This is a genomic window from Corynebacterium sp. HMSC05D08, from assembly GCF_001807215.1.
GTDB classification, from domain to species: Bacteria; Actinomycetota; Actinomycetes; order Mycobacteriales; family Mycobacteriaceae; genus Corynebacterium; species Corynebacterium striatum.
In genome coordinates this window covers 1-55,042 of sequence record NZ_KV788294.1, presented here as the reverse complement: position 1 = coordinate 55,042, position 55,042 = coordinate 1, and the positions used below count along the sequence as shown (strand labels likewise).

Sequence of the window (55,042 nt, the reverse complement as noted above, 5' to 3'; positions counted from 1 at the left end):
GAGTTCACGATGCCATCTGGCGCGAACATGAACTGCCACAACTTAGCCGTCACAGCCGTAGGAATAGCCCACGGCACCAGCACTGCTGCGCGGACAAGGCCGCGGCCCTTGTACTCACCATTCATGATGATGGCCATGAACATACCGAGGATGGTCTCCAACAACACGGTGACCACGGTGAAGAACAGCGTAATCTTTAGCGCCGGCCAGAAGTCCGTGGCGATAACGCCAGGAGGGCACTGCGAGATCTGCCCGGTGCCAGAAACACAACGGTTATTGATCCAGTACAGGTAGTTCTCAAGGCCGGCGAAGCCGCCTTCCTCGAAAATGCCCGTTTTGGGGTTCAAGTGGCGATTTCCCTGGAAAGAAAGCCAGACAGCACGCAGGATGGGGTAGCCGATAACAACGGCTAGCACAATCAGTGCCGGTGCGATAAGGCCCGCGGCATTGAGGTTCTGCTTGCGCTTCATGGCTGTGGGAGTTGTTACTGCCACGCTGGGACGCCTTTCTGCAGTAAGTGATCAGGTTGGCTAAGAGTTTAACGGGTGTGCCGGACATCAAAGACAATGCGGGGCGTGTGTGAGCACACAAGCTCACTCACGCCCCGCATTCTCAGCTCTCTATCTAAAAGAGAACCTAGTTAAAAGGGACTGGTCTTTTAGCCCTGGGAAGCAGCCTCGATAGCAGCCTTCATGTCCTTGGTTGCGTCATCCACGGACTTGCCAGCGGTCAGCGCTGCGTAAGCGTTGTCCTGAACAGCCTTGGAGATTGCGGTGTAGAACGGGGAGACCGGACGCGGTGCGGCGTTTTCCAGGGACTCCTTGAGAGCCGGCAGGTACGGGAACTGCTCGATGAGGGCAGCATCGTCGTAGACGGAAGCCAGAACCGGCGGGAAGGAAGCCTCAGCGAAGGACTTCTGGTTCTCCTCGTTGATGATGAACTTCATGAAGTCCAGCGCGGTGGCCTTCTTCTCGGAGTTGATGTTGATGCCGTTGTTGTAGCCACCCAGGGTGGAAACGCCAACGCCGTCCTTGCCTACCAGCGGCTGGACCTCGAACTTCACACCTTCATCCTCAGCGTTGGTGTACATGTACGGCCAGTTGATGGCGAAAGCGGTCTTGCCCTCGGTGAAGGCCAGGTTGGTCTCCTCCTCGGTAGCGGCGGTGGAATCCTTGGAGATGACGCCGTCCTTGTAAGCATCGACAAGCGCCTGCAGACCAGCCTTGGACTCAGCCGAGTCTACGGAAGGAGTGCCGTCGTCAGCCAGAACGGAGCCGCCCCAGCCCTCCATGAAGCCTGCGGTATTTACGGTCAGGCCTTCGTACTGCTTGAGCTGTGTGGTCAGGCAGGAGGTGTCCTCCTTGAGCGCCTCGCAAGCAGTCTTGATGTCGTCGAACTTCTCTGGTGCTTTGTCAGCCAAGTCGGTGTTGCGGAAGAGGAGCTGGCCGTTGGTGTTCTGAGGCAGAGCGTAGAGGGTGTCGTTGTAGGTAGCGGACTCAACGGTGGACTCGAGTAGATCGGAGGTGTCAACCTCCAGATCGCCGGTCAGCGGAGCGAGCCACTGGTTTGCGGCGAACTCTGCGGTCCAGACGACGTCGAGTGCCATGACGTCGTAGTCAGAGTTGCCAGCCTGCAGGGACTGTACGAGGGTGTCGCGCTGAGCGTCTGCCTCGCCGGCGAGCTCCTTGAGGGTAACCTTCTCGTCAGGGTGCTCCTTGTTCCACTTCTCGATGACCGGCTGGATCTTGTCGGTGTCGTTCTTACCCATCGCGAAGGTGATGGGGCCGCGGCCGTCAGCGCCGTCGGCGGAACCGCTGGATGCGGAATCGGAGGAACCCTCGTCAGAGGAGGATGAGCAGCCTGCCAATACCAGCGCGAGAGCAGCGGTGGTGACAACGGCGCCCTTGCGGGCGGTGTGGAGGCTGGAACGAAGTACGGACTTCTTCATGGGCATTTCACCTTTCGGAAAACTTCTGGTGACTTAAAAATAAGTTAAAACGAGCACATCGCGCGGGGGTTTGACTTATTTCCCGGTCTGAGACCGTTATTTTTTCCGAAAGTCCCAGTAGAAAGACGCGGTCGGGGGTGAGATCCACCCCCAACGTCTTATTAGGAGTTAATGCGTTCGCCCGTTTCGGGGTCGAAGTGATGCGCTTTATTCGGGTCGAAAGATAGATGTACGCTGTCGCCGCGCTGTGGAGTGTGTGCTTTATCTGCGCGGGCGACGAAACGCTGGTTGCCAACGGTGACGTAGACATAAGACTCAGCGCCGAGTTCCTCGACGATGTCAACGATGCCGGAGATATCAGTCGGGGCTTCTGTGATGAGCATGTCCTCTGGGCGAACGCCGATGCGGCCTTCGTTGTAGTTGAAGATGTTCATGGCAGGCGAGCCGATGAAGCCAGCGACGAATTCGTTGGCGGGGGCGTCGTAGAGCTCGCGTGGGGGAGCGACCTGCTGCAGGACGCCGTCCTTGAGTACAGCCACTCGGTCGCCCATGGTCATGGCCTCGACTTGGTCGTGCGTGACGTAGACGGTGGTGGTGCCCAGGCGCTGCTGCAGGCTGGCGAGCTCCGAGCGGGTCTGGACGCGTAGCTTCGCGTCCAAGTTGGACAGCGGCTCATCCATAAGGAAGACCTTGGGATTACGCACGATGGCGCGGCCCATGGCTACGCGCTGACGCTGACCGCCGGAGAGGTCCTTCGGCTTGCGGTCGAGGTACTCGGTCAGGCCGAGGGTGGCTGCGGCCTCGTCGACCTTCTTCTTAATCTCATCCTTAGGCAGCTTGGCGAGCTTGAGGGCAAAGCCCATATTCTCAGCTACGGAAAGGTGCGGGTAGAGGGCATAATTTTGAAAGACCATGGCGATATCGCGCTCGCCTGGTTCGAGGCCGGTGACGTCTTTATCGTCGATGAGAATGCGGCCGCTGGAGGTCGGCTCAAGACCTGCCAAGGAGCGCAGGGTGGTGGACTTTCCGCAGCCGGATGGGCCGACGAGCACCAGAAACTCACCATCTGCGATTTCCAGGTCAAGGTCCTTGACCGTGGGCTGGGCGGCGTTGGGATAGGTGATGTTGACCTTCTCAAAAGTGACCTTTGCCATGCGCCTACACTAGCACCCCCGTTAAATCGCCTATGCTGGTTGGCGCTATGAAAAAGCTTGCTCCACTCCTAGCTCTGCTCGTAGCCGGCTGTTCCGGTGCCGATACCGTAGATAACGCGGCTTCGTTTACCACTAACAATGCCGTTGGAGCTGTGGATGAACAGGCTCTGAACGCGGAAACGTCAGGAGCCGCGTCTGTTTCGGAAAGACCGGAAACTACATCAAATTCAGCACCACGCGACACCACTTTCAGCAAGATCTTCGGTGAGCAAGCTGAAGCTTCCGGGGTCCGCGACTATTTAGAAAACCACGGCAAGTTCGACACGGCATTAATGAAAGACAGTCTGAATGCTGCGGGCCTTCAGCTTTCGATGCTGAGGTTACCGAGTACGGGCAGTGGGGATGCGAGTGGGGGACCCGGGAATTCGCTACACGGTGGCTATGGAAGGAAACAGCGACTCACTGCAGGGCGATCTGCGTGGGACGCATGACCTCCTCATTAAGGACGCCGTCGAATGGTTGCCGGGGCAGCGCGGCATAACTGTATCCCCTGAGCAGGTAGAAAAAGCCCTGCCGCAGGCGGTGTTGACCACCTGTCTTGATGAAAAGGGCAAGCAGGAAATCCTGGATAAGCCTGGCTGGTTCTAGTGTGGGCGGGGTGGTTATGCGCATTAGCTAGTGTCAGCCGGGGCTGCTTTTAGGTGGCGGGTAATCTCGGTGGCATGACAGCTCCACTTGATATTGAACGCATTCGTACCGCGCTAGCTGATGACTTCGCTGTAATTGATTACGTAGAGCAGACCGGTTCAACCAACACGGACCTCATGCAGGCGGAAAACGTCGCTGATGGCACCGTGCTGTTGGCCAACGAGCAGGTCTCCGGCAAAGGCCGCTTGGGCCGTACTTGGGTTAGCCCGGCGGGTTCACAGCTGATTCTTTCGGTGCTCATCCTTCCCGAGACCCTTGAGTACCTCGGCACTTTGCCGCTCGCTTCTGGTTTGGCGGTCACCGATACGGTTGAGGGCTCCGTGCTTAAGTGGCCAAATGACGTCCACATCGACGGCAACAAGCTTTGCGGCATTCTCGCCGAAGCTGGCCCAGTGGGCGCTGCCTTCAAGTCCGCGCCGAAGACTGAGTTTAATAAGGCTGAGGTGAACAAGGCGGAGGTCGCCCCGAAGACCGAAGCAGGAGCTACGCTGTCTGCACGCGTTGTCGTGGGCATGGGTCTGAACGTCACCTTGACCCGCGAGCAGCTGCCCATCGAGAAGGCCACGTCCCTGGCCCTCGAAGGCCGCGACACCGACCGCACCGAGCTGGCAATTGCTTTACTGAAGAACTTGCGCCGCCGCATCACCCAGTGGGAGAACCAGGATCCACAGCTAATGGCGGACTACCGCAAGGTCTGCTCTACCATCGGCCAGGAAGTTCGTCTCGAGGCGCCGACTGGCGACGTCGTCGGTGTCGTCGAAGGCATCGCCGACGACGGACGCATCAACGTCGGCGGCGAGTACTACTCCGCCGGCGACGTTACGCACCTGCGCCCGGTTCAGTAGCGACTCGTTGCCGCGCCGCGTGGAGAGGCGGGGCGTTGTAAAGCACAATTTGCCAAATAGGGCCCGCCACAGAGCGTGGCAGGCATTCCTATTTGGCAAATTGTGTCTATTTAGGGGCGCTGTCCGCCCATCGGGCCGCCGCCCATTCCCTGGGAGACCTCACCGTCATCTTTGAGCTGCTCACCAGTGGATTCGTCCATGCCGCCGGCCGGAGGCTGTGGCATCTGGCCATCTGTAGGCATCGCCGTTGGAGTCCAGTTCGTCGCCGCCCGCGTAGATGGTGCCGACGCCGCCGCCTCCTGCGGGTATCATGCACCCCTATGGGATTGATGAAGATGGGCCGCGGTGAAGTCGTCCGCGTAGATATGACCGCGCCGTACCGTGCGCTCCTTTTCCCATTTCTCGAGCTCATCCTCATCACTGGTCTGGCCTGGATGGCCATCGGCTGGGCGGATTCTTATGGCCTCGACGTCAATCTTCGCAACGGAATCGTGGGCCTGTGGGCGGTACTTTCTCTCTGGCGCTTTGGCTTGCCGCTGTACCGCACGCGGCGCCGGCGCTTCATCGTGACCAACCTGCGCGTCATCGCGCGCGAGGGCAGCCACGTGGACTCGATCCCACTGCGGGATATCCGCGGCGCTAGACGCCGCCGCGGAGGCATCTCCCTCGCTATCCACGGCTACGAGCGCCCGATGTACTTCCCTTCCATCCCCAAGGCCAAGCGCGTGGAGGAGATCCTCAACGAGCAGGAGCTCTTCTAATTCTTAACCTCTGTGGTGTGCAGCTGGTGGTCCAGATCCTCAGGAGCCAGGTTGGCTTGGCCAAACTCTTGGGTCAGCGGCAGGCGCAGCTCGAGGTCGGTGCCGGGGCATAGCTCGATGGTGGCGTCGTCCACAACGTAGTCCAGGACGTGCCCGCCGGAGGTGCGATCGGCGTCGATAAAGTGCACGTGGCAGCCCGGCACCGAGATTCCCTTTTCAAAGACCGGAGTGCGGAAGCCGCCGATGATGCCCTCGACATCGGTGAAGTGCAGCTCCTTATCGCCGCCCACGGCCTCGGCCATTGGGGGATAGGGCTTGGACTGCTTGACCACGGTGCGGGTGGTCACCGAGCGGAAGCGGCCCGAGATTCGCACGGCATACATGTAATTCGCGGAGGGCTGAATCTCATCCACGAAAGCAGAAAGCTCGGAGCGCAGCATGCCCTGCGGCGCCTCGACCTTGATGCGCGGCACAAAGTTCGTAGCCACCGCAAAGGGCGTTCCCTGGTCCAGGTCCGCGATGGTGGCAGTTCCGTCGCCGCGCAGCTGGTAACACACGCCGTCGAGGATGATCATCTCGCCATCGAGGGCGTCGAACGTGCCGATGCCGAAGTTACCCTTGCCGAGTAGCTCGCCGATGGTCATCTCACCGTCATAGATGCCGTCGAGAAGGGCCGTCATGAGGGAGTTTTGGAAGATAGTATGCCGGACGATCATAGCCTTAAGGCTAGTATTGGACAGGTGAGTCAACAAGCAAAGCCCATCGTTACCGTTTTTGGCGACGGCCAGCTCGCACGCATGTTGCAGCCGGCAGCCGCTGAGCTAGACATCCATTTGCGCATCCTCGCCTCCTCCGGCGAGCAGTCCGCAGCGCAGGTCATCCCGGACGTTGTCCTGGGGGATTACCACGACTACGACACTCTCGTCGGCGCGTCCCAGGACGCGGACGGCCTGACTTTCGAGCACGAGCACGTGCCTACCGAGCATGTGCAGGCGCTTATCGACGCCGGATACAATGTCCAGCCCCAGCCTTCTGCACTGTTGTACGCGCAGGACAAGCTGCTCATGCGCCAGAAGCTCGCGGAGCTGGGTGCACCAGTCCCGCGTTTTGCCGCGATTGAAACCGTGGCAGATGCGCTGGACTTCTTCGGACTCGTTGAGGGCCGTGTGTGCCTGAAGGCCCGCCGCGGTGGCTACGACGGCCACGGCGTGTGGTTCCCTGAAGCGCATGAGCTGGAGTCATTGGTTGCCAAGCTGCTTGATGCGGGCACACCCCTCATGGCAGAGGAGAAGGTCACGCTGACCCGCGAGCTTTCCGTGCTCGTTGCCCGCCGCCCTTCCGGCGAAGTGAAGGCTTGGCCGATCACCGAGTCCGTGCAGCGCGACGGTATCTGCGCCGAGGCTTTCGCCCCCGCGCCGGGGCTGAGCCCTGAGCTGGCAGAGCGTGCTGCTAAGGTCGGCGAACTCGTGGCCGCGCAGCTCGGCGTCACGGGCGTCTTGGCGGTTGAGCTCTTCGCGTTTAATGCTGATGCCGGTGAAGACATCGCCGTCAACGAGCTGGCCATGCGCCCGCACAACACCGGCCACTGGACCCAGGATGGCTCAGTAACCTCGCAGTTTGAGCAGCACCTGCGCGCGGTCTTGGACCTGCCGCTGGGCGCTACCGATCCGCTGGCGCCTATCACCGTCATGGCCAACGTGCTGGGCGGCTCTGCCGACCCAGAAATGCCGATGCGGCAGCGCGTGCGCGAAGTGATGGAGCGCTACCCGCAGGCCAGGATTCACCTGTACGGCAAGGACTATCGCGCCGGCCGTAAGATTGGCCACGTTAACGTCGTGGGCACGGATGTGGCTAAAACCCGCCGCATCGCTGCCGATGCCGCACACTTCCTCGTCCACGCTGAGTGGGCCGAAGCTTAAGGAGATTTTATGGAACCGCAGGTTGGCCTGATTATGGGCTCCGATTCCGACTGGCCCACCGTCAAACCCGCAGCCGAGGTGCTCGCGGAGTTCGGTGTGGCTTTCGAGGTGGGCGTGGTCAGCGCACACCGCACCCCGGAGAAGATGCTGGCTTATGCCAAGTCCGCGCACGAGCGTGGCCTGCAGGTCATCATCGCCTGTGCGGGCGGCGCGGCGCACCTGCCGGGCATGGTTGCGGCGGCTACTCCGCTGCCGGTTATCGGCATCCCGCGTGCGCTTAAGGAGCTCGACGGTATGGACTCGCTGCTGTCCATCGTGCAGATGCCGGGCGGCGTGCCGGTTGCGACCGTGTCCATCGGCGGCGCAAAGAACGCCGGCCTGCTGGCCGTGCGCATCCTCGGTGCTGGCGATCCTGCCCTGATGCAGAAGATGGCAGAGTACCAAGAGAACATGGCCGCCGAGGTCGAACAGAAGGACGCGAACCTGCGCGCGAAGCTTCTCGGCGAGTAGGGGCCGCGATTGCCTCCTGCAGTAAATGCACGTTTGACCGTAGAGCCAGCTCTCGGTCAAACGTGCGGCAGTCGGCTAGCTCTTGGTCAAACGCGCGGCAGTCGAGACGCGGGGAATGTAGGTTGTCGGGACCTTGACGCCCGTGGGGGTGGCGTTGTGCGCGATGGCCGCGGTCAGTTGTTGTACCGCTAGGCGGCCAAGCGCCGCCATATCTTGGTCCACCACAGAAATGGGGACCGGCTGCAGGCGGAAGAAGTTGAGGTCGTCGAATCCGACCAATGCGATATCCGTACCAATACGCTTGCCCGCGTTGTAGCAGGCCTCCAGTGCACCGGCGGTCATCATGGAATCGCCCGCGACGATAGCCGTGACGTCCTTTTCAAAGAGCTCCAGCGCTCCGACGTAACCGTCCTTGCGGCGATAGCCACCCTGCGCATAGAAGGTACTGAACTCGCTGGTCGCGCCGCGAAAAACCTTGAGTCGCTGCCGGCCCGTGGATGTTTGTTGAGGCCCCGGGATGTAGCCGATGCGCTCGTGGCCCTTCTGGCGCAGCTGGGTCAGCGCGGCGAACATGCCGGGCCGTGGATCGGAGGCCACGGCAGGGAAGGGGGCTAGCTCGCGGTCAATGAGCAGAAGCGGGCGGGACTTCGCGGCCTCGTTGAGAGCGGCCTCTGCACCTTCGACGGGGACGGTGATGATGCCGTCGACTTGGCGCCAGGTCAGGGCATCGAGAGCCTTGGCCAGGCGCTCCGGGGATTCCGAACACGTGGTCATGATTGCGGCAATTCCCTCGCGTTCGGCCTCGGCCTCGATGGCGGCGGCGATGAGCGCGAAGTATGGGTCGGCAAGGTTGGGGATGACCACACCGATGGCGTCGGAGCGGGAGCCGCGCAGCGCGCGGGCCTGGGCATTTGGGCGGTAGCCGAGCTTTTCCGCGGCGTCTTTGACCTTTTTCGTGGTGGCCTGCGAAATGGCCGGATGGTTGGCCAATGCGCGCGAGACCGTGGAGATGGACACTCCTGTGGCCGCGGCGAGGTCCTTCAGAGTCGGTGTGGCCACGGTGTCCTTCCTGGATTAAGCTCGTGCTTTATGTCCGGACCTATCTTAGTCCCCCTGTTGGTATTGGGAGCTCGCGTCCAAGGCGGCGTGCCAGGTCCTATGCTCGAGCGTCGCCTTGAGCGCGCATTTTTGCTGTGGCGCGGGCAGGACATCATCGTGTCCGGACGCGGAGAAGCCGAGGTGATGGAGGCTTATCTCATTGGCAGGGGAGTGCCAGCCGAGAAAACCATCGTCGAGCCCAACGCCACGAGTACCAACGAAAATTTGGAGAACTCCCTCGCGCTGTACCGCGCGCCCTACTTTGATGTGGTCACCAGTGACTTTCATGCCTTGCGGACCAAGCTGTGGTCGTGGCACCTGGGAATTCCCGTGCGCGTGCACTCTGCCTTTACGCCGTGGGAGCTGAAGCCGGAGAACTATCTGCGCGAAGTCTTGGCCACCCCGCATTCGGCCGCGCGCATCATTTGGCGGAGGATTTGCGCTGCTGTGTATGACCAGTAGCACCTAAAAGTAGATTTCAGGGATATCACTATGCAAGTTTATGCAAACGATTGACTGGCCCTTGAGCTGCGACTTAACCTAAAACCCGTAGTGAGTTACACACGGAAGAAAGGGCAATAGGTTATGACCAGAACGGCTAGCCCGAGCAGCTCTGCACCTGTGTACCGAATGGCACACGGTGCATACATGGCGGAAATCGCCAGCCTAGGCGGCGGCATTAAGGCGCTGACCTACAACGGCGAACCCCTTGTGGAAACCTACGACGGCCTGCCTCCGATGTGCGCCGGCGTGGTTCTTGCACCATGGCCAAACCGCACAGAAGACGGCTGCTTCACTTGGCGCGGGACTGAGCACTTAGTCCCCGTCAACGAGCCCGAGCGCAACAACGCAAACCACGGCTTCGTCCTCGACGCAGCCTGGGATCTGGTTTACTACGCCACCGACCGCGTGCAACTCACCACCCGCATCGAGGAACCGTGGCCGTGGCCTACCCAACTCATAGCCACCTACACCCTCGACGCAGCCGGCTTATCCGCCCACTTCGAGGCCAGCGCCGAAGGGCCCGCCCCGTTCGCGTTCGGCCTGCACACCTATCTCTCGGCACGCGGCGCGGCTGCCGACGCCTCCGAACTGACCCTCCCCGTCACCGAGCACCACCTGCTGGACGCCCGGAACTTGCCGACGGGTGAGGTAGAAGAGGTCGTCGTCAAGCGCCAGCGCATTGCCGAAGTGGAATGGGATGACTGCTTCCACGGGCATGGACCACTGACCGCAGAGTATGTCTCGGCGGGCAAGGGCGTGCGCCTAGAGATGGGGCAGGGGCTGGATTGGGTCCAGATGTACACTCCGGCAGATTACCCAGGGCGCGGGCGTGCCCTGGCGGTGGAGCCCATGAGCGCTCCGCCAAACGCACTGCGTAGCGGCACAGACGTGGCCGTTCTCAACGCACATCAACCGATTGCCTACGAGCTTCGCTTGAGCGCAATCTAATAAAAGAAAGCTCTTGAAATGGAACCTTCAGTATTGAGACTCGACGCAACCTGGGTGGATTATCTGCTCGTTGCTTTGTACTTCCTCTTTGTCTTGGGAATTGGCTGGGCTGCAAAAGCCCGCGTTTCCTCCTCCATTGACTTCTTCCTCTCGGGCCGCGGTTTGCCGGCTTGGGTGACTGGCCTGGCGTTCGTCTCTGCGAACCTCGGTGCGGTGGAAATCATCGGTATGTCTGCAAATGGCGTGGAATACGGTTTCCAGACCATGCACTACTTCTGGATCGGCGCCATCCCGGCCATGGTCTTCCTAGGCATCGTGATGATGCCGTTCTACTACGGCTCCAAGGTGCGTTCCGTGCCGGAGTTCATGCGCAGGCGCTTCGGCAACGCGGCACACCTGGTCAACGCGATTTCCTTCGCCGTGGCACAGCTGCTCATCGCCGGTGTGAACCTGTACCTGCTGGCCACCATCGTTGAAGCCCTGCTGGGCTGGCCGATGTGGGTCGCGCTCCTTGTCGCTGGCCTCATCGTTTTGTCCTACATCACCCTGGGCGGCCTGTCCGCAGCCATCTACAACGAGGTTCTACAGTTCTTCGTCATCGTTGCTGCTCTGGCACCATTGACCATCATCGGCCTCAACCGCGTCGGCGGCTGGCAGGGCCTGAAGGATTCCGTTATTGCGGAATCCCACTTCCACACCTGGCCGGGCACAGACATTTCCGGCTTTGAGAACCCAGTCTGGTCCGTCATCGGTATCGTACTGGGCTTGGGCTTCGTCCTCTCCTTCGGTTACTGGACCACCAACTTTGTCGAGGTACAGCGCGCCATGGCTTCGGAGTCCATCTCCGCAGCCCGCAAGACCCCAATCATCGGCGCTTTCCCGAAGATGTTCGTGCCCTTCCTCGTGGTTATCCCGGGCATGGTGGCTTCCGTTTCCGTCGCTGACCTCATGGAAGAGCGCGCTGAGCCAAACGACGCCATCCTGCTGCTCATGCGCGACCTTCTTCCGAACGGCCTCCTCGGCGTGGCCATCGCTGGCCTGCTGGCCTCCTTCATGGCTGGCATGGCCGCAAACATCTCCGCGTTCAACACGGTTATCTCTTATGACATCTGGCAGACCTACGTGGTCAAGGACCGCGAGGATGACTACTACCTGAAGTTCGGCCGCATCGCGACCGTCGTCGCCACCGGCGTGGCCGTCTTTACCGCCCTTTTGGCCCAGAACTTCGGCAACGTCATGGATTACCTGCAGACGCTGTTCGGCTTCTTCAACGCCCCGCTGTTCGCAACGTTCATCCTCGGTATGTTCTGGAAGCGCATGACTCCGCACGCCGGTTGGTCCGGCTTGGTTGCAGGTACCGCATCTGCAATTACCTTCTGGTACATCGCAACCTTTACCGACGCAACGGCTTCCATCTTCAACCTTCCTGGCCAGGGCACGGCATTCGTGGCCGCTGGCGTGGCCTTTACGGTGGATATCATCGTCTCCGTCATCGTCACCATGTTTACCCAGCCCAAGCCAGACGAAGAGCTCGTCGGCTTCGTATCCTCGGTTACCCCGAAGGACCACTTCGAGGACTACACCGAGAAGAACCTGCCGTGGTACAAGCAGACCGTCCCGCTGGGCGTCATCTGCCTGGTTATTGCCGTCGGCCTGAACGTCATCTTCGCCTAAAGGAGCATCAATCATGACAACCAAGACTTCACCTCAGCACGCGGGTGCCTTTGACCTGCGCAACGTGATCGGTGCGCTCCTGGGCATCTACGGCATCGTCCTCGTAGTCTGCTCCTTCGCCCTCGACCCAGGCGTCAATCCGGACACGGGCCTGCCGAAGGAATCCTCCGACAACCTCTGGGCCGGCGTCGCCATGCTGGTCGTCGCAGTAGCCTTCATGCTGTGGGCCAAGCTGCGTCCCATCATCGTTGACCCTTCCAAGATCGACGAGTCGAAGCTGGCGGAGGCCAAGTAATGCTAGAGATCACCAAAGCCGCGCTTGCCGACGGCCGCGAAATCATCTACTTCGACGACACCCCACACACCGACCGCGTCTTGGAAGACAGCCGCGAACTCCCGCAAGTCACACCGGCTTCGGAGATGCGCCGCGACCCGCTGACCGGGGACTGGGTGGCCTTTGCCGCCCACCGCATGAACCGCACATTCATGCCCCCGGCCAACGAGAACCCGCTCGCGCCGACCCTGCCGGGCCAGCTGCCCACGGAGATCCCGTCGCCGTCTTATGACGTGGTGGTCTTTGAAAACCGCTTTCCCTCCTTTGCGATGGGGATGGAGGACTACGAGGACGACGTCGACGGCATGGGCCTGGTCCCGCGCCTGCCGGCGAAGGCCCGCTGCGAGGTCGTGTGCTTTACTTCTGCCCCGGAGCTGAGCTTCAAGGATCTGCCTGTGAGCCGCATTCGCACCGTCATCGAGGCGTGGGCGCACCGCACCTCGGCGCTGTCTGCGCTGCCTGAGGTGGCGCAGGTCTTCCCGTTTGAGAATCGCGGCGCCGAAATCGGCGTGACGCTGCAGCACCCGCACGGCCAGATCTACTCCTATCCGTTCCTCTCGCCGCGCATGAAGTCCATCGTGGCTTCCTCGCAGGCTTACGAGGGCGATCTCTTCCAGGACATCCTGGACAAGGAGCGCGCAGCGGGCACCCGCATCATTGCCGAGACCGAGCACTTCACCGCGTTCGTCCCGGCTGCCGCGAAGTGGCCGCTTGAGGCGATGGTCATGCCCAACGAGTACGCGGCGGATTTCACCGAGCTTTCCGACGCCCAGCGCGACGACCTCGCCGCCCTGCTCAAGAAGCTGTATATCGCTGTGGACCGTTTCTTCGACGGCGTGGAAAAGACCCCGTACATCGCTGGTTGGAACCTCGCGCCGGCCGACCCTACGCTGCGCGGGGACGTGCGCATGCACCTGCAGCTGTTTTCGCTGATGCGCTCGCCGAACCGCATGAAGTTCCTCGCCGGTTCGGAGTCCGCGCAGGCAGTGTGGATCAACGACACCACCCCGGAGCACATCGCCGCCCGGTTCAAGGAGGTGTGGGATGCTTAACTGGATTTCCACTCGCTCCGACGCCGCGCTTGCCGACGCCGCGATCGCACTCTTCCGCTCCAACTTCTCCGCGGAGCCTGCCGGGGTTTGGGCCGCGCCGGGCCGCGTGAACCTCATCGGCGAGCACGTCGACTACGCAGGTGGCGCCTCGATCCCTTTCGCGCTGGAGCAGAACACGGCCGTGGCCGTGGCCCCACGCGAGGACGGCCAACTGCGGATTGCCTCCGAGTTCGGCGGCAAGGTCTACCGCGTGGACGTTTTTCTGGAGGAGGTTGGCCCGGGTTGGGCCGCGGGCACCCCGGACGCCTGGGCGGGCTACGTCGCCGGCGCCGTGTGGGCGGGCCTCGAGGACGGCGTCATCGCCTCCTGCGAGGGCCTCGACATCGCGATTGTCTCCGACGTTCCGGTAGGCTCCGGCCTCTCCAGCTCCGCGGCGTTGGAATGCTCGGTGGCGGTGGCGGCCTACGAGCTTTCGACAGGGCACGCGCCTGACGACGCCGCCCGCACCCGCCTGGTTCTCGCCTGCATGCGCGCCGAGAACGAGGTCGTCGGTGCCTCGACAGGTGGCTTGGACCAGAACGCGAGCCTCTTCGGACAGAAGGGCAAGGCGCTCGTCTTGGACTTCTCCACGGGTGAGGTTCGCCGCGTGCCGTTTAACATCGCGGAGCGCGACATGGTGTTGCTCATCGCAGACACCAACGCCCCTCACACTTTGAACGACGGCCAGTATGCCTCCCGCCGTGGCGTCATCGACGCGGTTCAGTCTCCATTGGCGGGCTCTGGGGCCCGCGGCGGAACTATCCGCGATATTCCCGATGCCGTTGCGGCCGCCACCCGGTGGGCGAGGGAAGCGGGGGAGGATGAGGGCGTCGTTAAGCGCCGCGTCGCCCACGTCGTGGAGGAGACCGCTCGCACCTTGGAAGCTGCCTCCGACTTGGAGGCCGGCAACCTTGACCGTTTCCGGGAGCTCATGCGCGATAGCCACATCTCGCTGCGCGACCAGTACGAGGTCACCACGCCGGAGCTGGACTGCGCGTTCGCGGCGGCCGGTGAGGTGGGCGCGCGTATGACTGGGGGCGGTTTCGGTGGCGCGGTGATTGCGCTGGTCAAGCGTGCCGATGTGGAGTCGACGGCGGAGGCAATTGCTGCTGCCGCGGTTGAGCGCGGCTTCCCGGCACCGACCTTCCTTGTGGCCAGCCCTGGCGACGGCGCGCGCCGAATCGCCGGATAAGCCCGGCCAACTGGCGGCTGGAAAAACTTTCTGGTCGCCTGTAATAAACGCGGCGGTAGTGCAACTAACTAGGTGAACATCAACTTCCTAGTTAAGGAGTCATCATGAAAAAGACCCTCGTTGCTGCTACCGCCGCTTGCGCTATTTTGGCTGGTGGTGGCGCTGCAGTTGCTACCGGCTTCAACCCGTTCAGCGAGGATGCGAAGACCACCGCTGGCACCCAGCTGACCAGTACTGTTGACGGTCAGCTCAAGCCGGGCCAGGAGCTGCTTATTGCGGCAAACTGCCCGGGTACTCGCGCGAACCTGACCACGTCGTGGGGTGCGACGACGGTGATGTCGCCGGCGGCTGACCTCGGCCAACTGGTGGGTTACGTAACCGCGCCGGACAACATCGGCCCCGGTCCTGCCGACGGCTACCACACCTACACCGTGACCTGCGATTCCGGTGAGACCGATACTTTCACCTTCGCGTCCGGCGGAAACGGCGGCCACTAGCACCCTGTGCGGCCTGGCCTCCGCTCTGGCCTCCGTGGCTTAGTCTCCGCGGCCCCGCGCGGACTGGCCGCCGCTCTGGCCCTCTCCGCCTGCGGTTCCGCCTGGGTTTCCGCACGTCCCAGACTGGTCCCATTGGTTGGCTCCCATTGGTTGGGTTTCTTTAGGGGGTAATGAAACCCAATGGGCCGTATTGGTCGCCAACGCTACTCGTAAAGGGACCATTAGAGGGAAACCCGTAGAGGGGGACCAACACGAAAGCGTCGAAAACAGCCCCACAAACGCAGGTCCAAACCCATTGCCCGGCTACATGAACTCGCGTGAAACAGTCGGCGCTATCCTATGTGCTATGACCAATCCTTTTGCCAATAACCCCTTCGAGGAACCCCTCGCAGACGCACCTGGCAATCCGTTTGCGGACGCGGCAAAACCGCAACCAGCGCAGTCTTTCCAACCAGCGCCAGTAGACGAGCCAAGCGAAGTCGTACCAGCTCAAACCAAAACTAACGAGCCAGAGCCAGCAGAGGCGGACGGCAAGGTTTACCCTTTTTCTTGGTGGAAAGCTGGCCTGTCAGCGTTTTTCCTTTTAGTCGGATTTAATGACTTTGGCGCGGACCCAGGAACCAGTCTTTTCTTTATCATCCCGTCGGCGTGGTACCTGTTAATGTCCGTCATCTATCGCGATAAGCTGCACAAACGCCGTTGGCTGTGGGTGTGGGCGGTGGCGTTTGCCTGCCGGATCATCTTTTAGCGGCTAAGCCTAAAGCTTGGCCAGCGCCTTGGTGATGCCCTCCTGCAGCGTGGCCCGCGACTGCTTCATCGGATGAGCAATCGCACGCAGCCCCATGTACGCAATCTGGTCCGCCGCGCGGTTGAGCGGATCGCCCGCATGGCCAAGCACGCGGCGGATTTCCACCTCGCATTCGCCCTCGACGTCGTTCCAGGCCTGCTGGAAACGCGACCGCGCACCTGACGTCACGCCGCGCCACGTTCGCCGCGAGCGCACCGCCTTCGACTGCTTATTGCGCAACTGCTCCACCGCTTCGAGCGCCGCGACCGAGTCGCTTTCAATAATCGCCTTCTTTGCACCCACCTTGAGCAGGTACTTCAGCGCCAAGGTCAGCGACTCCAGCTCGAGCTCGTCAGTACCCGCCTTAGTCTCGCGGGTGCGCAGCCGGTAGTCGCCATTGCCCGCCACGAAGCACATGGAGCCCTTGAACACGGTGTCGGAGGAGGCGTCGGTAGCAATGCGCACCGTGGCGCCCTCCGGCCATGATGACGCCTGCGAGAAGTTCGGCCACCAATGTGCCTTCGGGGTCTCTACCTGCGTGGCCTCTTTCTTCCGTGGCGCCTCGCCCAACTTCTTGGCCTTACGTGCGGTCAGGCCCGCTTCCTTGCGGCGCACAGAGCTCGCGCTTTTCGACGCCCTATTTTCCTCCGCAAAGCTGCCCGTCACCGTATAGCCGCGCCGTTCTAGCGCCGACCGCAGCGTATTTTGCCGGCGCCCCGTGACAATCCAGATTCGGCCCTTCAGATTCTTCGTGGCCTTCTCGAACTCGCGGATGGCAATCTCCACCACGTCGCCGCTCTTGGTCTGGCCCTTGCGTATGAACCGGGTCTGCCTGGTGTTTACTGCGATGACCCAGCCATCAACAGTGCCGCCCGGCGCGGAGTCCCAGCGCTCGTCCCACAGTGCGATCGCCACATGGACCGGTGCGTTCACCATAGAGTCGGTGATCTTCCGGGTGCCATACGTACGGGACTGCGTGCCGGTGAGTGCGCTGAGTTCGAGCGGTTCCATCGTCTACTAGTAAACCATCTGCGTCCGACACCGAGCACAACGTCACCGGTGCCGTTTTCGCCGCGGTGGCTCGCCGTACCGCAGTCGCTGACACCGCAGAACCGGTACAACCTGCGAAAATTCCGGTTAAGGAAAAAGTCGCGCACTAGTCTGTAATAATTCCGAGCCTGCTGCAACATACTCTATGTGAAGTATGTTCCAGCAGGCTCGTGGAGTTTTATTTGTCCGTCTTAACCTTGCCCGGCGCGCGAAAGCGGGAGTTCTCCCGGCACTTTCGCGCGCATTATCCTGCCGTCTTGGCGTTTTTGCGGCGTCGCGTGCCGCAGGAGCACGCTGAGGAGCTGGCTGCCGATGTCTTCGAGCGCGCCTGGGCCAACTTCGACACCCTGACGGGGGAGAACCCGCTGCCATGGCTCTATGGCATCGCACGCAACGTGATGCGCGAGTTCTATCGCTCGCGCCGCGAGTTCGAAAACCTCGACGACTTCGACGGCGCCCTTCTCGACGAATCCGCCGCCGTTGACTTGTCCCTCGACATCAACCGCGCCCTGCTGCAGCTTCCTTATGCCGAGCGCGAGATCCTCACTCTCTTCGCCTGGGAGGAGCTCACGCAGGCCGAGATCGCCGAGGTCCTCGGCATCACCCCTAACAACGTCCGCGTGCGCCTGCACCGCGCCCGCACCCACCTTTCCGAGCTCACCGGAGGCCACGATGACTGATCCGCTTTCCCAATTGCGCGCCGCAAATCCGGTGCCAGACGCTGCGCTTGACGACGCCGCCCTTACCCGCTCCGAGGCGGTCCTCAGCGACATTGTCGATTCGGGGTCACGCACGCCGTGGAAGGCCGTGGCCGCAGGCATCGGTGTCCTAGCTCTGGCCGGCGGGGTCATCCCGTTTGTGAACCACAGCGAGCCGGTCGCCGTGGCGGAGGTGCTCACGCACGCGGGTGAGGCTGCCGCCGCGCAGCCCGACGCCGCGGACAAAGGCGTGACCTCAAAGGAGTACCTCAAGCGCGTGGACACCGATGGTTCGTCTACTGCCACGACCGAGTACTCGGTGGGCGTCGACGGCACCGTGAACATCTCCTCCCAAGGCGAGCTGCCAGGGTTCGACCCGCAGCCAGTCATCCCCGCAGAAGACCTCATGGCGGCCACCGACCGCGCTGGGCTGGAAGCTCTTGCGGATCGTTTCCCCAACCGCGCCCTCGGCGCGCTGCAGCTGCTGCTGCAGCCGGGTTTGAGCAGCGCGCAGCAAAAGATTGTCTACGACATTCTGGCCGCCACCGACGGCAACGACCTGGCTTCGGCCTCGCAGGGCTCCCACGACGGCGTGGGAGAGGACGGCCTCATCAGCGTCATTCGCGACGCTGACCATGTCAGCTTCTCCATCCTTCCGGCAACCGGCCAGCTGGTCCGCGTGGTCGGTCTGGTCGGCCCCAACGTGACCACCACCGTGGAGGCCACGGCCATCTTGGGCTGCGTGTCCGTCACCGGCCTGGAAGGCCCCGGCAGCATTTCGCTGGCCTGCGGTGATAACAACTACCTGGTCAAGGACCTCAAGTGGTCCAACTGGGGCGCCGATGAGGCCACGGCTGAGGGTACGGCCGTGGAAAATGACTGCGACCCCTTCTGTGCGGAGGGCAAGTTTAAGCAGACGCCGGTGCGGGTGGTCGTCGACAAGCGTGAAGCGTGTGGCTACAACGCCAAGGTGTACTCGCGCATCCGTGTCATCTACTCGGACCACGAAGAGGTCGAGGAGATTGGCTGCGCGTAGCGGCTAGGTCAGCTGGCGGAGCGCGAACTGCCCGTACATGTCACCGAGCTCCTCGGCGGTGTACGGGCCATCGGGGCTAAACCACGTGGCCACGCCGATGCCCATGTCGATGAGCGCCCAGCAGGCAATCTTGAGGTTCTCGGCTTGGAAGCTGCCCTCGTCGACGACGTTCATCCAACGTGCCACATAGTCGCGGCGCAGCTGCAGGACCACGGACTTGTGGGGTTCTTCGAGATTGTTGAGCTCGTTGTTGACCACGCGGACGCGCTTGGCGTGGGCGGCGTGGAAGATGACGTGTGCGCGCATCGTGGCGAGGATTTTTTCCTCGGAACCCGTGACCCCGGCGAGCGCCGCGGCGTTGGCACGTAGGAGTTCCTCCATGGCGGAGACGGTGACCTCAGCGAGCAGCTCTTGCTTGGACTTGTAGTGGTTGTAGAGGCTCGATGCCCGCATGCCCACTGCCTTTGCGATGTCTTCCATGCCGGTGCCGTGGTAGCCGCGCTGGTCAAAGAGGTCGAGGGCGGCGGTGGCGATTTGGTCGCGGCGCTTCTGGTTAGCCATGGTGGTGTGCCTTTCGCTGGGAACGTTTCCTTGACAGGCGGTGAGGTGTGTATCACAATAGCAGACTAATAGTGATTCGTATCGGAGGCCTGTAATGTCCAATAATCTCTTTGATTCTACAACTGACTTCCTCGGCGTGTTCGACGGCATCAGCGCCCAAGATGCCGAGGTCTGGGCACGTGCTCGCTCGTTTCGTGAGGATTGCCTGCCGGTTATCAATGGGCATTGGGAGAAAAGCGAATACCCCCTCGAACTAGTACGCCGCTTAGGCGAGCTCGACCTCATGACGGACGGCCTTGACGTTCCTGGCCACGAGTCCATGACCGCACGCGGCGCAGGTTTGGCGCTCATGGAGGTCACGCGTGCCGACGCCTCGATGGGCACTGTCGTTGCCGTGCAGGCCGGCCTGGCTATGCGCTCCATCGCGATGCTTGGCTCGGAGGAGCAGCGCTCCCGCTACCTGCCGGCGATGGCGTCGTGCTCGCTGCTCGGCGCGTTTGGCCTGACGGAACCGCTGCACGGGTCTGACTCCATTGCGCTGGAGACCACCGCGGTTCGCGACGGCGATTCCTGGGTTCTCAACGGCGAAAAGAAGTGGATCGGTAACGGTGCTTCCGGTGGCGTGACCGTGATTTACGCCCGTATGGAAGACGGAAACGTGGGTGGCTTCATCGTTCCGCAGGACGCGCCGGGCTACTCCGCCACGGTGATTGCCGGCAAGCTGTCACTGCGCGCTATCCATCAGGCGCACATCGTCTTGGAGGATTGCCGCATTCCTGCCTCCAACCGGTTGCCCGGCTGCCAAACGTTCAAGGACGTCTCCCGCGTGCTGACAGCAACGCGCATCGGCGTCTCGTGGATGGCGTTGGGTTCGGCCGTGGCTTGCTATGAAACCGCGCGCAACTACGTCATGGAGCGCGTCCAGTTCGGCCGTGAGCTGGCAAAAGCGCAGATTATCCAGCAGCGCTTGGCCAACATGGTGCTGGACCTCAACCAGATGATGCTGACCTGCCGCGAGGTTGCCGCCCGCGAGGAGGCTGGCACGCTCACCCCGCCGCAGGCTTCCGCGGCGAAGCTGCACAACACCCGCGCTGCACGACGCATTGCTTCCGACGCCCGCGACATGCTCGGTGGCGTGGGCATCCTGCTAGAAAACGACATCGCGCGCCACTTTGCCGACATTGAGGCCATGCACACCTACGAGGGAACCGACACCGTGCAGAGCCTCATCATGGGCAAGGTCATTACGGGTTTCTCGGCCTACAAGTAGCAGCCTGCCCGCGCCCCGCTTGACGTGCGGCTCACCCCTCTCCGGGTTTGGTCCCATTGGTTGGGTTTCATTAGGAGGCAAAGAAACCCTTAGGAGCCATTGCGCGGGAGTCGGCTCTCGTAAAACTACCCAACCAATGGGACCACTAGAGGAGGACCAAACCGCGGCAGCTGAAACCGCCCATTCGCCAGCAAGAGGCCAGCCGCTGAGGCGCCAGCCGGCAAACCGACTCGAAAGCGCCAACTCCCCCTAGCTGCGCAAATGCAGAGTTATCCACAGGTAAAAAATTGACTCTAGACACGGGCGCACGCGCTTGGCGAACATTGTTGTATGACTCAAACACAACGACTCATTCACTTACGTCCACTGTCCAACGATCACCACGTGTGGGAGCAAATAGCCAATGGCGAGGTTCTGCGAATAGCGCCCTGGGTCGCAACCCCGCGGGATTACTTCGAGCAATTACCCACTTACGAACGCCAACGCCTCAAAGTGATTGCTGCGGGCAAAAGCGTGCACAAAGCCATCATGATAGGAAAGTCAGCAGCCAGGCTATGGGGCCTTTGGGTCCTCCCGCCTTTCGGCGAAAAGATTGAAATGGCTAGGCAGTCCAAATCGCTGCCAGTCAAGACGAAGATTCCAGCCGATTACGATTACCGCAAGACGCACCTGCCAGACAACATGGTCTCCGAGCAGCTCGGCACCCGTTGTACAACTGTGGCACGAGCGTGCATCGACATCGCAAGACACCATTCCTTCGAAGAGGGACTCGTTGCCATGGATTCGGCGCTCGCGAAGGAACTCACCACGAAGGACGAGCTGCGCCGCACGCTGACCGCCATGGGTCGCGTGCACGGTGCCCCGCAGGCGCGGAAGGCGATTGAGCACGCCATCGCGCATTCGGAATCGCCTTTCGAGTCCTACTTTCGAGGCATCGCCATCGCGGAAAAGCTGGGAGAGAAGGTGGTTGCGCAGTACTTCATTCCGCCGAACTTCCGCGCAGACGCATGCATTGACGACGCCGTCGTGATTGAGATCGACGGTGCCGTCAAGTACGACGGCTCGTCGTTTGGCAAGAGTGCCGAGCAAACAATCGTGGAGGAGCGACGACGCGAGAAGCTGATTCAGAACCGTGGCCTCATCGTGCTGCGATACAGCCCACGGGAGCTGCTCACGGAGAGAGCCCGTGTCGTACGAGAGGTGCGCCAGGCGCTGGAAGCTGCCCAACAGCGAGGATGGTCCCAGTCTACTGGTCCCTTTACGAGTAAGAAGGCCGGCTAAAACCCGCTAGGTGGTCCCTTTACCCCGTAAAGGGACCCAACCAATGGGACCAATCCGAAAGAAATGGTTGGGACAGGTCCGCGGGTTAGTTGCGCAGCGGCTTACGGGTCGCCGCCATGTGCTTCGCGCGATCGACGTTCGCCGGCAGCAGCACGAGCGGCACGTCGAACTCCACTTCACGGTCGGCGAACTCGTTAAAACTCAGCGAGCCCTCACCGGTGTACATCTGAGCCAACTTTGCTGCGATGACGTGGTCGTTCTCAGTGGTCTTCTCCAGGGGCCACTCGCGGTCGAGGGCAGGGCCGGAATAGAGCTCAATCGCGACATCGGCAGGCGGGGCGTAGCCCTCAATGAGCGACTCCGCCTCCGTGATGGCACGCGCCAGGACGTGGTCAGGGGACATGAGCACGACGTCGTCGGCAGCCAGGAAGCCTTGCTCCTTGGCCACAAACGCATTTGGGAAAGGCGCCGCCGCCGCGATGAAATCGAAGGCCTTCTGGTGGTAGTCGGCCACGCCAGCCGCACGCAGGCGCTCCAGTGCGGAAATCGTGCCCGACCAGCCCGGATAGAGACCCACGTTAACTTCTGGGAAAGCCAGCTGGCTATCTGCGTGCGCCACGATTCGGTCGCAGGATAGGGCCAGCTCTAAGCCGCCGCCCAAGGCAACACCGCGTACCGCTGCGACCACGGGAACCGGCGCGAACTTCAGCTGACGCAGCGTGTTCGAGCCGTCCGCAATGAGCTCTTTGACGCGTTCAGCAGAGCCGGACTCACCAGCCGCGGCAATCGACGCCAAGTCCGCACCTGCGCAGAACACCGGCGCATCGTTACCGATGACCAGCGCTTTCAGGTCCGCAGAGGAGATGGAGTCAACGGCAGCGCGCAGGACTTCCAAAGCGGCAGTCGGCAAGGAATTCATCGGCGTATGCAGGTCGATGATGCCGATGCGCCCGGAAGGAGTGGACACTGCATGCACCGCGCCGGCCGGCAGGCAGACCACGGTTTCCAGGTCCAAGGAGCGCAGGCTGACCACGCCCTCCCGCTCCCGCAGCTCCTGCAGCTGGCCCTCGGAGGAAAGCACCTTGCCGTCTACAAAGAATCCCCCGGCAGCGGCGGCTGCGGTCACTAGCGCTGGCGGCTTCGAACCGTAAGCGGAGGCAACCCTGTCGATGTCGATGGCGTCGGCAAGCGCGAAAATGCCCTTCTTCCAGCCGAAGCCGAGGGTGAGGCCGTCGTCGATAAGCGCGACGTGCTCTGCGATCTCCGGCGCGACCTCGCAGCAGTAGCGCAGGGTGTCGAGGAAGACCGCGCGGGCGAAGCGGCCGCCCGGCGAATCCGTGTCCATGACCTCCCGCGGATCCTTGAGCCCTATGACTGGGTCGTCCGGCTGGGTGCGTGCCACGTACTCATAGTCGGAGTTGATGACCTCGTCGCGGCCGCGGTAGAAGCCGCCCTCGCCGGTGCGCCCAGTCAGGCCGCGCTCGACCAAGCCCGCGATGAACTCGTCGCAGCCCAGCGGCACATTGAGGAGCGGATCGCCCGCGGGAAGTGCGGACTCGAGAGAGTTCCAGATGGGCCCCACCAGCTGCAAACCGATGTAGTCCAAAAGCCCGAAGATGCCGGTGCGGGGGATGCCGAAGGCGCGGCCAAAGGCGGCGTCGGCAAGCTCGTAGCTCACGCCGAACTCGCGGGCGCGGGCAACGCCGGCGGCCATCCAGTAGCAGCCGACGCGATTGGCAATAAAACCCGGGGTGTCGCGGCACTCGAGTGCGATCTTGCCCAAGGTTTGTTCGATGGTGGTGCGCAGCGCGGCCTCGGTCTCGCCGGAGGCGATGAGCTCGACCAAGCGCATGACCTTCGGCGGGTTGAAGAAGTGGGTGATGCCGAAGCGCTCGCGGCGCGAGACCGGCACGCCCTCGACGAGATTGGCCAGCGGGAGGGTAGAGGTGTTCGAACTCAAGATGGCTGAGGGCTTGAGGTGTGGCTCGATGGCCGCGTAGAGCGCGTGCTTGGCGCCGAGGTCCTCGAAGATGGCTTCGATGACCCAGTCGCGGTCCTCGAGGAGAGCGTAGTCATCGGAGGCGGTGATGCGGGAGGCGTCCGAAGGCAGGTAGAAGCCGCGGCGCTTTACCTGGATGTCCACGCCCTTCTGCGCGCCCTCGGCGTTCTGGTCGAGCAGGACGACATCGAGACCCGCCGATGCGCACAGTGCCGCGATGCCCGAGCCCATGGAACCTGCGCCGATGACGGCAACCTTGGTGATTGTCATTTACTTCGCTCCTTCGTTCTCGGATTCGTTTTCGATGATGAGCGCAATGCCCTGGCCGCCGCCAATACACATGGTGACCAGGCCATAGCGCTTGTTCAGGCGGCGCAGCGCGTATGCCAGCTTGGTGATGAGGATGACTCCGGTGGCTCCCACCGGGTGGCCGTGCGCCACGGCGCCGCCGTAGATGTTGGTCTTTTCGGGGGCAAAGCCGAGCTCGTCCTGCACGGCGATGGCCTGCGCGGCGAAGGCCTCGTTGGACTCGATGAGGTCGATGTCGTCCAGCGTGAGCCCGGCCTTCTCCAGTGCCTTCGGCACCGCAGCGATGGGGCCGACGCCCATGCGGGTGGGATCGACGCCCGCGATGGCCCAGCTGACAATCTTGGCCAGCGGCTCGAGGTTGCGCGTGCTCACCTGCTCAGCGGTGGCGAGGACCACGGCCGCGGCGCCGTCGTTGATGCCGGATGCGTTGCCTGGGGTTACGGTTCCATCCTTGGCAAAGGCGGGCTTGAGCTGCGCAAGCTTGTCGACGCTCGTCTCCCTCACGTGCTCATCAAAGTCCAGATCGCCTACGGCGACGATCTCCTCGGCGTGGACGCCTTCCGCGCGGGCGGCCGCGGCGCGGCGCTGGGATTGCGCAGAGAACTCGTCTTGGCGCTCGCGGGAGATGTTGTGGTCACTCGCGACGTTTTCCGCGGTCACGCCCATGTGGCCGGTGCCGAAGGGGCAGGAGAGCGCGCCGGTGAGCCAGTCGTAGAGTTTGCCGTCGCCCATGCGCTTGCCGAAGCGGGCGCCCTCGACGGAGTAGGGGGCTTGGCTCATGGATTCGGCGCCAATGGCAAGTGCCACGGTGCCGTCGCCAGACTGGAGGAGTTGCGCGGCGGAGACCACGGCTTGGACGCCGGAGCCGCAGAGGCGGTTGACGCCCATTGCGGTAGAGGACTCGGGCATTCCGACGCCGATGGCGACTTTGCGGGAAATGTACAAGTCGCTCGGGATGACGGGCATGACATTCGACGCCACCGCGGTGTCGATTTCGGCGGCCGGGATACCCGAACGCTCAATAGCTGCCGACGCCGCCGTCGTACCCAGCTCGGTTAGTGAAAGGCGGGCCAGGCTGCCGCCGAATTTACCGATGGGCAAGCGTGCGGCCCCGACGATGTATACGTCTTGTGCCATGAGGTCCTCCTAAAAAATACGAATCACCATTAGTTAGAAATGAATCCTAGGTCACATCCTTCAGTTGTGCAACGCTTTCGAGAAAGTTTCCGCTTGTCTCACGCGTGTGGGGCGTCGGCGCCGCGCGCGATTGCGGTGCAGGCGCTGAAAACAAATTGAGGGAATGCGGCGCTTACTGGTTAGGCTGCAACGCATGAAGTGTTTTGAAACGCCGCTGATTTTTGACGGCGGTCTCGGCACCCACCTGGAGTCCCGCGGCAACGACATCTCGGGACAGTTGTGGTCGGCGCAGATTCTGCGCGAGAACCCTGCTGAAATTCAGGCGGCGCACGAGGACTTTTATCGCGCGGGCGCGCAGGTGGCCACCACGGCGTCGTACCAGGTGACCTTCGATGCGCTCGGAGATGAAGCTGAAGAGCTGCTGCGTCGCAGCGTGGAGGTGGCACGCGTTGCCGCGAACAATGCGCGTCCCGATGGTTTGGTGGCCGCCTCAGTGGGGCCTTATGGAGCAGGCCCCGGTGAAGGCACGGACTACGACGGTGCCTACGGGCTGGGCTGCGAGGAGCTTAAGCACTGGCATCAGCGCCGCATCGAGGTGCTCGCCGCAACCGACGCTGACTTCCTGCTTGCTGAGACCATTCCCAACGTTGACGAGGCGGCTGCATTGCTGGAGTTACTCGACGCCACAGGCAAACCCTATGCGCTCAGCGTCACCGGCGTTCTTGCGGCGGACCCTGCCAAGGTTGCGCAGGTCATCGAGTTCGCGAAGCAGGCGCGCAACCTCGGCGCCCTGGGCGTGAATTGTTGTGATGCGGAGACGGCAAAGGGCGTCGTCAAGCGCATGCGTGAGGGCATCGATCTGCCCGTGCTTGCCTACCCCAACAGTGGCGAGACCTGGGATCATGCGGCCCGCCAGTGGCGCCGCGATGAGGAGCATTCGCTGGGGCTGGTCGAAGCCGCGCCCCAGTTGCGCGCCTTGGGCGTGACCCTGCTGGGCGGCTGCTGCCGAACTACGCCGGAACAGATTCGGCTGATTTCGCAGCAGGCGTAGCGCTAGTTATCCCGGTCGTCGTCAAGCGCAAGGGGGCACCCGCAAACTGCATCCTCGAGCTGGTCTTTTAAAGTGGTTGACCAATTTCCTTCCTAAGTTGTTGAACAACCCCTTAAGATGATGTGCATCACGTAACTAATGCGACCTGCATCACGAAAGGGCAGTTTGGTGAGCGCTGAAACAACTGAAGTCGTCAAGAACCCACCCAAGGGTATCGGCGCAATGGCGGGTGCCATGTTCCTCATGGCCACCTCCTCCATCGGTCCGGGCTTTTTGACCCAGACCTCCGTCTTTACCGTCCAGATGGGTGCAGCTTTCGCCTTTGCGATTCTGCTCAGCATCATCGTGGACATCGCCATTCAGCTCAACGTCTGGCGCGTTCTGTGCCTCTCCGGCATGCGCGCCAACGAGCTTGGCAACACCGTTCTGCCGGGCCTTGGCTGGTTCCTCGCGGTGCTCGTCTTCATCGGCGGTGTGGTATTCAACATCGGTAACATTGCTGGCTCTGGCTTGGGCTTGAACGCGATGCTCGGCATTGACGCCCGCATCGGCTCGGTCATCGCTGCGGCGATTGCCATCTTCATCTTCTTGTCCAAACGCGCCGGCATTGCGCTCGACCGCTTGGTTGCAGCCCTTGGCGCCATCATGATCCTGCTCATGCTCTACGTGGCTATCGTCTCGCAGCCGCCAGTGGGCGAGGCACTCAAGAACACCGTCATGCCGGAGGAAGTTGACTTCTTCGTTATTACCACCCTCATCGGCGGCACCGTCGGCGGCTACATCACCTTTGCGGGTGCGCACCGCCTCATCGACAACGGCATGACCGGCCCGGAGCACATCAAGAACATCACCACGACCTCGGTCATGGGCGTCATCATCACCGGCATTATGCGCGTGCTGCTCTTCTTGGCTGTGCTGGGCGTCGTCAGCACGGGCGTGGCACTGTCTGAGGACAACACGGCTGCCGACGCCTTCCGCCAAGCCGCCGGCGAGTTCGGACTCCGTGCGTTCGGCGTGGTGCTCTTTGCCGCGGGCTTGTCCTCGGTGATTGGAGCTTCCTACACCTCGATCTCCTTTGTGACCACTCAGAAGGTCGCCCCGCGCACCCGCAACTTCCTCACGGTGGGCTTCATCGTGGTCTGCACCATCTTGTTCGTTCTCCTCAACTCCGCTCCCCAGAAGCTGCTGATTTTCGCAGGCGCGTTCAACGGCATCATTTTGCCTATTGCGTTTGCGATGGTTATGTGGGTTGCTTTCCGACGCCGCGATCTCCTCGGCGGAGTCAAGCACCCAATGTGGCTGCTGGTGGTTGGTTCCATCGCGCTGCTGCTGGAGCTCTACATCGGTTTCAACTCCATCTCCGGAATCATGAAGCTTTGGGCTTAGGGGCCTTGGAAGATGTCTTACACTGCACATCCTTCCACGATGCAGCCCGCTGACGTGCGCGCGCATGCCCGGCAGAATCAGATGGTGACTACGGCGGGTTTCGCTGACGGATACATGCAGGCCAACCTGCTTGCGGTGCCGAAGGAATACGCGTTCGACTTCCTGCTGTTTGCTCAGCGCAATCCGAAGTCGTGCCCGATTGTGGGCGTGCTGGAGGCGGGCCAATACAGCTCGGAGCTGCTCGCGGGTGGCGATATCCGCACCGACATCCCCGGCTACCGCATCTTCCGCGACGGTGAGCTAACCGACTCGGTGGAGGACGCCACGGAGTTCTGGGCTGAGGACATGGTCACGTTCCTCATCGGCTGCTCGTTTACTTTCGAGTCGGCGCTGCAGGAAAACGGCATTACGCTGGCTCATATCGAGCAGGGGCGAAGTGTGTCGATGTATAGCACGAACATTCCCACCACTCCGGCCGGCATTTTCAGCGGACCGTTGGTGGTCTCCATGCGACCGATTCCTGCATCTCAGGTTGCCGACGCCGTGCGCATCACCTCGCGTTACCCGTCGGTGCACGGGGCGCCGGTGCACGTGGGAAACCCTGAGGATATTGGCATTTCGGATCTTTCTCGCCCTGACTTCGGCGACGCCGTGGACATCCCGGAAGGGCACATTCCGGTGTTCTGGGCGTGTGGGGTGACGCCACAAGCGGTGGTGATGAACTCGAAGCCGCGCCTGGCGATTACCCACCAGCCCGGCAAGATGCTCGTCACTGACGCGCGCGACGTGGACTACCAGGTTCCTTAAGCCCGGTCTGCGGCTGCGCTTGCGGCTTCCTCCGCAACTGCTCCGGCCGACCGCGCGGTTTGGTCCCATTGCTTGGGTTTCATTGGTTGGGTTTCTTTACGAGTAGCCGGTGCCGGAAAATTTGGCTTACTGGTCCCTTTACCCCACAAAGGGACCCTACCTATGGGACCAAACCGCAATGGGGGAAGAGAAGCCGCCCCGCCAAGCCGCCCCAAGCTAGATGACCGCGAGCATCGTCTTGCAGGTCCGCAGCAAGCTGTCGTGCAAAAGCGCGGCAGCTTCTTCGCGTTTTCCATCGGCAATGAGCCGGGCCAAGCGGATGTTGCCCTCAATGTGTTCAGCGTGCAAGGTGGGGTAGCGCGGGATAACGAGCAAGAAGCTCAGCCGCATCCGCGCGAGTAGGTTGTTCATTTGCGCGTTAAGCGTCGGGGAATTTAGCGACGCCACCAGTGCGCGGTGAAAACGCTGGTTAATGTTGGATACTTCCTGGTCCTCGCTGTTTTCCTGCGCGGCGCGAGCAGAAGTGACAAGCTCAATCAACGCTGCTGGATCGGCGAATTCGCCCCACAGCACACCGGAGGGCTCGATGGCGGCACGTGCGATGAACAGGTCGCGCACGTAATCGGCGTCCGGCGTCGCAATGAAGACGCCCCGGTGGGGGATGCGCTCCACGAGTCGCTGCGCAGCGAGCTCAGTGAACGCCTCGCGGAGCGTATTGCGGGAACAAGAGAAACGCTCAGCGGCTTTGACCTCGCTGAGCTGTTGGCCGGGCATGAACTCGCCGGCCGAGATGGCATCGCGAATCTCCGACGCCACAGACTGAGAAAGCATGACAGAAAGCTTATCCCATTGGGATGTGGAGGCCGCGCGGCTCCTGCCGCCACAGAATTCGTCGCGGCCGCAAGCGCAACTGGTAAAACCACGGCCCAATTAGTGGGACACAAGCAAACCGCTGAGACTAGTCGATAGTCGCGATAACCTTCGACGGATCCAAGCGGTCGCCTTCCTTGGCCAACAGCTTGATGGTGCCGCCGCGTGGAGCCTTTACGGAAGACTCCATCTTCATCGCCTCGATGGTCGCGATGGCCTCGCCCTCTTCGACCGTGTCGCCATCCGCGACGTTCCACGCCACGAGGTTTGCATCATACGGTGCGGTTACCTCGCCTTCCTGCGCGCCCGCGCTTGGCGACGCCACCTTCACCCCACCAGCAGCCGCCGGGGCTGCCGCAAACAGGTTCTCCGGCAAACCGACGCTGACCAGCTTGCCGTCGATTTCGATGGCTACCTGGGTGCGTTTGGCGTAGATGGCCTCGACCGGCGCAATGTTGCTCGTGGACTCCGCAGACGGGCGGTAGTTGTGGTCAAGCCAGTCCGTGTAGATACCGGCTTGTGCCTCAGCATCGCCGTGATCGGCCAAGACCTGAGAGGAGACCATGTCGCGGTGGAAAGGCAGGACGGTGCGCACGCCTTCGATGTCGAACTCGGCCAGGGCCTGCTTGGCGCGGGCCAGGGCCACCTCGCGGGTCGGTCCCCAGACCAGCAGCTTGGCAATCAGCGAGTCGTAGTACGGCGGCACGATGGAACCCGAGCGCACACCCGCGTCCACGCGGATGCCAGGACCCGTCGGCGGCTCAAAGCGCACGATGGTGCCAGGGCATGGCGCAAAGCCGTTCAGGATGTCCTCGGCGTTGATGCGGAACTCGAAAGCGTGGCCGTGCGGCTCCGGGTCGAGGGATTCGTCCACGAAAGACAGTGGCTCGTCCGAAGCGATGCGGAACTGCTCGGCAATGATGTCGACGCCGGTCACGACCTCAGTGACTGGGTGCTCAACCTGCACACGGGTGTTGACCTCGAGGAAGGAGATGGTGCCGTCCTCAGAGACTATGTACTCCACGGTTCCAGCGCCGGTGTAACCCACCTTGGCGCAGATGGCGCGGGCGCCCTCGTGGATGCCGGTGCGCTGTTCGTCGCTAAGCGCAGGTGCGGGAGCTTCCTCGATGAGCTTCTGGAAGCGACGCTGCGTTGAGCAATCGCGGGTACCGAGCACAGCGACGTTGCCGTGGGTATCGGCGAGGATTTGCGCCTCGACGTGGCGCGGGTGGGTGAGGAACTTCTCCACGTAGCACTCGGCGCGGCCGAAGGCCTCCTTGGCCTCGCGTCCTGCAGAGTTGAAGGCGGCCTCGATGTCCTCGAGGTTCTCCACGACCTTCAGGCCGCGTCCACCGCCGCCATAAGCTGCCTTGATGGCAATCGGCAGACCGTGCTTTTCAGCGAAGGCGCGGGCCTCCTGCCAGTCGTCGATGGGGTCGGAGGTGCCAGGAGCCAGGGGAGCGCCGACCTCCTCGGCCACGCGGCGGGCCGCAATCTTGTCACCGAGCAGCTCGATGGATTCTGGGGTTGGGCCAATCCAGGTCAGGCCCGCACTGGCGACGGCGCGGGCAAAGTCAGCGTTTTCAGAAAGGAAGCCATAGCCCGGGTGGATGGCATCGGCGCCGGCGCGAACCGCAATGTCCAGCAATGCCGGGACGTTCATATAGGTATCGGCCGCGGTGTTGCCGGGCAGGGCGTAGGCCTCGTCGGCCACGCGGGTGTGCAGGGCGCCTGCGTCTGCCTCAGAGTAGATGGCGATGGAGCGGATGCCCAGGTCACGCGCAGCGCGCGCAATGCGCACGGCGATCTCTCCGCGGTTTGCAATAAGGACTGCAGAAATCATGATTAACCTTCAACTAGTTCAAAGCGGACCGTGGCTCCCGGCGGGAGCTGCGCGGCGATGTCGATGTCTTCTTCCAAGACGGTGGCGATGACGGGGTAGCCGCCGGTGACGGCGTGGTCGCGCAGGAAGACTACCGGCTCACCTGAGGGCGGGACCTGCACGGAGCCGGCGACCATTCCTTCGCTCGGGAGCTCGCCGGAGCGCGCACGTGACAAGGTCGCATCGTCGCTGGCTCTAAGACGCAGGCCGACGCGGTTGGACTGCGGGGTGACCTCCCATTCGTGCTCCAGGAAAGCGTCGAGGCTGTCCTGCGTGAACCAGTCATCGCGCGGGCCCATCACGCAGCGCAGTACGCCCTGGGTCTGGCCACGGGACCCTTCGGTCACGCGCAGCGGATTGGTCAGTTGCGCATCCGTCATGGCACTCGAGCGCGGCAGGACACCGATGATGTCGCCGATGCGCACGGGCGCAGGACCCAGCCCAGAGAGCACGTCGGTGGAGGAGGACCCCAGCTCGGTATCGGCAACGATGCCGCCGCGGATGGCGATGTAGGAGCGCATGCCGTACGTGGCCGGCTCGACGATCACGGTGGAACCCGCCGTCACGAGCACCGGGCGCGCGAGGTGCACCGGCATCTCGTCGAGGAGCACGCGGGCCTGGGCGCCGGTGACGCAAATGACGGTATCGGTGAGGGCACGCAGGCGAATACCGCCGATGTTTTCCAGCACCGTCGCACCGCGCGGGTTGCCCACCGCGACGTTGGCGGTGGCCGCTGCTGCCTGGTCAGCTGCGCCCGAAGGGGTAACGCCTAAGTTGCCACGGCCCGGGCGGCCTTGGTCCTGGAAGAGGGTGACAAGGCCGGGGTCGATGACTTCCATACGTGGCAGGCGGGCTGGGGTACGGCGGCCAAACGGGGTGGTGGATACGATGTCCGGCAGGGAGCTGACGGCACGGTAGCGCACGCGGTCGCTGGGCTGCACCAGCGCCGGCGGCTGCGCATCCGATTCCCACATCGGGGTCGAGGTGGTGCCTAGCAGCTGCCAGCCGCCGGGGGAGACGCGCGGGTAGACCGCGGAGAAGTTACCGGCGATGCCCACCGAGCCATTCGGCACCGCGGTACGCGGGGTAGAGCGACGCGGGATGTCGACGCTGCGGGAGGCATCTGCCGGGGTGCAATAAGTAAAGCCCGGGGCAAAGCCGCCGAAGGCCGCGAGCCACTCGGTCGAGGTATGCCAGTCGATAAGCCCCTCGCGGGACATACCGAGTAGGTCGGCAGCTTCGTCCAGATCCGCGCCGTCGTAAAGCACGTCGATCTCCACCAAGCGTGGCTCCTCCACGGAGCGTGCGGAGGGGTGGAAATCCTCCAAGAACTCGGCGGCGGCATGCGCCGAGTTTGGGGTATTAAAGGTGAGCAATAGGGTAGTCGCTGCGGCAATCGCATCGACTTGGTCCTTCAGCGGCTGCGCAGTAAGTGCCTCGTGCCAGGTCATGACCTGGGAAAGGTCATCCAACTCCACGAGCAACGCGCGGGTTCCTACGGGGTGAATGCGCATTAGATAAAGCTCCGGATCTCAATGCCACGGGCATCCAGCTCGGCTACCACGCCGCGCAGCATCTCCACGGCGCCCGGGGAGTCACCGTGGGTGCAAACGGACTGCGCATCCACGCTAAGGACGCTGCCGTCGATGGCTGTGATGGCGCCGGTTTCTGCCACCTCGAGCACGCGCCTTACGACGTCGTCTGCCGAGTGCAGCACAGCATTGTCCTGCGTGCGCGAGACCAGGGTGCCGTCGGGGTTGTAGTTGCGGTCCGCGAAGGCCTCGCGGATGACAGTCAGGCCGCGTGCCTCGGCGACGTCGACTGCCACGCCGCCCGGCAGCAGCATGACCGGGATATCTCCAAAGGCCTTGATGCCGTCGATGACTGCCTTGGCCTGGGCCTCGTGGTGAACGATGGCGTTGTACATCGCGCCGTGCGGCTTAACGTAGGCAACGCGAGTGCCGTGCGCGCGGGCCAGCGCCTCAAGCGCGCCGATTTGATAGGTGACTTCGTCTGCCAACTCAGCCGGGTTGTAGTCGATGAAGCGACGGCCGAACGCGGCTGGGTCGTTGTAGCCTACGTGTGCACCAACGACGACGCCCGCCTCTTTAGCTGCGTGGACGGTGCCGGCGATGGAGTGTGGGTCACCCGCGTGGAAGCCGGTGGCGACGTTGGCAGAGGAGACCAGCTTGAGCATCGCTGCGTCGTCTGCGACTGGATTGCCTGCGGTGGTCTCGCCGAGGTCGGCATTGAGATCAATAAAGAGCTGGCTCATACACTCAAATCCCCTTTTAGAATTGTTCAACAATCTATAGGCGGATAGTGTATCGTGCGTCACGTCACTTTGTGAAGTGGGACGCCATTTTTGAAGAAGAGCGGGGGTAGTCACGCTGCGTCGATGGGCGTGACTACCCTCGCTCCTAGGTGGCGAAGTATTCCATTGAGCCCCTTTAAGTTCGCCAAATTAAGACAGAGAAAGGAAGAGTTTTTCCATCTTTTCCGCATCGAGGCCTTCTGGGCCCTCTTCGCGATAGCACTGCTTAAGCCCGGTGGCGATGATGGAATAGCCCGCGCGATCGATCGCTTTTGCAGCGGCGGCAAGCTGAGTTACTGCTGGTTCGCATTCTTCGCCGGATTCGAGCATGCGGATGACGGCATCGATTTGTCCCCGTGCACGCTTGAGGCGCGTGATGGAGGGCTTTACCTCTGCAGGATCTAAGTTCATTATGCGGCCTTTCCATGCTGCCAAGTCAGATACCCGCCATCTAGATTAGCAACGTCATAACCCAGGTTTGTGAGGATGCGCGCCGCATTATGGCCGCGCAAACCCACCTGGCAGTGCACGATGACATCCTTATGACCTGCGATTTCGGCGTGGCGTGCGCGCAGCTCATCGAGCGGAATGTTGATGGCTCCGGGGATGGCGCCTGCAGCAAACTCGGAGGCTGAACGGACGTCTACCAGGAGTGTCCCGGCCTCGAGGTGCTCGGAGAGCTCGTGCCATTGGACGGTGCGCTCGCCCTGCACAATGTTGTCATCGATAAAGCCCGCGAAGTTGATAGGGTCCTTCGCTGAGCCGAACTGGGGTGCGTAGGCCAACTCAAGATCTGCGAGGTCGCGTGCCTTAAGCCCCGCCCGCATCGCGGTGGCGATGACGTCGATGCGCTTGTCCACTCCGTCCTTACCAACGATCTGCGCGCCGAGGATGGCGTCGGTTTCGGCGTCCACGACGAGCTTCATATGCAGCTGTGTCGCGCCGGGGTAGTAGCCCGCGTGGTTGGCCGGATGCAGGTGAATTACGCGGACCTTCTTGCCAGCGGCTCGTGCGCGCCGTTCATTCCATCCGGTGGAGGCTGCGGCAAGTCCAAAGAGCCCAACGATAGCCGTTCCGAGTACTGGCAGTGAGGCGGTCTCCCGGCCAGTGATGATGTCTGCAACGAGGCGGCCGTGGCGGTTGGCCGTTTGGGCCAGTGGTACGAGGGTATCTTCGCCGGTGTGCAGATCCTTCTTGGTCGCGGCGTCGCCAAGTGCGAAAATGTGCGGGTCGCTGGTGCGCTGCTGCGCATCGACCACAATTCCGCCGCGCTCCGAAATCTCAAGCCCTGTTTCGCGTGCTAGATCGCTGGCTGGCCGCACGCCGATTGCGGTGATGACGATATCTGCGGGCAGCTCGGTACCATCGGCGAGCGCTACGCCGGAGTCGCTGATTTCAGTGGCCTGCGCATTGGTGCGAATCTCAACTCCGTTGGCGCGCAGGTGCTCGGTCACGATGGCGGCCATTTCAGAATCCAGTGGGCCCATGATTTGCGGGGCAGCCTCCACGACGGCGACAGAAAGGTCGCGGTGGCGGAGGTTTTCGGCCATCTCCAGGCCGATGAATCCGCCGCCGATGATTACTGCCCGCGTGCGGCCTTTAAGTGCGGCGGCGATGCGGTCTACGTCTTCGACGGTGCGCAGGCTATATGCCTTTTCGATGCCTGTGATCGGTGGCAGGAACGGGGTTGCACCGGGAGAAAGGACTAGATCGTCGTAGGGGATGGTCTCGCCGGATTCGGTGGTGACGGTACGAGCAGCGCGATCGACGTGGGTGGCGCGCGTGTTGACGCGAACGTCGATGTTGAAGCGTTCTTTCAGGGCCTCCGGTGTTTGGAGGAGAAGGTCCTGGCGCTCTTCGATGACTCCGCCGATGTGATAGGGCAGGCCACAGTTGGCAAAGGATACGTGGCCCGAGGCCTCGAGGACAATGATGTTTCGCTTTTCATCATTGCGGCGCAGGCGGGTTGCGGTGGACATACCACCGGCGACGCCGCCGATGATGACGGTGGTGGGGTTGGCGGTCATGGGTGGGATACTCCTTTAGCTAAAGAGGCGGCGGAACAGGCCTTTGTTGGCGGAGGTGGTCTCGCGTGGGCAGGTGCACCACTGGCCTGCCGGGACGGTGGCTTTTACTTGGTTAATGTGGTTGCCGCAGCCTGCCCAGGTGGTCTTTCCGCAGGACTTGCAGGTAACGGGACGGCACATAGGATTCCCCTTCTTCTAGGCGTATACCCCAGGGGGTATATTAGGATGGTTTTGAATATACCCCTAGGGGTATATAGCGTCAAGAGTGCGTTCTCCGCAAGCGGTGACTAGGTAGGCATTAGGTGGGATCTATGACGCAACTGTTTGAATCTTTGGAAACATATCTGGAAAGGACGAAGGCGCAGCGTGAGGAGCTTTATAGGTGGTTCCACCAGCACCCGGAGCTCTCGCTGCAGGAAGCCGAAACCAAGGCGCGGATTATCAAAGAGCTGGAGCCAGTGAAGGAAGACTCCGGCGTTGAGTACGCCTCGACTGCCACTCAGGTCTCCGACAAGACTGGCCAGGAGGTGCCGGTGGGGCACATGTGCGGCCACGACATGCACACCACGTGGCTATTGACCACCATCTCTTTTCTGGCGGAAAACCGGAACGCATGGTCCGGCACTTTCGAGGCAGTCTTCCAGCCTACCGAGGAGATCGCTGAAGGCGGCAAGGACATGGTCGCTGCGGGAATCACGGGCAAGGTTCCCGTCCCCGATGTCATGCTGGGCCAGCACGTCATGGGTGCATTGTCAATGGGCCATGTCGCGACCAACGAGGGCATTAGCTTCACCCAGGCTTCCACTGTGAAGGTAACTGTGCGCGGCGTCGGCTCGCATGGCTCCATGCCGGAGAAGAGCGTCGACCCAATCGTGCTTACCTCCTCAATCATCATGCAGCTGCAGACAATTATCTCCCGTGAGCTACCGGCCAGCGAGCGCGCGGTGGTCTCCGTGGGCACGATTCACGGCGGCACGAAGGCCAACGTGATTCCGGACAAAGTCGTGTTCGAGCTCAATACCCGCTGCTACTCGCAGGAAGTCGAAGACCACATTCATGCCTCGATCGAACGCATCGTGAGCAATCAGGCCGCCGCGGCGGGCGCGCCGGAGCCTTCCTTCGAATACTCCGAACGCTTCCCGGTGCTGGACAATGACCGCGATGTAACTGCCAAGGTCACCGAGTCTATGCAGACCTTGTTGGGGGAGGAGCGCACGGAGACCTTCGCGCCTTTATCGGCCTCGGAGGATTTCCCGGATATCCCGAATGCCTTTGGCACACCGTATTGCTTCTGGGTCGTCGGCGGCTTCCCAGACCCGGAGAATGCACCGGGCAATCACTCTCCGCAGTTCGTCCCTGAGCTGCACCCCACCCTGGAAGCAGGTGCGGAGGCCACGGTTGCTGCGCTTTGCCCTTGGCTGGCGGTTTAAGGAAGCTGCGCTTTTAGATCCGGGTAGGAAGGCTGGGCGCCGCGGCCCAGCGCGGCGAAGGCGCCCACGCGGGCGGCGTGATGGGCGGCGTCGCTAAGCGTGGCCCCTTGTAGGAGCTTCGCCACGAGCGCGCCTGTGAACGCGTCGCCGGCGCCCGTGGTGTCCACCGCTTTGATCTGCGGGGTGGGAATCGGCGTGGTGCCCTCGGCATCCGCCACGATGGCCCCGCGCGCTCCAAGCGTTAACACCACCGCGGCAAAGCCTTCGGCGCGCAGGCATTCTACGAGTTCCTCTGGTTCATCGCTCGGCGTCTGCGCACCCAGTTGCCTGAGCGCCAACCCCGCCTCGTGTTCGTTAACCACGAGTGGGTCTGCCTGCAGGAGCGCCTGCTTATCGACGTCCACCACCGGCGCCAGGTTCACCACCACCCGGGCGCCTACCGCGCGTGCGAGTTCGACCGCCTTCTGGAATCCTGCGGCGGGAATCTCGCCCTGTAGTAGCACCAGGTCTGCCTTGTGTATTGCTTGCGCGTGCTGTTGAACGAACTCAGCGTCCACCCGCGCATTCGCGCCGGGAACCACAACGATGGTGTTCTCGCCGTCGGCTGCGACCTCGATTACCGCAAGGCCCGTGGTGGTGGACTTGAGGTGTTCGACGTGGCTGAGATCGACGCCCGATGCTTCTAGCAGTTCCATGGCTGGGCCGGCGTAAGCGTCATCGCCGACTGCGCCCACGAATGAGACGCTGACGCCTTGGCGTGCCGCAGCTACCGCTTGGTTTGCGCCCTTGCCGCCGGCGAGCACCTCGCCACCGCTGCCGATGAGTGTCTCGCCCGGGGTGGGGTGGCGCTCCACGCTAATCATCAAGTCGGCGTTGATGGAGCCGACGACCACGCAGTGCGGCTGTTTTGTAGTCATGATGTTTCCTTTGCGTTTGTGCCTTGTGTGCTCCACTCTAAGAGCCCGCGTCCGGGCTTGGGGCGGCGCAAGGGCGCAATTTGCCAAATATTGGGGTGATTTCGGGAAGTTTTGGCGCCTTGTTTGGCAAATTGTGCTGGCATGACGCTGACGGACGTGCGCAAAACTGGGAAAGCCGCTCCCTTTTCTTCCGGCTCCTGAGAAGGGAGCTGAAGAAAAAAGGAGCGGCTACGGATGCTTGCAGGGCTTAGAAGGTGCCCTTAGCCTGCTTGCCGAAGTCGTTGACGGTTGCCTTGCGGGAGTCAACGTTCTGGTCGTTAGTCTGGGAGTTGTCGCCTTCCAGACGGCCAATCTGGGTTACCTTGATGTAGTTGTGGATGCGGCCTTCCTTGGTGTTGCCATCGCCGAAGTCGAGGTTTGCAACGCGGACCTTCTCGCCAGCGTTGATTGGGTTAGCCAGGGTGACCTCGAAGGTGCGGGTGGAGGTCTCCTCGTTGAAGCCCAGGTCGCGGATGTGAGCGCCGTTGGAAGAACGTGGGGTGATGAGGCGGTCAACGCCCTTCGGGCCCTTGTCGGTCTTCACGTCAACGCGGAACTGAACTGCAGGGAAGGTGCCGTAGTAACGGTCAGAACCAACGTTTTCCAGCTGCAGAGCAACGGTGCCTGCGAAACCGGAGTGCTTAGCGCCGGAGGTGGTGAAGAAAGGCTTCAGGTCGAGCTTCTGCTTCTCGTCAGAGTTCTCGTCCTTATTAACCTCTTCGAGCTTTGCCTTGTCAGCTTCCTCTTCCTTCTTAGCCTCAGCCTCGGAAATAGGTGCCTCGGTTACTGGAGCCTCGTTGTCCTTGACAACCTCAGCGTCATCCTTCGGATCCTTGTCCTCCTGCTTAACCTCTTCGGTGTTCTGTGCGTCCTTGTTTGGAGCGAAGGAGTCAGCGAGGTCGTCGTACAGCTTGACGCGAACCTCGTTCTTGACTGGCTGCAGTGCGGACCAAGCGGTCGGGGTGGACCAGGTGCCGTTGGTCTTGCAGTACTGCTGGGTACCGGTCAAGCTCAGAACGCGGAAGCCGTAAGTTGCTTCGCCGGTGTGGTTTGGCGGAACGTCGTAAGGTCCGATGGACTGGCCAGCCTCCCAGGACAGGGAGTAGGACGCGGAAGCGCCGAGCTTGGTAGTGATGTCGTGGGAGATGCCTGCGGAGCCCTTGGAGTTCTTGCCGGAGACGTCGCCGCCCAGGTTCATGGAGGTGGTGCTGGTGCGGTCGCCGTTGACCTCCAGCTGGATGGACTGAGACTTGGACAGGTTTTGCTGCAGTGGAATGCTCTTTTTAGTCTGGTTGGTGGTGGAGATGGTGCCAGCTGGCATGAAGGTGTCAGTTGCCTTGTAGACAACGGTGCGGTGGTCTTCCCATGGGTTGCAGACCGGGCGTGGGTTAAGGACGTTAGCCTTCTTGTGGTCGGACCCGTGGGTGGTGTGGATGATTGGCAGCTTGGCGTTGATGGCCGGAGTCTCTGGGTAGGACTCGGTGATGGTTTCAGCGTTAGCTGCTGGCATCATGAGCGTGCTGCCGGCGATGGCAAGACCGGCGAACAGGCCGGCGGAGCGACGACGGAAAGACATGTTCAGTTCTCCTCGAACGACTGGAGGTGGACGTATTTTTTCTAGTTACGCACGGCGAATATGTTGGCGGTGCGTGACGAAGACTTACGCTAGCGACTGTTTTCCAGTGGCGCACGATAGAGATGTATTGACAATTAAAGATAGAAATTCACATAAGTGTCATGAACAATGCAAACGGTTTCGGTGGAAAATTAACACTGACTGGGAATTTTCCGAATTAGGACTATATCGTGCGAAAAGTGTTCTTGTCCGAACGGTCACAAACTAAAGTATAATTACTTTCGGGGGTAATCCTTATGGGGAAATGGCTAATCGGCAGTCCTCGAAAGGCGAAAAACCCGTTTTATTGGCTCAGCCCCGCGCTTCACCTTGGGGTAGCCTGTGCACATTACTGCCTGGGATGTATTGTCACGTGGCTTGTAGCGCCCAGTGGTGGGGACAACTCCATGCGGGTTTGGGCTCGGCTAACAGCATTTGGAAACCAAGCAACCTTAAAAGTTCAAATGCCATAACCTGAAATCATGAGCGTCAAATCCCCAGAAAATCTCTTGCTTTATCTTCCTGAAGAGCAAGAACGGGCCATCGCCGAGCTATTCGACGACCTCGTTCGGCGCGGCCTGCCACGCCAGAATCAGCGCCCACACATCACTATTACTTTCGCCCAATCCATGGCCCCCGAGGCGGTGGAGCTGGCCGCTGAACTGCTTCCGCCGCTATTGCCAGCCACTTTTCAACGGGTGGGAACCGTAGTATTCGGAACGCGCTCGAAGCAATCAATCGCCTGGCTTCTGGAAACAACCGATGAGTTCGAAGCGGCCGCCCGGGAGATAAGCGCGGCCAATCCTGAATCACGAGGGGCTCGCTGGACCCCGCATCTAACGATGGGGCTTCGCATCCCGCGCGGGGAGGTCGGCCGCTATATCGACGTCCTCGATGCTGCTACGAACGAGGCCACCCGCACCGCTGCACGCAGCGGCGGGCACTTGCTGAAGGAATTTACTGCAGCCCAAGCTGCGTACTGGCGGTCGGCGACTGAGGAATTGCGGGTGCTATGGGGAGATCGAGTAGCGTGACGAGCACCCGCTAAGCGGGGGATTTAGCGTTTAGTTCAAGAACTATTGCGCCGGGGTGGGAACAGCGACTGCATCGCCCACCAGGTCGATGACCTCTTCGCGAGTGCCCGCAGCACGCAGTTGTGCGCGGAAATCTTCCTTCATCAGGCGGCGGGCCAGCTTCGACAGAATCTTGAGGTGCTGATTGCCGGAGCCTTCCGGAACAGCGATCAGGAATACTAGGTCGGTTGCCTCCTCGCCCTCGGCCCACTGAATGCCGGGCTTGGGAAGACGGGCGAAAGCCAAGGTTGGGCGCGTGACCCCTGCAGTGTGGGCGTGCGGGATGGCAACGCCATTGCCGACGCCGGTGGAGTGTTGCTCTTCGCGGGCTAGTGCGGCGTCGACAAGCACTTCGGCGTCGGAAGCGCGACCGGTGGCTGCGATGGAAGCGACGAGCTCGCGAATGATGTCCTCGCGGTTGGTACCACGCGTGGTCTCAAGCGCGACCGTATCGGGAAGAAGCAGGGCATCGCTATCGCTGGCGCCTTCAGTAGGAGTTGCTTCCGACGCCGCGGCACCCTTCTTGGCGGTGATACCGACGAGCAGGAGGATAAGCGCGGCGTCGACAAGAATGCCGGCCGCCAGGCCGATGATGAATCCGCCAACGTTGTCGACGGCGCCCAGCAGCGCCACGATCGGGCCGCCGTGCATGACGTGATCCTCGACGCTGAGCTGTCCCGCGATGGCGCCCGCGACGGCACCGCCGATGACGTTAGCCGGAATGACCTGCAGCGGACGAGCAGCGGCGAGCGGAATCGCGCCCTCGGTAATTCCGAACATACCCATGAAAAGGGCGGCGATACCGGAATCGCGCTCGGCCTTGTTGAACCAGCTGCGGCGAACCAAGGTGGCGACGCCGACGGCTAGCGGTGGCACGGCAATCGCCGTTGCCGCCATGCCCATCGGTGCCGCGTTGCCAGCCGCGATGAGGCCGCCGCCGAAGAGGAAGGCGGTCTTGTTGAAAGGCCCGCCCATGTCGAAGGCAATCATCGCGCCGATGACAGCGCCGAGTATGAGCACGGAGGAACCCTGCATGCCGGCGAGGTAATCCGTCATGGCCTCGAAGGCAGCGGCGACTGGATGACCGATGATGTAGATGAACGCCAGGCCCACGATGAGCGTGGTGAGAATCGGAATGACAATAATCGGCCAAATCGGCGCGACGTACTTGCCCACTGGAATCTTCTTGATGGCCAGGGCAACATAGCCGGACAAGATACCTGTGATGATGCCGCCAATGAATCCGGCACCCGCATCCGATCCGTAGAGCGAACCCGTCGTGGCGATAAGGCCGGTGATAAGTCCCGGTGCAAGGCCCGGCCTATCCGCAATGCCCACGGCGATGTAGCCGGACAAAATCGGCACCATCAAAGAAAACGCCAGGGCACCTAGCTGATTAATGGTGAACCAGAAGCTGCCTTCCGGAATGGCGATGCCCTCCGGGGTTGGCGTGCCGCCGATGGACAGCGCGACCGCGATGAGCAAACCGCCCGTGACTACGAAGGGAATCATGTGGCTCACGCCATTCATCAGGGATTTATACAGCGTCTGGCCAAAGCCGCGCAGACCCGAATCGGCAGTACCTTCTGTGCGGCCTCCCGCCGGGGTGGCGCTCTCGGCGGAGTCACGCCGGGCCTCAGCTGTAGTTAGCGCCGTTGCCTCCAGTGCACGGCCCAGTAGCTCCTCCGGGCGGCTAATGGCTTCGTCGACGCCGGTAGCTACGAGCCGCTTGCCGACGAAGCGGTCCTTAGCTACCACCGTATCCGCCGCGATGACAACGGCGTCTGCCGCATCGATGTCTGCCTGCGAAAACTTCCCTTCGACTCCGATGGAGCCGTGGGTTTCCACCTTAAGCTCGTAGCCCAGCTTCTGCGCCGCGGCCTCAAGGTTTTCCGCCGCCATGTAGGTATGTGCGATTCCCGTTGGGCAGGCCGTGATGGCAAGCAGCCTCGGCCTTGATTGCGATGTACTCATAAATGTGATCTAACAGGACGGGGAATCGGGAATCTAGCGGCGGTGGTATTTGGCCTGAGAACTGAAGCGAGGGAAGAGGGAACTGAATAGCGATAGTGTTTCGGATGTACGTGCTAATTGGGAAAGGGAAAATGAAGATGATCAAAAAGGGCGACAAATTGGACTTGTCAGGCGTATTCGACGATGTAGGCATTACGCTAAAACGCACTGATGATAAAGATGTCGGCGAATATCAGTACTCAATTCCACTATCTTTCAGTGACGATCCAGCATCTATTGCTGGTGCTGTGGATGTGTCATCTTCCGGCGAAATCTTAGGAGTCGAGCTCGTGATGATTCAACAGGCTATAGCTAATCCGAAGCCTTCAAATCATGAGTAGCTAGTAACTTTTGGCCACACTGGAAGTCGGACAATTCCGAGTCACTCGCGAAATTGCTGTTGATGCAGGCATGACGTTGTCGGGCTTGAACGAGGTTTTGCAGGTGGCTTTTGCTTGGGAGGACTGCCATCGGGATCAGTTCACGCATCGAAATTGTGCTTTAAGGGATAGTTGGGTCCACCGCGTTGAAGCGCTGTTAATAACGTGTGGAAAAGCCACTTCGTGAGACTGATTAGCGTGGTAGGTTGCGTTTATGAATAAGCTCTCTCGTGTTTGTGCTCGTGCTTTGACAGTTGGGCTTTTGTCCCTTGGCGTGGTTAGTGGTGGTGGCGTGGGTGCGACTGCGCCAGAGGCTGCCGCGTTGACGCCGGAGGAGCAGCATCAGTTCCTAGTTGATCCGGTTGGGGCAGTCTTGTGGCAGGGAATCAAGGGTTCCTCTGATGCGCTGAACAGCAATCGCGGTGCGGCGATGGCAGCGTCGTTCTATTCGATGAATTCGCCGGCACCCGGTATCGGCTTGCCTGCCTTTGATCGTTGCGTGCAAGGCGTGGGTTCCTCCACCACGGTTCCCGGAGTCCGTTACGTGGTCGCCGGATTGTGCGCGATGTTGGACCCGGCCGCGCGATCGGAGATTGAACGTATCAGCGTCACCCCGCAGTATTAGGATTGAAGGCTGTGAACTCTACTAAGGTGAACACGGAACTTGCGCATAAACACGTCATCGTGATGGGAGTGTCCAGCTGCGGGAAATCTACGGTGGGGCAGCTGCTGGGAGACCAGGTTGGTCTCGTCTTTAGGGACGGCGATGACATGCATCCGGCCGCCAACATCGAAAAGATGTCCGCGGGGCACGCGCTTAACGACGCCGACCGCTGGCCTTGGCTCGAAGCAATCGGGCAGTGGATGCAGGCGCAAACCGAAGGCGCCATCGTGGGATGCTCAGCTCTGAAACGTTCGTACCGGGATCTGATTCGCACCCATGCGCCTGACACGGTTTTCGTTCACCTGCACGGCAGCTACGAGCGTTTGCTGGAGCGCATGCAAAACCGTGCAGGCCACTTTATGCCGGTATCGCTTTTGCAATCGCAGTTCGAAACGCTTGAGCAGTTAGGCGAGGACGAGCCGGGGATCGTGCTCGACGTAGCACAAAGCCCCGCAGAACTGGCTGCCGAAGCAGCGAGGTATCTGCGGGGCTAGATGCCCTAAACCGTTGTGGTCTGGCTTTCTTGGACTGAGACTATCTGAGGCTAAAACGCTGCAGTAATCCCAAAAATGATAAGCACGAAGACGAAGCCGACGAAGGAAACGAGTGCCTGGTTAAGGGTCCACGTGCGCAGCGTGGTTGCCACGTCCATGCCCATGAGCCGGCCGACCAACCAGAAGCCCGAGTCATTGACGTGGCTGCCAAAGACCGACCCCGCGGCAGTGGCAAGCACGATAAGAGCAAGCTGCACTGCAGAGTAGTCTGCTGCTTCTACAGCTGGGACCATGAGCGCTGCTGCAGTAGTAAGAGCCACGGTGGCAGAGCCCTGTGCAAGACGTAGCGCGACCGCAATGAGATAGCAGGCAAGAATGACAGGAATTCCGAGGCCTGCCATCGAATCAGCCAGAGCATCGCCGATTCCAGAAGTACGTAGCACGCCGCCGAACATGCCGCCGGCACCGGTAATCAGCACCACCGAGCAAATCGGGCCCAGGGAAGACTCCATGGTCTTTTCAATCGCAGTCTTATCCATTCCGCGCTTGAATCCGAGCGCAATCATCGCGGCAAGCGCCGTGATGAGCAGCGCGATGGGGGTCTGACCTAGGAAGATGAAGAACTTCACCCAGGTGGCATCGCTCGAAATGTGACCAGCGGAGGAAAGGGCTGACAAGCCGGTGTTGCCAAAGATAAGGAGCATTGGGATAAGAAGAATTCCGATGACCGTCGCCGGTGAAGCTGGCTTTTCCGGAAGCTTTTCATCCGCCACGCGTTCGCCGGTCAAAATATCGCCGACAACGAAGGGGTACTTCTTGCTCAAGTGCAGGCCCAGGCGGTAGCCGGAGAGATACCACGTAGGAAGCGCTACCAGCAGGCCGAAGACCAAAATGAGGCCGATGTCAGCGCCATAAAATTCGCTGGCCGCGACAGGACCCGGGTGGGGCGGAAGGTAGATGTGCATTACTGAGAACGCGCCGGCCGCGGGAATACCGTAGGCGAGAACCGGGCCGTTAAGGCGCCGCGCCACTGCGAAGATCACCGGCAGCATCACGATCAAGCCAGCGTCGAAGAAGATGGGGAAACCCATAATCAGCGAGGCAACACCCAGCGCAAACGGTGCTTTGTCTTCGCCGAAGAGTTTCACCAGGGCGTCGGCAAGCGATTTAGCGCCACCAGAGGTTTCAACCAAGCGCCCGATCATGGCGCCTAAACCAACCAACAGTGCAACGGAACCAAGCGTGGAGCCGAAGCCCTTGGTTAGCGTCGGGACGACGCCCTCAAGAGGGATACCGGCAACCAGCGCAGTCAGGGTAGAAACTATGGTCAACACGATGAATGCGTGAACCTTGAAGTGGATCACCATGACCAAGATCAAGGCAACCGCTGCAGCTGCTATCCCCAGGAGAGGGCCGGTTGTAAGCACCGGCTCCCAGGTTTCCATGACGTCCATGGAACTAATCCTTTCTCAAGTTACGGCCTTGCTGTTAAGCCGTAGTTGTGAGCCAGATTATCATCGGAAATAAGTGTGGATATAACCACTCGAATGTGACTTTCGTACCTAGCGGCCTAAATCGGAACCTAAGTGCCAACGCTACCTCGAAGTAGAACCATGACGACGATTCCATTTATTTTGGACACCGCTATGAAGTGCCCCAGGTTTTGTTCCGCTTGAGTAGATGGGAAGTCTTGGAACATGCCGAAGAGTTTTGACCAGGATGCCAAGGACCGTGTGCTCCGTCTCGTGGAGGACCGCATCTTTGTGGAACACATGTCGATGCACCCCGCGTGCCAGGCAGTGGCTTTAAAAGCTGGGGGTTATGGCGCACGGGCGGTCAATGGGCTTAAGCTTGCCCGTCGTGCGGGAAACATCCCAGAACCTGTGCCTGAAGATTTGGCCGCTGAGAACGCGAGGCTACGTCGTAACAATCACCAGCTACGCGACACTAACGAGCCACTGAAAGCTGCCGCAGCTTCTTCTTGTTGGAACCAGGCTCACAACCGGGATGGTTGGCGACTCCTATGACAATGTGTTGGCCGAAAACGTTAATGGCTCTCTAAAAGAACGAGCTAATCCATACTTGCAGGTGGGGTGACGGTGTCGAGGTAGAAATCGCGACATTTGAGTGGGTGTCCTGGTCGAACGAGACTAGCTCTTCACCAAAACTGGGGATACCAAACCTCGGTCGAGGTGAACACCGAATTGTGGAAGCAGAATCCGCCATTGGCAGCAGAACCCGCCACAGGAAATAGTAGAAATCAAGGCGAATGACTAGGAACCAACCTCGGGGCCCTTTAGGGAGTGAGGGAAGCTGAACCGGGCGTGCGCCGGGAAGACGAAGAAACCCTGGGAATCCTGCACCGGGCGGGGCGCGGCGAAGACTGGCGCGGTGGCCAGGGTTGCGGCGGTGGCCACCGCCAGGGCGACTGCACCGGTGGTGGTGAGGCGGCGGGTAGCAGGAGCCTGAGAGGAGGATGAACTCATGAGCTCATGCTGCTAATCAACCCACCAGGCAAAAGCCCGTTAACTCTCCGCGGTGTCCCCAGTGCCGGAGGTTGCGGGCCCCTCCTTGTCTTCCTGCTTGCGGAAGTTCTTCCACCACCACCGGACCAGCAGCAGCACGATGATCGCCGCGGCAGCGAGGATGGCCCACATCCACCACTGCCAGGTGGTGCCCTGCCCGACGAAGACGGACTCTTCCTGCGGGTCCATCGGCACGCGCTCGGCGGTGATGATCAGCCGGTGGGTGTTGATGCCATAGGGGGTGCAGGTGATGAGCGTGACCAGGTCCTTATTCGGCGTGCGGCGCAGCAGGCTGGTTTTATCCGGGGTGACGATCTCGATGTCCCGGACCTCGTACTTTAGCTTCTCGCCCGCCGCGGCGACGTAGACCGGGTCGCCCTTCTTGATCTGGTTGAGGTTGTCCCACAGGGTGGCGTTCTGTATGCCGGTGTGGGCAGAAAGCGCGGAGAGTCGGCCCTCTGGTGGGGCGGGCGGGATAGTGCCATCCTCGCCGAGTTCGCCGGGTGCGCCAACAGGCAGGTCTGTGCCGTATAAGTGGCCGACCCCGCGGGCCAGCACGCGGTCGGAGGTGCCGTGAAAGATTGGCAGATCGGACTTGATGGAGGGCAGCACAATGCGGCCCATGGCCTCGGTCTCATTCAGGACGGAGAGGTAATTCAGGTAGCGCTGATACGCCGGGGAGCTCTCGTCGTCGGCGCTGGTCCACGCATCGCCGGGGTCAATATCCCCGAGGTCGGCGTTGTATTGCTGCGCCTCCTCCCAGGCCTTATTGAGGACCTCTGGGGGCACGCCCTTTTCCAGTTGCGAGTAGGCCTCGGCGGCGCGGGACTGCTGGTAATTATTCCACTGGGTGGCGAGCACCGGGTATAGCAGTACACCCAAGCCGGCGAGGATGAGGACGACGGCAATGATCGCGTTGGAGTTCAGTTTCTTGTCTTTGCGGGGCGGGTTCGCGTCCGTCGTGTTCGGCGTTGGGGATTTGTCTGTCATGGGCCTTAATTTCTACTGAGGTGTTGGGGCTCGCTCCGGTGGAACGTGGAGAGTTGGAGTCTATTCTTCGCTACGAGATTGCCAAAGTCTTAAATTTTGCTGTGAGACGCTTATCGCTTGTTACCCCCCCCTATGGGGGGGGTTGTCGGTGCGATTGGGGCGAAATGCTGTTCAACAATCCAGGTTGAGGGCGATTTTGAGTCGTGCTAGCTAGGTTTGTTTTTTGGGGAAAGTAATGCATGTCTTAATTCTTTTAGCTGTTGAGGGGGTCGAAGCTGTAGGTTGATTAAGCGCGATTCACTAGGTGGGCACTGCAATGCTAAACCCTGGGAATTGTTGACATCACGATAAAAGTGATTTGTCAACAAAGGGGGTTCGGGTGCATGTGACCGCCAGCGAATTTTAAAGTGTCGTGGCCGAAAGGGCGGCGAGCTTGAAAGTAGCTAACCGGAGTGAGTCGCTGAACATCGGGGGTGCTACGCGCTCCAGTCACTACTTATGTAAAGGAATTCACTCCAGTGAAGAAGAACTCTCTGACCATTCGTTCGGTCACTGTCGCCGCCGTTGCTGGCCTCTCCCTGGGTATCGCTGCCCCGGGCGCGCTCGCTCAGGACGCAAACAATGACCAGGCCGTCAACCAGCCTGCAGGCGACTCCCCACTGGTGAATAAGAACGCCACGGGCTCGCTCACCATTCACAAGTTCGGTAACCCGACCAGCTTAGGCACCCCGTCGGGCACTATTAAAGATGCCGAGGAGGTTGAGAGCAAAGGTGGTCATAAGCTCGCGGGCGTGGGCTTCACCGTTTACAAGATCAACAAGACTGCAGATGGCGCTACCGACATCGATGTCACCACTAACGAGGGCCTGCTGGCTGCTTCGAAGCTGAAGGCTAGCGATTTTGCTACTGGCACCCAGGCGACCGAGGATCTGATTAAGAACGGCGTCCTGAAACAAGTCGCAACCGGCACGACCGGCGAAGACGGCAAGTGGGTAGTTCCCGAGAAACTTGCCCTCGGTGCTTACCTGGTTGTTGAGACCAAGCCGGCGGAAGGTTATGACCCGGCTGTTCCGTTCATCGCTTTCATTCCGATGACCGCGAATAACGGTGGGGAGAACCAGGGCACTCACTGGAACTACGACGTCCACGCGTTCCCGAAGAACTACAAGGACGAAGAGCCGACCAAGACCGTGGAGGACAAGGACCAGAACGCTGGCGACGAAAAATTGGTTTACACCGTCACGGGTACCGCTCGTCAGCTGGAGCCGGGAAAGGAGCGTAACCAGTTCCAGATCACTGACAAGATTGACGAGAAGCTGACGGTCACTGACGTTGAGGTCAAGATTATCAAGAAAAATCGCGAAGAGCAGACTCTGACTAAGGACGACGACAATGACGGCAAGTTCTTCGATGGCAATAGCGTCGATGTTAACCTGAAAAAGGAAACTGCTAAGTCACTTGATGCTGGTGACAAGGTCGTCGTTACCATCACCACCAAGCTCAAGGAAGAGTTCAAGAACGCTACCGATATCGCACCGAACACCGGTTTGGTCTACCAGAACCACCCGGATGGTACGGAGAACCAGACCCCGAAAGAGACCCCGAAGGTCAAGACCTACTGGGGTGGCCTGCAGTTCAAGAAGGTTGATAGCGACCGCAAGGGCTTGGAAGGCGCCGAGTTCCAGATTGTCCGCCAGGAAAAAGAAGAGAAGTGCTCCAATATTAATACCCAAAATAAGGGCGCCTGGAAAGTAGTAAAAGGTCAGCAGAACTTTAAGACTACGGACACCTTCGTCTCTGACCGGGACGGTAATGTCAAGATCACTGGTCTGCACGTCAATGACTTCGAAAACAACGAAGTAGTCAGCGAAAGCAAACGGTCCCACTACTGCCTGATTGAGACCAAGGCTCCGAAGGGCAAGGAGCTGCTGCCGGAGGCGATAGAGTTCAAGCTGGTTGCTAAGTCGACCATCCCGGAGCGTGAGTACGAGTTGGCTTACGTCAATGTCGGTTCTCACTTCGGTGAGGTCGTTAACAATGACGACACCACCCCGAACCTGCCGATGACCGGTGGTGCCGGTGTCGGCATCCTGGCCGCAATCGGTGCCGCCATCGTGGCAGCCGGTGCATGGTTCGCACGCCGCGGTGCTAAGAACTAATAGCCCGCTGAATCGGTAAAACCTTCGCCCAGCGGACAACCCTGCGGGCGGAGGTTTCACCCACATCAAGCCACACAGAACCAGCCCAGGAGTACCCCGTGGATCAAACCCTCAGCACAGACGTGGAACCGAAGAAGGAACCCCGCCGTGCCAACAACACCAAGACCAGTCCCATGCTGGCCGCGGCACTCGTGATCCTCGGGGTGCTCGTGATGCTGTACCCGGTGACGTCCACCCTGTGGAATAATCACCAAGTCACGAAGGCCGCGCAGGAATACGCGAAACTCGAAAAGAGTGCCCCACAAGAGGTGAAGGACACCCAGTGGGAGCGTGCACACGAGTACAACGAGAACCGAACAACCGGCCCCATCCTCGACCCCTGGCTCGCCCGCCTCGACGAGAACAACCCGGAATACCAGGAATACCTGGACCAGCTCAGCGCGAACGACGCGATGGCGCGCCTCATCTTCCCGAAGATCAAGGCAGACCTGCCGATCTTCCACGGGACAGATGACGACACTTTGCAAAAGGGCTTGGGGCACCTTTTCGGCTCCGACTTGCCAGTCGGCGGCAAGGGCACGCACTCGGTGATCACCGGTCACACGGGCCTGGCGAACTCCACCATGTTCGACCACCTCAATAAGGCGGAGAAAGGTGATGCCTTCTACGTCCAGGTCTCCGGCAAGAAGCTGAAGTACGTGGTCGACCAGATCAAGGTTGTGCTCCCCACCGAAACCGAGGATCTCCGCCCGGAGCAGGGCAAGGACTACATCACCCTGATCACCTGCACACCCTACGGGATCAACACGCACCGCCTGCTGGTGCGCGGCCACCAAGTCCCGCTGGACCCAGAGGATCACGAGGTTTTCGACAAGAACCACGGTACCGGGTGGCAGTGGTGGATGTACGCGCTCCTCGCGGCAGCAGCTGTTGTGCTGCTCTTGCTGCTGCGGTGGCTGCTGAAGAACAAGCGGGATGACGAATCCCAAGAAACGACAGAGACGATGAATGACGAAAGAGCTGGAGCAGATGACTAGCCACGCACGCGCGGTACGGACCAGTCGCAGCCTTGTGGCGGCCATCGCCCTCAGCGCTGGCCTGCTCGGCGGCGCAAATGGTGCCGTCGGGGTTGCCGACGCAGCCCAGGTAGCCGGGCTGAGTGATCAGTCCGGGGTATCCCGCGACTACGGAACCGACACGCTGAGCATCACGCTTTCCCCGGGCAATGGGGACCCGGTCAACCCTGCCACGGGCAAGGTCGCGGGCGTGACCATCAAACTGGAGCGGCTGCAGGGCATCGACCCGGAGAACGCCGCGGATAAGGCGAAGGTCCGCAACACCAGCGCAGACGAGATCGCTGACTGGCCGACCGACCGCACGATCACAGCCGTGACCAACGAGGCCGGCCAGGTCCGATTCCAGGGGCTCGAGAAGGGCATCTACCTGGTCACCTCCCAGGCACCGGCTGGTGCCGCGGCGGGAGAGTACCGGGAGATCAGCCCCTTCCTGGTGGCGGTTCCTTTCCATACTGTTGCTGATAACCCCCGGCCGGTGGAAGGTGTGATCGTGGCGAAGACGAACAACACGGTTCCGCCGAACACCCCACCGACCGAACCACCGACGACGCCGCGGACGACGCCGCCGACGACGCCGTCCACCCCGCCCCCAGGGGACACCCCGCCGGGCGAAACCCCGCCGCCACGGGAGACCCCCGGGTCGGGTAATGAGAAAGAACGCGAACAGGGCGCCCTGGCGATGACTGGTGTGCAGATCATCGGTCTCGTCCTCGCCGCGGTGGCGCTGATGGGCGCCGGGCTGTTGATGCTGTTGATCACGAAGAAGCGAAAGCAAGAAGGGTAGCGACAATGAAAACAAGATTCATGGGAGTAGCGGCCGCGCTGATTGCCGCGCTTGCGCTGGTTTTCGGCGTCGCCGTCCCAGGCGCGCTGCCCAGCCTTCCGGCCCCGACCGCGCAGGCGCAGACGCAGGCGACGACCATTCCGGTGAGCCCGGCGAAACGGGATTTTTCGAACCTCAATGCCAGGCCCGATCCGACATTTGAGTTCACCGTTGGGGCGGACGCCACGGTCACGAGTCTTGAATTTTCCGTTTCCGGAAAAAATTTCGTGCAGACGTACACGCTAACGATTAACGGAACGTCGATTGAGCCAAAGTTCACGCCAAGCGGTAACCCACGTACAAACTTTACGATTACCCATAACGATCTGAATATTGCGGTGAATAAAGGGGACGTTGTTCGCCTGACTCCCGATTTCACAGCGCCAAAGGTAACGGGTTCGGTGTCCGTCGCACTGAAGGGCACAACATCAACAACCACCGGCCCTGACCCGGAACCGGAGCCACAGCCTGACCCAACGGAGCCACAGCCATCCCCGGAACCGGAGCCGGGTACGTCCGTGACTCCTGCAGAGCCAACTGCAGTTGATCCAGCCACCGCGCCCTCTTGTGTAGAGAAGGGCTTTATCAACATCCCAGACACGAAGGGTGTCGACTACTTCATTGGTGGCGAGCGAAAGTCCGCTGGGCAGCACTTCTACGAGGGGCAAAAGGCGACCGTTAAGGTCACGGCGAAGCCGCAGAACGGATACCAGATCGCTGCCGGTGCGAGGACCGAGTGGTCTTTCGACTTCAGCGGGCAGGTGAAAAACTGTTCAGATTCTTCTGAAGACCCTAAGCCGCCGGCTGTCGAAGGGCGTCACTTTGATGCCATCGGTCACGACTTTGCAGTTGAAAGTGACCCAGTAGATCCGAAGAATCCCAATGCCTTTACGGCTAAGGTGACCGAGGAGTCTCGCATGAAGTACGCAACCGTGCGTATCGAGACTGACGCGACCCCCTTGGAAGCGCAGCAGTACAACCTCGAGCTGGATAAGATTGAGTCAGGCGTGACCTTGCAGAAGCGCAATGTCAATATTGGCAACGGCTTCATCACTATGGAAGTCGTGCCGGTAAAAGATGGCAAGCCGGTTGACTCTGCCGTTGTGCCGAAGGATGCGGTATTCACCTTCACTAATAATTTCTCACAGAACAAGAATCTGAAAGTCACCCTCGATGTGTATGGAGAGAAAAAAGGTGAGCCAAAGCCACCGATTATCTCTCCGCCGGATGGAGCTGATTGGGTGCATGGGAGGGTCCCTAACCCGCCGATGCCACAGCGTTGTGGTCTGCGCATTGCTGTAGTGGCCGACCTTTCAACTTCGCTGAATTACGCTGATTCAAACGGTTTTACCGAGTCGAAAAAAGCGGCGAATGCTTTGATTGATTCGCTGGCTGGAACTCCTGCAGAGCTCGGCATCTACAATTTTGCTGGTAGCGCGCCGTGGAACCCACGCGGGTCTACGCATAACGAGAATCCGCCTTATATCTCGTTGCAGTCTGATGATGGGGTTAGTCGAGCAAAGGGCTTTGTGTCTAACTGGGACGGCAACGGTTCTACTAACTGGGAAGCCGGTCTTAAGCAAGTCGCTGCGGGAAACTATGACGTGGTGTACTTCATCACTGACGGTATGCCGACCTATTCATCTAGGTCCACTGAATTAGGGCTTGGGGGCGAGTTCGTCCAAGAGTCCGCTCTGAACCAGGCAATCGATGCAGCTAATGAGCTGAAGGCCGCAGGAACGCGTGTTGTTCCGATTATGGTCGATCTGACCGTAGGCGGAAAGTCTGCTCAGCGCACAACTGTTACTCAGGATCTCGTATTGAAAAATGTGCGTTGGCGGAAGCGTGGCACAACCCCTACGGAGCCCGGACTTTATTTTGAGTTCGATAAATACGTGGATGCGGCAAGCTACGTGGGCGACGACACTACCGTGAACTTCGAGATTGCGTATAAAAATCGTGGTTTCAAGGTTTGGGAGCGAAACTCGGCAGGCCGGTTTATCAATATTACGCGTGATCAATCCAAGTGGACCTACGGTCCGCGAGGCGTCAAGACCATGGGTGAGGATCTTTCTGGTACCGGCGACACTATCCGAGTTAACCAGTACTCGCAGCTAGCCGCGCAGTTGAAGCAGATTGGTGAAGAGCTTGCTTCTCGTTGTAACGGCGTAGTGAAGGTCAAGAAGAGGATTGTCGATGAAAACGGCAAGGTTCTCGAAGACGGTGCCCCAGGTTGGGAATTCACCCTATCCGCAAATGACAATGTCATCGGCTCTGGTAACGGTCTGCTGGTTCACCAGTCGATGAAGGTGACCTCCGGATCTGAATCCGATAAGGGTACTGCATCGTGGAACATTGAAAGCGAGAAGGAGCAGTCGCTGGTTCTGGCTGAAACGCAGAAGCAGGGCTACACCCTGTTCCGACGCGGTGACACCTTGGATTCCACCGGTGACTTCAACGCTGTGTGTACTCAAACCCGAGACGGGAAGACTTCACCTCTCAAGGTGGAAAATGTGGGCGAGTTTGGTTTCCGCGTAGAGATGTCGGAATCCAATAAGGTTCTGTCTCACATTTCCTGCGTCGTCGATAACTACAAAGCGCCGGCCCCCAAGCCAGGCAAGCTGACCTTGGAAAAGGCGGAATACGTCGATGGCGAGGGAGTCAAGGTTCTACCGGGACTCGGTGGTGCGACCTTCGAAATCTATCCTTCGGTTGGTGGTCAGCCGGACTACAGTGGAGGACCGGTCTACACCATCACGCCTGAGATGAAAACAATTGAAATTACTAAGACTGGCACTTTCTACCTCGTAGAAACGAAGGCACCGGCAGGTCTCAACCTGCTGCCCGAGCCGGTAGCTTTTGAAATTTCAATCGACCAGAAGACCAAGGAGTACACAATCTCCGTGGTAGGCGGCAGTAGCCCGTTTATCAAGGCCAAAGGGTCCGGCGAACTCATGATCCTGCAAGTGACCGACACCAAGACCGGCAAGCTGCCGAAGACCGGTGGGTACGGCGTGGGCCTTGTGGGGCTCATTGGTGCTGTGCTCGCAGGTGCGGGCCTACTGCTCAGCCGCCGCAAGACCGCCTAAGCGGTAAAACCAGGCAGGGGAGTGGCTCGTGCATCGCGCCACTCGACCTAGGTAGTAGGCATCTAAAGAAGGGGCGGGCTCAGCAAACAACGCTGAGCCCGCCCCTT

The 55,042-nt window shown here is 60.9% G+C and carries 53 protein-coding genes (1 of these 53 cut by a window edge); 31 read left to right on the top strand and 22 right to left on the bottom strand.

Features of this window, described 5'->3' with window-relative positions:
- From HMPREF3148_RS01820 to HMPREF3148_RS01810, 3 genes are all read right to left on the bottom strand, one after another.
- Nucleotides 1–470: the 5' portion of a carbohydrate ABC transporter permease gene (locus tag HMPREF3148_RS01820; protein ID WP_034656551.1), read on the bottom strand. 487 nt of this gene lie to the left of the window's left edge; the window shows 470 of its 957 coding nt (coding positions 1–470); its start codon is at nt 468–470; its stop codon lies beyond the left edge, outside the window.
- A 188-nt stretch (nt 471–658) separates the two neighbouring features.
- Nucleotides 659–1,948, bottom strand: coding sequence for an ABC transporter substrate-binding protein (locus tag HMPREF3148_RS01815; RefSeq protein ID WP_034656552.1), 1,290 nt, complete (start codon nt 1,946–1,948; stop codon nt 659–661).
- Between the two features lie 161 nt (nt 1,949–2,109).
- Nucleotides 2,110–3,102 (bottom strand): ABC transporter ATP-binding protein, encoded by a 993-nt coding sequence (locus tag HMPREF3148_RS01810; RefSeq protein WP_049064132.1) that lies wholly within the window; start codon nt 3,100–3,102, stop codon nt 2,110–2,112.
- 441 nt (nt 3,103–3,543) lie between these two features.
- On the opposite strand from HMPREF3148_RS01810, the gene HMPREF3148_RS01805 reads away from it, so the two are divergent.
- The 3 genes from HMPREF3148_RS01805 to HMPREF3148_RS01795 all read left to right on the top strand — a co-directional run bounded on the left by HMPREF3148_RS01805 (nt 3,544) and on the right by HMPREF3148_RS01795 (nt 5,416).
- Nucleotides 3,544–3,750 (top strand): hypothetical protein, encoded by a 207-nt coding sequence (locus HMPREF3148_RS01805; RefSeq protein WP_049147347.1) that lies wholly within the window; start codon nt 3,544–3,546, stop codon nt 3,748–3,750.
- Nucleotides 3,751–3,824: 74 nt separating this feature from the next.
- Complete coding sequence (locus HMPREF3148_RS01800) at nt 3,825–4,655, top strand: biotin--[acetyl-CoA-carboxylase] ligase (protein ID WP_049147349.1); 831 nt, start codon at nt 3,825–3,827, stop codon at nt 4,653–4,655.
- Between the two features lie 320 nt (nt 4,656–4,975).
- On the top strand, nt 4,976–5,416 hold the full coding sequence (locus HMPREF3148_RS01795; protein WP_005528042.1) for a hypothetical protein: 441 nt from the start codon (nt 4,976–4,978) through the stop codon (nt 5,414–5,416).
- Here HMPREF3148_RS01795 and budA read toward each other — a convergent pair.
- Nucleotides 5,413–6,132 (bottom strand): acetolactate decarboxylase, encoded by a 720-nt coding sequence (gene budA, locus HMPREF3148_RS01790; protein ID WP_049064127.1) that lies wholly within the window; start codon nt 6,130–6,132, stop codon nt 5,413–5,415. The genes HMPREF3148_RS01795 and budA overlap by 4 nt on opposite strands.
- Here budA and HMPREF3148_RS01785 point away from each other — a divergent pair.
- Nucleotides 6,118–7,335 carry a 5-(carboxyamino)imidazole ribonucleotide synthase gene (locus tag HMPREF3148_RS01785; RefSeq protein ID WP_070508604.1) on the top strand — a complete coding sequence of 406 codons (1,218 nt, stop codon included), beginning with the start codon at nt 6,118–6,120 and terminating at the stop codon, nt 7,333–7,335. The genes budA and HMPREF3148_RS01785 overlap by 15 nt on opposite strands.
- Before the next feature lie 9 nt (nt 7,336–7,344).
- Nucleotides 7,345–7,845, top strand: a complete 501-nt coding sequence (purE, locus tag HMPREF3148_RS01780) for a 5-(carboxyamino)imidazole ribonucleotide mutase (protein ID WP_049064124.1) — start codon at nt 7,345–7,347, stop codon at nt 7,843–7,845.
- 75 nt (nt 7,846–7,920) lie between these two features.
- On the opposite strand, the gene HMPREF3148_RS01775 is transcribed toward purE, so the two are convergent.
- Nucleotides 7,921–8,904, bottom strand: a complete 984-nt coding sequence (locus HMPREF3148_RS01775; protein WP_005528046.1) for a LacI family DNA-binding transcriptional regulator — start codon at nt 8,902–8,904, stop codon at nt 7,921–7,923.
- A gap of 30 nt (nt 8,905–8,934) precedes the next feature.
- Here HMPREF3148_RS01775 and HMPREF3148_RS01770 point away from each other — a divergent pair, with 30 nt between their 5' ends.
- The 8 genes from HMPREF3148_RS01770 to HMPREF3148_RS01735 all read left to right on the top strand — a co-directional run bounded on the left by HMPREF3148_RS01770 (nt 8,935) and on the right by HMPREF3148_RS01735 (nt 15,931).
- Entirely contained in the window at nt 8,935–9,405 is a 471-nt protein-coding gene (locus tag HMPREF3148_RS01770; protein ID WP_070508603.1) for a YdcF family protein, read from the top strand.
- 168 nt (nt 9,406–9,573) lie between these two features.
- Nucleotides 9,574–10,395: an aldose 1-epimerase family protein gene (locus HMPREF3148_RS01765; protein ID WP_141740952.1), complete on the top strand. Its 822-nt coding sequence runs from the start codon at nt 9,574–9,576 to the stop codon at nt 10,393–10,395.
- Nucleotides 10,396–10,413: 18 nt separating this feature from the next.
- Nucleotides 10,414–12,069, top strand: coding sequence for a sodium:solute symporter family protein (locus HMPREF3148_RS01760; RefSeq protein ID WP_005528049.1), 1,656 nt, complete (start codon nt 10,414–10,416; stop codon nt 12,067–12,069).
- Nucleotides 12,070–12,082: 13 nt separating this feature from the next.
- A complete protein-coding gene (locus HMPREF3148_RS01755; protein ID WP_005528050.1) occupies nt 12,083–12,364 on the top strand; it encodes a hypothetical protein in 282 nt (93 codons plus the stop codon).
- Nucleotides 12,364–13,455 (top strand): galactose-1-phosphate uridylyltransferase, encoded by a 1,092-nt coding sequence (gene galT / locus HMPREF3148_RS01750; protein WP_070420865.1) that lies wholly within the window; start codon nt 12,364–12,366, stop codon nt 13,453–13,455. Before HMPREF3148_RS01755 ends, galT begins: the two co-directional genes overlap by 1 nt.
- Complete coding sequence (gene galK / locus HMPREF3148_RS01745; protein ID WP_070508602.1) at nt 13,448–14,686, top strand: galactokinase; 1,239 nt, start codon at nt 13,448–13,450, stop codon at nt 14,684–14,686. The genes galT and galK overlap by 8 nt, the downstream gene beginning before the upstream one ends.
- A gap of 104 nt (nt 14,687–14,790) precedes the next feature.
- Nucleotides 14,791–15,183: a hypothetical protein gene (locus HMPREF3148_RS01740; RefSeq protein WP_053085486.1), complete on the top strand. Its 393-nt coding sequence runs from the start codon at nt 14,791–14,793 to the stop codon at nt 15,181–15,183.
- Between the two features lie 346 nt (nt 15,184–15,529).
- Entirely contained in the window at nt 15,530–15,931 is a 402-nt protein-coding gene (locus HMPREF3148_RS01735; RefSeq protein WP_070508601.1) for a hypothetical protein, read from the top strand.
- Nucleotides 15,932–15,940: 9 nt separating this feature from the next.
- Here HMPREF3148_RS01735 and HMPREF3148_RS01730 read toward each other — a convergent pair whose 3' ends face one another.
- Nucleotides 15,941–16,981 carry a ribonuclease HI gene (locus tag HMPREF3148_RS01730; protein WP_005528057.1) on the bottom strand — a complete coding sequence of 347 codons (1,041 nt, stop codon included), beginning with the start codon at nt 16,979–16,981 and terminating at the stop codon, nt 15,941–15,943.
- A 209-nt stretch (nt 16,982–17,190) separates the two neighbouring features.
- Between HMPREF3148_RS01730 and HMPREF3148_RS01725 the strand changes: the two genes are divergently transcribed.
- Nucleotides 17,191–17,700 carry an RNA polymerase sigma factor gene (locus tag HMPREF3148_RS01725; RefSeq protein ID WP_255456434.1) on the top strand — a complete coding sequence of 170 codons (510 nt, stop codon included), beginning with the start codon at nt 17,191–17,193 and terminating at the stop codon, nt 17,698–17,700.
- A complete protein-coding gene (locus HMPREF3148_RS01720) occupies nt 17,693–18,754 on the top strand; it encodes a hypothetical protein (protein WP_049064117.1) in 1,062 nt (353 codons plus the stop codon). Before HMPREF3148_RS01725 ends, HMPREF3148_RS01720 begins: the two co-directional genes overlap by 8 nt.
- 3 nt (nt 18,755–18,757) lie before the next feature.
- Here HMPREF3148_RS01720 and HMPREF3148_RS01715 read toward each other — a convergent pair whose 3' ends face one another.
- Complete coding sequence (locus tag HMPREF3148_RS01715) at nt 18,758–19,315, bottom strand: TetR/AcrR family transcriptional regulator (protein WP_070508600.1); 558 nt, start codon at nt 19,313–19,315, stop codon at nt 18,758–18,760.
- Between the two features lie 94 nt (nt 19,316–19,409).
- On the opposite strand from HMPREF3148_RS01715, the gene HMPREF3148_RS01710 reads away from it, so the two are divergent.
- Nucleotides 19,410–20,585, top strand: a complete 1,176-nt coding sequence (locus tag HMPREF3148_RS01710; RefSeq protein WP_005528062.1) for an acyl-CoA dehydrogenase family protein — start codon at nt 19,410–19,412, stop codon at nt 20,583–20,585.
- 330 nt (nt 20,586–20,915) lie between these two features.
- Nucleotides 20,916–21,866 carry a hypothetical protein gene (locus HMPREF3148_RS01705; RefSeq protein WP_141741062.1) on the top strand — a complete coding sequence of 317 codons (951 nt, stop codon included), beginning with the start codon at nt 20,916–20,918 and terminating at the stop codon, nt 21,864–21,866.
- An 85-nt stretch (nt 21,867–21,951) separates the two neighbouring features.
- Here the strand turns inward: HMPREF3148_RS01705 and HMPREF3148_RS01700 are convergent, their stop codons facing one another.
- Nucleotides 21,952–24,135 (bottom strand): 3-hydroxyacyl-CoA dehydrogenase/enoyl-CoA hydratase family protein, encoded by a 2,184-nt coding sequence (locus HMPREF3148_RS01700; RefSeq protein WP_070508599.1) that lies wholly within the window; start codon nt 24,133–24,135, stop codon nt 21,952–21,954.
- On the bottom strand, nt 24,136–25,311 hold the full coding sequence (locus tag HMPREF3148_RS01695; RefSeq protein ID WP_070508598.1) for an acetyl-CoA C-acyltransferase: 1,176 nt from the start codon (nt 25,309–25,311) through the stop codon (nt 24,136–24,138).
- A gap of 193 nt (nt 25,312–25,504) precedes the next feature.
- Between HMPREF3148_RS01695 and mmuM the strand changes: the two genes are divergently transcribed.
- The 3 genes from mmuM to HMPREF3148_RS01680 all read left to right on the top strand — a co-directional run bounded on the left by mmuM (nt 25,505) and on the right by HMPREF3148_RS01680 (nt 28,555).
- The gene (gene mmuM / locus HMPREF3148_RS01690; RefSeq protein ID WP_034656561.1) at nt 25,505–26,362 is read left to right on the top strand and encodes a homocysteine S-methyltransferase; all 858 of its coding nucleotides are present in this window, start codon (nt 25,505–25,507) and stop codon (nt 26,360–26,362) included.
- Between the two features lie 222 nt (nt 26,363–26,584).
- Nucleotides 26,585–27,748 (top strand): NRAMP family divalent metal transporter, encoded by a 1,164-nt coding sequence (locus tag HMPREF3148_RS01685; protein WP_100622455.1) that lies wholly within the window; start codon nt 26,585–26,587, stop codon nt 27,746–27,748.
- 12 nt (nt 27,749–27,760) lie between these two features.
- Nucleotides 27,761–28,555: a putative hydro-lyase gene (locus HMPREF3148_RS01680; protein ID WP_049166747.1), complete on the top strand. Its 795-nt coding sequence runs from the start codon at nt 27,761–27,763 to the stop codon at nt 28,553–28,555.
- 216 nt (nt 28,556–28,771) lie between these two features.
- Here HMPREF3148_RS01680 and HMPREF3148_RS01675 read toward each other — a convergent pair whose 3' ends face one another.
- The 7 genes from HMPREF3148_RS01675 to HMPREF3148_RS13615 form a co-directional block, all read right to left on the bottom strand.
- A complete protein-coding gene (locus HMPREF3148_RS01675) occupies nt 28,772–29,386 on the bottom strand; it encodes a GntR family transcriptional regulator (protein WP_049166748.1) in 615 nt (204 codons plus the stop codon).
- A gap of 127 nt (nt 29,387–29,513) precedes the next feature.
- Nucleotides 29,514–31,268 (bottom strand): acetyl/propionyl/methylcrotonyl-CoA carboxylase subunit alpha, encoded by a 1,755-nt coding sequence (locus HMPREF3148_RS01670; protein WP_070508597.1) that lies wholly within the window; start codon nt 31,266–31,268, stop codon nt 29,514–29,516.
- A 2-nt stretch (nt 31,269–31,270) separates the two neighbouring features.
- A complete protein-coding gene (locus tag HMPREF3148_RS01665) occupies nt 31,271–32,821 on the bottom strand; it encodes a 5-oxoprolinase subunit B/C family protein (RefSeq protein WP_070508596.1) in 1,551 nt (516 codons plus the stop codon).
- Nucleotides 32,821–33,582, bottom strand: a complete 762-nt coding sequence (locus tag HMPREF3148_RS01660; RefSeq protein WP_049064099.1) for a LamB/YcsF family protein — start codon at nt 33,580–33,582, stop codon at nt 32,821–32,823. The genes HMPREF3148_RS01665 and HMPREF3148_RS01660 overlap by 1 nt, the downstream gene beginning before the upstream one ends.
- Before the next feature lie 189 nt (nt 33,583–33,771).
- Entirely contained in the window at nt 33,772–34,032 is a 261-nt protein-coding gene (locus HMPREF3148_RS01655) for a metal-sensitive transcriptional regulator (protein WP_049064097.1), read from the bottom strand.
- The gene (locus tag HMPREF3148_RS01650) at nt 34,032–35,648 is read right to left on the bottom strand and encodes an FAD-dependent oxidoreductase (protein ID WP_049064095.1); all 1,617 of its coding nucleotides are present in this window, start codon (nt 35,646–35,648) and stop codon (nt 34,032–34,034) included. The genes HMPREF3148_RS01655 and HMPREF3148_RS01650 overlap by 1 nt, the downstream gene beginning before the upstream one ends.
- Before the next feature lie 15 nt (nt 35,649–35,663).
- Nucleotides 35,664–35,828, bottom strand: a complete 165-nt coding sequence (locus HMPREF3148_RS13615) for a hypothetical protein (RefSeq protein ID WP_005528078.1) — start codon at nt 35,826–35,828, stop codon at nt 35,664–35,666.
- Between the two features lie 131 nt (nt 35,829–35,959).
- On the opposite strand from HMPREF3148_RS13615, the gene HMPREF3148_RS01645 reads away from it, so the two are divergent.
- Entirely contained in the window at nt 35,960–37,078 is a 1,119-nt protein-coding gene (locus HMPREF3148_RS01645; protein ID WP_049064094.1) for an amidohydrolase, read from the top strand.
- Here HMPREF3148_RS01645 and HMPREF3148_RS01640 read toward each other — a convergent pair.
- Entirely contained in the window at nt 37,075–37,995 is a 921-nt protein-coding gene (locus tag HMPREF3148_RS01640) for a ribokinase (RefSeq protein WP_049166750.1), read from the bottom strand. The two genes, HMPREF3148_RS01645 and HMPREF3148_RS01640, sit on opposite strands and share 4 nt — an antisense overlap.
- A 247-nt stretch (nt 37,996–38,242) precedes the next feature.
- Nucleotides 38,243–39,610, bottom strand: coding sequence for a hypothetical protein (locus HMPREF3148_RS01635; protein WP_070508595.1), 1,368 nt, complete (start codon nt 39,608–39,610; stop codon nt 38,243–38,245).
- A 521-nt stretch (nt 39,611–40,131) separates the two neighbouring features.
- On the opposite strand from HMPREF3148_RS01635, the gene HMPREF3148_RS01630 reads away from it, so the two are divergent.
- Nucleotides 40,132–40,683, top strand: coding sequence for a 2'-5' RNA ligase family protein (locus HMPREF3148_RS01630; protein WP_049064090.1), 552 nt, complete (start codon nt 40,132–40,134; stop codon nt 40,681–40,683).
- Nucleotides 40,684–40,725: 42 nt separating this feature from the next.
- On the opposite strand, the gene HMPREF3148_RS01625 is transcribed toward HMPREF3148_RS01630, so the two are convergent.
- Nucleotides 40,726–42,696, bottom strand: a complete 1,971-nt coding sequence (locus HMPREF3148_RS01625; RefSeq protein WP_049064088.1) for a fructose-specific PTS transporter subunit EIIC — start codon at nt 42,694–42,696, stop codon at nt 40,726–40,728.
- 131 nt (nt 42,697–42,827) lie between these two features.
- Here HMPREF3148_RS01625 and HMPREF3148_RS01620 point away from each other — a divergent pair, with 131 nt between their 5' ends.
- From HMPREF3148_RS01620 to HMPREF3148_RS01610, 4 genes are all read left to right on the top strand, one after another.
- Nucleotides 42,828–43,076, top strand: coding sequence for a hypothetical protein (locus HMPREF3148_RS01620; protein WP_129720980.1), 249 nt, complete (start codon nt 42,828–42,830; stop codon nt 43,074–43,076).
- A gap of 10 nt (nt 43,077–43,086) precedes the next feature.
- Nucleotides 43,087–43,302: an IS1096 element passenger TnpR family protein gene (locus tag HMPREF3148_RS14205; protein ID WP_080970051.1), complete on the top strand. Its 216-nt coding sequence runs from the start codon at nt 43,087–43,089 to the stop codon at nt 43,300–43,302.
- A 27-nt stretch (nt 43,303–43,329) separates the two neighbouring features.
- A complete protein-coding gene (locus HMPREF3148_RS01615; RefSeq protein ID WP_236081485.1) occupies nt 43,330–43,740 on the top strand; it encodes a hypothetical protein in 411 nt (136 codons plus the stop codon).
- Between the two features lie 62 nt (nt 43,741–43,802).
- The gene (locus HMPREF3148_RS01610; RefSeq protein WP_049064189.1) at nt 43,803–44,273 is read left to right on the top strand and encodes a gluconokinase; all 471 of its coding nucleotides are present in this window, start codon (nt 43,803–43,805) and stop codon (nt 44,271–44,273) included.
- 50 nt (nt 44,274–44,323) lie between these two features.
- On the opposite strand, the gene HMPREF3148_RS01605 is transcribed toward HMPREF3148_RS01610, so the two are convergent.
- Nucleotides 44,324–45,718, bottom strand: a complete 1,395-nt coding sequence (locus HMPREF3148_RS01605) for a GntP family permease (protein WP_049064188.1) — start codon at nt 45,716–45,718, stop codon at nt 44,324–44,326.
- 252 nt (nt 45,719–45,970) lie between these two features.
- Between HMPREF3148_RS01605 and HMPREF3148_RS13940 the strand changes: the two genes are divergently transcribed.
- On the top strand, nt 45,971–46,300 hold the full coding sequence (locus HMPREF3148_RS13940) for a transposase (RefSeq protein ID WP_005528085.1): 330 nt from the start codon (nt 45,971–45,973) through the stop codon (nt 46,298–46,300).
- Nucleotides 46,301–46,546: 246 nt separating this feature from the next.
- On the opposite strand, the gene HMPREF3148_RS01595 is transcribed toward HMPREF3148_RS13940, so the two are convergent.
- Together HMPREF3148_RS01595 and HMPREF3148_RS01590 are read right to left on the bottom strand one after the other, a co-directional pair.
- Entirely contained in the window at nt 46,547–46,759 is a 213-nt protein-coding gene (locus tag HMPREF3148_RS01595; RefSeq protein ID WP_005528086.1) for a hypothetical protein, read from the bottom strand.
- 39 nt (nt 46,760–46,798) lie between these two features.
- Nucleotides 46,799–47,788: a class C sortase gene (locus tag HMPREF3148_RS01590; protein WP_070508594.1), complete on the bottom strand. Its 990-nt coding sequence runs from the start codon at nt 47,786–47,788 to the stop codon at nt 46,799–46,801.
- Nucleotides 47,789–48,306: 518 nt separating this feature from the next.
- Here HMPREF3148_RS01590 and HMPREF3148_RS01585 point away from each other — a divergent pair.
- From HMPREF3148_RS01585 to HMPREF3148_RS01570, 4 genes are all read left to right on the top strand, one after another.
- Nucleotides 48,307–49,947: a SpaH/EbpB family LPXTG-anchored major pilin gene (locus tag HMPREF3148_RS01585; RefSeq protein WP_070508593.1), complete on the top strand. Its 1,641-nt coding sequence runs from the start codon at nt 48,307–48,309 to the stop codon at nt 49,945–49,947.
- A 98-nt stretch (nt 49,948–50,045) separates the two neighbouring features.
- Nucleotides 50,046–50,984, top strand: a complete 939-nt coding sequence (locus HMPREF3148_RS01580; RefSeq protein ID WP_070508592.1) for a class C sortase — start codon at nt 50,046–50,048, stop codon at nt 50,982–50,984.
- Entirely contained in the window at nt 50,977–51,807 is an 831-nt protein-coding gene (locus tag HMPREF3148_RS01575; protein WP_049064079.1) for an isopeptide-forming domain-containing protein, read from the top strand. Before HMPREF3148_RS01580 ends, HMPREF3148_RS01575 begins: the two co-directional genes overlap by 8 nt.
- A gap of 5 nt (nt 51,808–51,812) precedes the next feature.
- Nucleotides 51,813–54,935, top strand: coding sequence for a SpaA isopeptide-forming pilin-related protein (locus HMPREF3148_RS01570; RefSeq protein WP_070508591.1), 3,123 nt, complete (start codon nt 51,813–51,815; stop codon nt 54,933–54,935).
- Nucleotides 54,936–55,042: the final 107 nt, after the last annotated feature.

Excerpts from the sequence above, each read along its gene's own strand:
- HMPREF3148_RS01815 (WP_034656552.1), bottom strand. The coding sequence starts at position 1,948 with ATGAAGAAGTCCGTACTTCGTTCCAGCCTCCACACCGCCCGCAAGGGC.
- HMPREF3148_RS01810 (WP_049064132.1), bottom strand. The coding sequence starts at position 3,102 with ATGGCAAAGGTCACTTTTGAGAAGGTCAACATCACCTATCCCAACGCC.
- HMPREF3148_RS01805 (WP_049147347.1), top strand. The coding sequence starts at position 3,544 with ATGGAAGGAAACAGCGACTCACTGCAGGGCGATCTGCGTGGGACGCAT.
- HMPREF3148_RS01800 (WP_049147349.1), top strand. The coding sequence starts at position 3,825 with ATGACAGCTCCACTTGATATTGAACGCATTCGTACCGCGCTAGCTGAT.
- HMPREF3148_RS01795 (WP_005528042.1), top strand. The coding sequence starts at position 4,976 with ATGGGATTGATGAAGATGGGCCGCGGTGAAGTCGTCCGCGTAGATATG.
- HMPREF3148_RS01785 (WP_070508604.1), top strand. The coding sequence starts at position 6,118 with ATGCCGGACGATCATAGCCTTAAGGCTAGTATTGGACAGGTGAGTCAA.
- budA (WP_049064127.1), bottom strand. The coding sequence starts at position 6,132 with ATGATCGTCCGGCATACTATCTTCCAAAACTCCCTCATGACGGCCCTT.
- purE (WP_049064124.1), top strand. The coding sequence starts at position 7,345 with ATGGAACCGCAGGTTGGCCTGATTATGGGCTCCGATTCCGACTGGCCC.
- HMPREF3148_RS01770 (WP_070508603.1), top strand. The coding sequence starts at position 8,935 with ATGTCCGGACCTATCTTAGTCCCCCTGTTGGTATTGGGAGCTCGCGTC.
- HMPREF3148_RS01765 (WP_141740952.1), top strand. The coding sequence starts at position 9,574 with ATGGCACACGGTGCATACATGGCGGAAATCGCCAGCCTAGGCGGCGGC.
- HMPREF3148_RS01760 (WP_005528049.1), top strand. The coding sequence starts at position 10,414 with ATGGAACCTTCAGTATTGAGACTCGACGCAACCTGGGTGGATTATCTG.
- HMPREF3148_RS01755 (WP_005528050.1), top strand. The coding sequence starts at position 12,083 with ATGACAACCAAGACTTCACCTCAGCACGCGGGTGCCTTTGACCTGCGC.
- galT (WP_070420865.1), top strand. The coding sequence starts at position 12,364 with ATGCTAGAGATCACCAAAGCCGCGCTTGCCGACGGCCGCGAAATCATC.
- galK (WP_070508602.1), top strand. The coding sequence starts at position 13,448 with ATGCTTAACTGGATTTCCACTCGCTCCGACGCCGCGCTTGCCGACGCC.
- HMPREF3148_RS01740 (WP_053085486.1), top strand. The coding sequence starts at position 14,791 with ATGAAAAAGACCCTCGTTGCTGCTACCGCCGCTTGCGCTATTTTGGCT.
- HMPREF3148_RS01735 (WP_070508601.1), top strand. The coding sequence starts at position 15,530 with ATGACCAATCCTTTTGCCAATAACCCCTTCGAGGAACCCCTCGCAGAC.
- HMPREF3148_RS01730 (WP_005528057.1), bottom strand. The coding sequence starts at position 16,981 with ATGGAACCGCTCGAACTCAGCGCACTCACCGGCACGCAGTCCCGTACG.
- HMPREF3148_RS01720 (WP_049064117.1), top strand. The coding sequence starts at position 17,693 with ATGACTGATCCGCTTTCCCAATTGCGCGCCGCAAATCCGGTGCCAGAC.
- HMPREF3148_RS01715 (WP_070508600.1), bottom strand. The coding sequence starts at position 19,315 with ATGGCTAACCAGAAGCGCCGCGACCAAATCGCCACCGCCGCCCTCGAC.
- HMPREF3148_RS01710 (WP_005528062.1), top strand. The coding sequence starts at position 19,410 with ATGTCCAATAATCTCTTTGATTCTACAACTGACTTCCTCGGCGTGTTC.
- HMPREF3148_RS01705 (WP_141741062.1), top strand. The coding sequence starts at position 20,916 with ATGACTCAAACACAACGACTCATTCACTTACGTCCACTGTCCAACGAT.
- HMPREF3148_RS01700 (WP_070508599.1), bottom strand. The coding sequence starts at position 24,135 with ATGACAATCACCAAGGTTGCCGTCATCGGCGCAGGTTCCATGGGCTCG.
- HMPREF3148_RS01695 (WP_070508598.1), bottom strand. The coding sequence starts at position 25,311 with ATGGCACAAGACGTATACATCGTCGGGGCCGCACGCTTGCCCATCGGT.
- mmuM (WP_034656561.1), top strand. The coding sequence starts at position 25,505 with ATGAAGTGTTTTGAAACGCCGCTGATTTTTGACGGCGGTCTCGGCACC.
- HMPREF3148_RS01685 (WP_100622455.1), top strand. The coding sequence starts at position 26,585 with ATGGCGGGTGCCATGTTCCTCATGGCCACCTCCTCCATCGGTCCGGGC.
- HMPREF3148_RS01680 (WP_049166747.1), top strand. The coding sequence starts at position 27,761 with ATGTCTTACACTGCACATCCTTCCACGATGCAGCCCGCTGACGTGCGC.
- HMPREF3148_RS01675 (WP_049166748.1), bottom strand. The coding sequence starts at position 29,386 with ATGCTTTCTCAGTCTGTGGCGTCGGAGATTCGCGATGCCATCTCGGCC.
- HMPREF3148_RS01670 (WP_070508597.1), bottom strand. The coding sequence starts at position 31,268 with ATGATTTCTGCAGTCCTTATTGCAAACCGCGGAGAGATCGCCGTGCGC.
- HMPREF3148_RS01665 (WP_070508596.1), bottom strand. The coding sequence starts at position 32,821 with ATGCGCATTCACCCCGTAGGAACCCGCGCGTTGCTCGTGGAGTTGGAT.
- HMPREF3148_RS01660 (WP_049064099.1), bottom strand. The coding sequence starts at position 33,582 with ATGAGCCAGCTCTTTATTGATCTCAATGCCGACCTCGGCGAGACCACC.
- HMPREF3148_RS01655 (WP_049064097.1), bottom strand. The coding sequence starts at position 34,032 with ATGAACTTAGATCCTGCAGAGGTAAAGCCCTCCATCACGCGCCTCAAG.
- HMPREF3148_RS01650 (WP_049064095.1), bottom strand. The coding sequence starts at position 35,648 with ATGACCGCCAACCCCACCACCGTCATCATCGGCGGCGTCGCCGGTGGT.
- HMPREF3148_RS13615 (WP_005528078.1), bottom strand. The coding sequence starts at position 35,828 with ATGTGCCGTCCCGTTACCTGCAAGTCCTGCGGAAAGACCACCTGGGCA.
- HMPREF3148_RS01645 (WP_049064094.1), top strand. The coding sequence starts at position 35,960 with ATGACGCAACTGTTTGAATCTTTGGAAACATATCTGGAAAGGACGAAG.
- HMPREF3148_RS01640 (WP_049166750.1), bottom strand. The coding sequence starts at position 37,995 with ATGACTACAAAACAGCCGCACTGCGTGGTCGTCGGCTCCATCAACGCC.
- HMPREF3148_RS01635 (WP_070508595.1), bottom strand. The coding sequence starts at position 39,610 with ATGTCTTTCCGTCGTCGCTCCGCCGGCCTGTTCGCCGGTCTTGCCATC.
- HMPREF3148_RS01630 (WP_049064090.1), top strand. The coding sequence starts at position 40,132 with ATGAGCGTCAAATCCCCAGAAAATCTCTTGCTTTATCTTCCTGAAGAG.
- HMPREF3148_RS01625 (WP_049064088.1), bottom strand. The coding sequence starts at position 42,696 with ATGAGTACATCGCAATCAAGGCCGAGGCTGCTTGCCATCACGGCCTGC.
- HMPREF3148_RS01620 (WP_129720980.1), top strand. The coding sequence starts at position 42,828 with ATGAAGATGATCAAAAAGGGCGACAAATTGGACTTGTCAGGCGTATTC.
- HMPREF3148_RS01615 (WP_236081485.1), top strand. The coding sequence starts at position 43,330 with ATGAATAAGCTCTCTCGTGTTTGTGCTCGTGCTTTGACAGTTGGGCTT.
- HMPREF3148_RS01610 (WP_049064189.1), top strand. The coding sequence starts at position 43,803 with ATGGGAGTGTCCAGCTGCGGGAAATCTACGGTGGGGCAGCTGCTGGGA.
- HMPREF3148_RS01605 (WP_049064188.1), bottom strand. The coding sequence starts at position 45,718 with ATGGAAACCTGGGAGCCGGTGCTTACAACCGGCCCTCTCCTGGGGATA.
- HMPREF3148_RS13940 (WP_005528085.1), top strand. The coding sequence starts at position 45,971 with ATGCCGAAGAGTTTTGACCAGGATGCCAAGGACCGTGTGCTCCGTCTC.
- HMPREF3148_RS01595 (WP_005528086.1), bottom strand. The coding sequence starts at position 46,759 with ATGAGTTCATCCTCCTCTCAGGCTCCTGCTACCCGCCGCCTCACCACC.
- HMPREF3148_RS01590 (WP_070508594.1), bottom strand. The coding sequence starts at position 47,788 with ATGACAGACAAATCCCCAACGCCGAACACGACGGACGCGAACCCGCCC.
- HMPREF3148_RS01575 (WP_049064079.1), top strand. The coding sequence starts at position 50,977 with ATGACTAGCCACGCACGCGCGGTACGGACCAGTCGCAGCCTTGTGGCG.
- HMPREF3148_RS01570 (WP_070508591.1), top strand. The coding sequence starts at position 51,813 with ATGAAAACAAGATTCATGGGAGTAGCGGCCGCGCTGATTGCCGCGCTT.